Below are 57,671 nucleotides of genomic sequence, written 5' to 3'. Positions count from 1 at the left end.
CAAGGGGCGGCTGGGGCGGATAAAGACGTAAACCTCTCATTCTTTTAATTATGGTGAATTTCTTGCCAAGGTGTATATGGGTAAACCAACAAAATTTGTAACTTTGCGGGGTTATTATATACATATACGCTTAAAAACCATATAGTCATGACGGAAGCAAAGAGAATCAAAACAGCATTGGTATCCGTTTACCATAAAGACGGTTTGGACGAAATCATCACCAAACTGCACGAAGAAGGTGTGGAATTCCTCTCGACAGGCGGCACACGCCAGTTCATCGAAGGACTGGGTTATCCCTGCCGTGCGGTGGAAGAACTGACCACCTATCCGTCCATCCTGGGCGGCCGCGTGAAGACGCTCCACCCGAAAGTGTTCGGAGGCATTCTGTGCCGCCGCGACATGGAGCAGGACCGGCAACAGATTGAAAAATATGAAATCCCCGAAATAGACCTCGTCATCGTAGACCTCTATCCGTTTGAGGCAACCGTAGCCAGCGGAGCACCCGAAGCCGACATTATCGAGAAAATCGACATAGGTGGCATCTCGCTCATCCGTGCCGCTGCCAAGAACTACAAGGACGTGGTCATCGTAGCTTCGCAGGCACAGTACCAGCCCCTGCGCGACATCCTGATGGAGCATGGTGCCATGACTTCGATTGAAGAGCGCCGCTGGTTTGCCAAGGAAGCTTTCGCCGTTTCGTCACACTACGACTCGGCCATCTTCAACTACTTCGACGGTGGCGAAGGAAGCGCTTTCCGCTACTCGGCCAACAACCAGAAGACCCTGCGTTATGGTGAGAACCCCCATCAGAAAGGATATTTCTACGGCAATCTGGACGAGATGTTCGACCAGATCCACGGCAAGGAAATCTCCTACAACAACCTGCTGGACATCAATGCGGCCGTTGACCTCATCAACGAATTCGGAAACGACACGACGTTCGCCATCCTGAAGCACAACAACGCCTGTGGTTTGGCTACCCGTCCGACGGTGCTCGAGGCTTGGAAGGACGCCCTGGCAGGCGACCCCGTATCAGCTTTCGGAGGCGTGCTCATCACGAACGCCGTCATCGACAAGGCTGCTGCCGAGGAAATCACGAAAATCTTCTTCGAAGTCATCATCGCTCCCGACTATGACGTGGACGCCCTCGAAATTCTGGGTCAGAAGAAAAACCGCATCATCCTGGCCCGCAAGCAGGGTGCACTGCCCACGAAGCAGTTCCGTTCGTTGCTGAACGGCGTATTGGTACAGGACCGCGACCTCAAGGTTGAGACTCCCGAAGGCTTGAAAGTAGTGACCGTCAAGGCTCCTACCGCACAGGAAATCGACGATATGCTCTTCGCCAACAAGATTGTGAAGAACTCCAAATCGAACGCCATCGTCTTGGCCAAAGGACACCAGCTGCTGGCCAGCGGCGTAGGTCAGACAAGCCGTGTGGATGCGCTGAAGCAGGCCATCGAGAAGGCCAAGAGCTTCGGTTTCGACCTGCACGGAGCCGTAATGGCCAGCGACGCCTTCTTCCCCTTCCCCGATTGCGTGGAGATTGCGGGCAACGAAGGCATCACTGCCGTCATCCAGCCGGGCGGAAGCATCAAGGACCAGCTGAGCTTTGACTACTGCAACGAGCATGGCATCGCCATGGTAACGACAGGTTTTCGTCACTTCAAGCACTAAAAAAAAGTGGTAAGCGGTTAACGGTGAGCGGTTAGCATCCTTTTTCGGATAACTGCTTGCCGCTTGCCGTTAACCACTAACCACTAACCATTAATCACTATAAAAAATGGGATTATTCTCTTTTACCCAAGAAATAGCCATGGACCTGGGCACGGCCAACACCATCATTACCTCCAACGGTAAGATTGTGGTGGACGAACCTTCGGTTGTGGCCCTCGACCGCCGTACGGACAAGATGATTGCCGTGGGCGAGAAAGCCAAGCTCATGCACGAGAAGACGCATGAGAACATCCGCACCATCCGCCCCCTGCGCGACGGCGTTATCGCCGACTTCTACGCCTGCGAGCAGATGATACGCGGACTTATCAAGATGGTGAATACCCGTCACCGTCTCTTTTCGCCTTCGCTCCGCATGGTCATCGGTGTGCCTTCGGGCAGTACCGAAGTGGAGCTCCGTGCCGTGCGCGACTCGGCCGAGCATGCCGGCGGACGTGACGTTTACCTCATCTTCGAACCCATGGCTGCCGCTATCGGTATCGGCATCGACGTGGAAGCGCCCGAAGGCAACATGATTGTGGATATAGGTGGCGGTTCGACCGAAATCGCCGTTATCTCGTTGGGAGGTATTGTATCAAACAACTCCATCCGTATTGCGGGCGACGACCTCACGGCCGATATTCAGGAGTACATGAGCCGCCAGCACAACGTGAAGGTCAGTGAACGTATGGCCGAGCGCATCAAGATACATGTGGGAGCCGCCCTCACCGACTTGGGTGACGATGCCCCTGAAGACTATATCGTACATGGCCCGAACCGTATCACGGCTCTGCCTATGGAAGTGCCCGTATGCTATCAGGAAGTGGCGCACTGCCTTGAGAAATCCATCTCGAAGATTGAGACGGCTATCCTCAGTGCGCTTGAAAATACACCGCCCGAGCTGTATGCCGATATCGTACACAACGGTATCTATCTGGCTGGTGGAGGCGCTTTGCTTCGCGGACTCGACAAGCGTCTGACGGACAAGATCAACATTCCTTTCCACATTGCCGAAGATCCTCTGCACGCCGTTGCCAAGGGCACAGGCATTGCGTTGAAGAATGTAGACCGTTTCTCGTTCCTGATGCGTTAATCATTAACCGCTAACCGCTTAATCATCGTGCGCGACCTCCTTAACTTTCTGTTGAAGTATAGCCATTGGTTTCTCTTCCTGCTGCTCGAGGCTTTCTGCCTGGTGCTTGTCGGGCGGACTGCGCGCTATCAGCAGAGTATTTTCTTTTCGTCAGCCAATTATGTGGCGGGGATGGTCTACGATGCAGCAGGTGTCGTCACGTCTTATTTCCATCTGAAGGATGCCAACGAAGATTTGCTTGACCGCAACATCTGGCTGGAGCAGCGGGTAGCCTTTCTTGAGAAGGCGCTTGCCGAGGAAACAGGAGACACACTGACGTCCAAGGTGGGGGGCAAACCTCTGCCGGGCGGTTATTGGACTTTCAAGGCGCATGTGATAAAGAACAGCCTGAATCTGGCGGACAACTACATAACCCTCGACAAGGGGAGTGCAGCAGGTGTCCGTCCCGATATGGGTGTGGTAGGGGCTGCCGGCGTGGTAGGTATTGTATATCGGACATCGCCCCGTTATTCGTTGGTCATCCCTTTGCTCAACAGTAAGTCCAGTGTCAGCTGCAAGATTCAGGGGAGCGATTATTTCGGTTATCTGAAGTGGGAGGGGGATGATCCTTGTTATGCTTATCTGAAAGACCTGCCTCGTCATGCTGAATTCAGTTTGGGCGATACGGTGGTTACCAGCGGGTTCTCGTCTGTCTTTCCTCAGGGATTGATGGTGGGTACGGTGGATGATATGGCCGATTCAAACGACGGCCTTTCTTATCTGCTCAAGGTGAAGCTGGCCACTGATTTTGGCAAGTTGGGGTCGGTCCGCATTCTGGCACGTAGCGGACAAGATGAACAGAAAGCATTGGAACAGATGGATGAGAGATGATTGTTGGTTGAACGAACAGTGAATGTTTACGCATGGCAATAAGCTATTTATATAAGGCAGTATGGCTGGCTCTGCTGGTGTTGTTGCAGGGGTTAGTTCTGAACAACTTTCATATTGCAGGTTACGCCACGCCTTTTCTTTATGTAGTTCTTATTCTGAAGTTTGAAAACGATGTCAAGCCTTCTGTGCTGATGTTGTGGGCTTTTGCTATCGGCCTGTTGGTTGACATCTTTTCCGACACGCCGGGGATGAATGCAGCCGCTTCGGTATTGGTTGCTTTCCTGCGTCCTTCGTTGTTGAGGTTGTTTGTACCTCGCGATGTACAGGAAACGCTTGTGCTTTCCATGCATACAATGGGAGTGGGCGTATTTCTCAAATATGTTGTCTCTGCTGTGTTTGTACACCATGCAGTTCTGTTTTTGCTCGAATTCTTCTCTCTGACCCATCCATTGGATTTGTTGTTGCGTATTGTTTCCAGCACATTGCTCACCACCTGCTGTATTTGGGTACTGGAACTTTTCGGTCGGAAAGAGAAGTAAGGAAGTGGGCATACGCTTCTCATAATATATATTAAGATTGGCTGATGGCGAAAGATTATACATTTGAAAACAGAAAATATGTATTGGGGGCAATTGTTGTTGCGGTAGTCCTCCTTTATGTTGTCCGTCTGTTCGATCTTCAGATTCTCTCGGACAAATATAAGCGCTACGCCGACAGTAATGCTTTCCTGAACAAAATACAATATCCTTCACGCGGTGCCATTTACGACCGTAATGGCAAGTTACTCGTTTTCAACCAGCCGGCCTATGACATAACTTTTGTTCCGCGCGAAGTGGAACAGCTCGATACACTTGACTTTTGCCGTTCTTTGGGTATCACGCGTGAACAGTTCCTGCAACGGATGGAAGATATCCGAAACCGCAGAAAAAATCCCGGCTACTCCAAATACACGCCACAGGTTTTTATGACGCAACTTTCGGCTGAAGAGTGTGGTATCTTTCAGGAGAAGTTGTTCAAGTTTCCAGGTTTTTCTATCCAACGACGTACCATCCGTCAGTATTCCTATAACTCTGCAGCCCATGTGTTGGGCGACATTGGCGAAGTGTCGATGAGCGATATCGAGAAAGACGACTATTACATCCGCGGTGACTATATCGGTAAGCAGGGTGTCGAACGCTCGTACGAAAAATACTTGCGAGGCGAGAAAGGGGTAGAAGTATTGTTGCGCGATGCTCATGGACGTATACAGGGGCATTATATGGACGGGCAGTTGGACCGTCCTTCCGTGCCAGGTAAAAATCTGAAGCTGGGTATTGATATAGATCTGCAGATGCTGGGCGAGCGGTTGATGCAGAATAAGATCGGGTCAATCGTAGCCATTGAACCGAAGACTGGAGAAATCCTTTGCATGGTGTCTTCTCCCAACTTTGACCCGCACATCATGATAGGGCGTCAGCGGGGCAAGAATCATCTGATGTTGGAGAAAGACCGTCAGAAGCCTTTGCTGAACCGTGCCATTATGGGAACTTATCCTCCCGGTTCTACATTCAAGACAACGCAGGGACTGATATTTCTCGAAGAGGGTATCATTCAAAAGGAGACTTCTTTCCCTTGTTCGCATGGGTTCATCCATCGGGGACTGAAAGTGGGATGTCATGGACATGCATCTCCATTACCGTTGATTCCTGCTGTTGCCACTTCGTGTAACGCTTATTTCTGTTGGGGATTGTATCGGATGATTGGCGACCGCAAGTATGGATCGCCCCAGAAAGCCCTTACGGTGTGGAAAGATTACATGGTGTCACAAGGATTCGGATATAAGTTGGGAGTCGATCTCCCTGGCGAATTGCGTGGCTTTATTCCCAATGCACAGCATTATGATCGTATCTACCGGGGCTCATGGAACGGGTTGACCATTATCAGTATTTCTATCGGTCAGGGAGAAGTGCTGGCCACTCCTTTGCAGATAGCCAACTTAGGAGCGACAATTGCAAACCGCGGTCACTTCATTACGCCTCATGTAGTAAAGGAGATAGAGGATAATCCGTTGGACAGCCTTTATACGCAAGCGCGTACGACAGGTATCAACCGCGAGTATTACGAAGACATTGTGGAAGGTATGCGTGCGGCTGTTACGGGCAGTACGGGCAGCGGTACCTGTCGTATGGTAGGAACGTTGCTGCCCGACGTCGAGGCTTGTGGTAAGACCGGTACTGCCCAGAATCCGCATGGAAAAGACCATTCTGTCTTTATGGGTTTTGCTCCAAAGGACGATCCCAAGATTGCCATTGTGGTTTATGTGGAGAACGGTGGATGGGGGGCTACGTACGGCGTACCCATCGGTGCCTTGATGATGGACCAATATTTGCATGGCAAGCTCTCGCCACAGAACGAGGTGCTGGCCGAAGAATTCAGTAAACGGGTGGTATTTTATGGTAACGAGGAGAGATAGTATTTGGAAAACGGTGGATTGGGTGACGATAGTTCTCTATCTGTTGCTGGTTATCGGAGGCTGGTTCAGCGTGTGTGGGGCGAGTTACGACTATGTCGATCGCGATTTTCTGGATTTTGGTACCCGTGCGGGCAAGCAGTTTGTGTGGATTGTCTGTTCGTTTGGCCTGGGAGCCATGTTGCTGCTGCTCGACGATATGTTTTACGATACTTTTGCTTATCTTATCTATGCCGGCTTGTTGCTACTTTTGCTGGTGACTATCTTTATTGCACCCGATACGAAAGGATCGCGTTCATGGCTCATCCTGGGGCCTGTCAGTCTTCAGCCGGCCGAGTTTACCAAGTTTGCCACGGCGCTTGCTTTGGCTAAGTTCATGGGAGCCTATGGCTTCGTTCTTCATCGCTGGCGCAGTGTGCTGACCATTGCTTTCCTTATTTTTTGCCCCATGCTGCTCATTATTGGGCAGCGGGAAACGGGGTCAGCTTTGGTTTATCTGTCGTTTTCCCTGATGCTTTACAGAGAGGGAATGCCGGGGGCAGTTCTGTTTGCAGGGGTATGTGCTGTGGTTTATTTTGTAGTGGGTATCCGTTTTGCTGATGTCGGGATGTTCCACGAAACTACTTCGGTAGGCGAGTTTGCAGTACTGTGCATGATTCTGGCTTCTGTACCTGCTTTACTGCGCGTCTATCTGCCTGTGGGCTATCGCCTGCCCTTGTGGCCTGTTACCCTTGCCGGTACAGGAGTCGTTCTGCTCGCTTGTGCCGTGTCGTCCTGGCTTTGGGCTTTTGATGTGTCGTATGTACTTTGGGGACTTTGCGTGATGGCTTTGGGCTGGTTGTTCTACCTGTTGCTTCGCGAACGGAAACGTATCTATGGTTTTGTCGCCGTATTTTTGATAGCTTCTGTCGGTTTTCTCTATTCGTGCGGTTACGTGTTCGACCAGCTGCTTGAACCTCATCAGCAGGTGCGTATCAAGGTGTTGCTCGGTTTGGAAGAAGATTTGGCCGGAGCGGGTTACAATGTCAATCAGTCGAAGATTGCCATCGGTTCGGGTGGTTTGACGGGAAAAGGCTTCCTGAATGGTACGCAGACCAAGTTGAAATACGTACCCGAGCAGGATACTGACTTTATTTTTTGTACTGTGGGCGAAGAGGAAGGCTTTATTGGTTCCGTTACTGTACTTCTGCTTTATATGGCCCTTATTCTACGGTTGATTGCTTTGTCCGAACGCCAACCCACCGTTTCAGGGCGTGTGTACGGTTATTGCGTGATGGGTATTTTCTTTTTCCACCTGTTTATCAATGTGGGGATGGTGTTGGGGCTTACTCCGGTTATCGGCATCCCTTTGCCTTTCTTCAGTTACGGAGGCTCTTCTTTGTGGGGATTTACGATTCTGCTTTTTGTGTTTCTGCGGATTGATGCGGCGCGGGGGCATCGGATGCGCTGATGTGTTCCAGGCGTATACCGATGTCGCTGATACCTTTTAACAGCGAATCGGGCAGGGCAGGTGTGATGTCAAAGTGCAGGACAGCAGGTGTTGTTGTATGAATCTTTCCAGCCTCGAAGGTACATTGGAAAATGTTGGCCAGCCCTTCGCCCGTCCATCGTCCTTCGGTATCAGCCAATGTAAGCCGTAGAGTGTCTGTCTGGCAGACTGTGTCGGGCGGCAGTGTGGTCCATGTCTGACGGGCCATACGTACAGACAGGTTACGGTAGGGGTAGTCTCCCCGATGACGTATTTCCAGCCACACAGCCAGATCGGCCCGCCCCGTATCGGGCAGGCTGACCTCGAAGTGTAGTGTGTCAGTCCGTTGCCATGCCAAGCCGCGGACCGACTGGTATTTGTAGTAGGCGGGCGATATGTTACAAGCCGTCAACAGACAGCCGGCCAATACAGCTGCTCCTATCGCTTTTCCTATTCCTTTCATCATCCTATGTACCTTTCCATTTAACAATGTAGATAGAGAGGAAACTCAGGAGGCAGACTGTTCGCTGTTGCCATTGTTTTGTTGAGGCCGTTCCCGCCGCTCCTGTTTGGGGCGGTTACGTCGGTTGCGATTCTGGCCGTTTCCTCCGTTCTTTTCCGCTTTTTCAGGTTTCTCAGTCTTTTCAGTTTTTTCTACTTTTGCAGATGCCGGCTTGTCGGATGCAGTAGGACGTGCCTGTGCAGCGGGTTTGTCGGTCTGGGCAGGCTGTCCGCTACTTTTGGCTTTTTTCTTTTTCTTTCCTCCGTTTTTGCTACCTTCTCCGCCTTTGCCCTTACGATTACGGTCGAAACGGGTCACGCTTTCCTGTTCCAACAAGTCGGTCGAAGGTGCTTTAACGTCGTTTTCGCTTTCGACCAATGCCTCGGGTGCGTTGCCCCGCTTGTTCATCCCGATAATTTCGAAAGCGCGGCGGGCACTAATAGTAGTCAGATTGGCCGGTATGGCCTTGTCGCTTGAATAAGTTACTTGCCCGGCCAGGATGTCGGCCTTGAACCAGAACCATTCGGCATCCTTTGTGTGGAGCGTCACTTCCTTGCTGGGCAGACGCTTCTGAGCTTCGACGTAGCAGTCTACCTCGTAGTTCAGACAGCATTTCAGCTTGGCACACTGTCCGGCCAGCTTTTGCGGGTTGAGTGAGATGTCCTGATAGCGCGCTGCTCCGGTTGATACGCTGACGAAGCTTGTCATCCATGTGGCACAGCACAATTCGCGTCCGCAGGGGCCGATACCTCCGATACGTCCGGCTTCCTGGCGGGCACCAATCTGCTTCATCTCGATGCGTACGCGGAATACTTCGGCCAATACCTTGATAAGTTGGCGGAAGTCCACACGCCCTTCGGCAATGTAGTAGAAGATGGCCTTGTTCCCGTCGCCCTGATATTCCACGTCGCCTATCTTCATGTCCAGTCCCAGGCTGAGGGCTATCTGGCGCGAACGTATCATCGTGTCGTGTTCGCGTGCTTTGGCCTCGGCATATTTTTCCATGTCGGTAGGCTTGGCCTTGCGGTAGATACGGCGGATGTCGGCCTCCGATCGGATATTGGCTTTTTTCATCTGCAGGGGCACGAGTTGGCCTGTCAGTGTCACTACGCCGATATCGTGGCCCGGGTTGGCTTCCACGGCCACGGTGTCGCCTTTGGCCAGCTCCAGGTGATTGGAGTTTCGGAAGTATCCCTTGCGGGTGTTCTTGAACTGTACCTCGACGTATTCCGAGGCGGTTTCGTTGCCCGGAATGTCGGCCAGCCAGTCATACGTGTTCAACTGCCGGTCCTGTCGTCCGCAACTTTTACAGCAGAGACCTCCGCTTCCGTTATGTAGTATAAAATCAGTCATATTATATATAAAATATTAAATATCAATTATCCATTCTTCATTTTAATAAGCACCGTCATGTTCAGTATCACGTCGAAGAACACCATGCGCGGGTTCACGTTTTGTGCCACGTGTTCCTGTGCCCGTGCCAGCAGGTCGGTAATACCCATGATGTTGCGTTCGTGTATGAACGGAGCGAAGCGAACGGCAAACTGCTGCTCGTCCGTTCCCATGTAATTCATCTCCGGCCGATGGAAGTTGGCGATGAAGTTTTCGCGCACCATGCGCTGTGCGTATTCCAAAAATGTCTTCTGGCGTTCTCGTCCCAGCGTGGCCACTTCTTCGCTCCAAGCCTTCATGCCGCGTATGTCCCGTTTCCAGGCCAGGCGCATCAGTCGTGTGAACAGTTCGAAGCACAGAGCTTGTTCGCCACTCTGTCCGGCCAGCTCCAAGGCTTTCAGCAGACTGCCGTCTGCGCGATGGGCCAGGGCTGCGGCTTCGTCGGCCGAATGGCCGTAACGCGTCTGCAGGGCTTCTGCCAAGTCGGCTTCTGTAATGCGGGGCACGTAAATGCGTTGTGTGCGGCTTACAATAGTGGCCAGCAACCGCTCGGGTTCTTCGCTTACCATCAGGAAAGCTGTCTTCGAGGGCGGTTCTTCAAGCAACTTCAGCATCTTGTTGGCACAGGCTTCGTTCATACGTTCGGGCAGCCAGACCACGACTACCCTCCATCCGCCAGTAGCCGACCTCAGGCTCAGCTTGCGCAGGGTACGGTCGGCTTCGGTGGCATAAATCATCGGCTGGGCGTTACCGGCCCCCATACGTTCGTTCCATCGGCTCAGGTCGGTGTAGGGATTTTCGAGCACCATCTCGCGCCAGCGTGGCAGGTAGTCGTCGCACGTATTTTTGGTACCGACAATGGGGAACACAAAGTGAGCATCAGCATGTGCCAGCTTTTCCCAACCCAGGCATGCCGTACAGCGTCCGCACGCCTCACCGTCGTCTGTAGGATGGGTACAACACAAGCGTCTGCCCAATGCCAGCGCCAGCGGCAACTTGCCGACTCCGCGCGGCCCCGTCAGCAGCAGTGCGTGGGCCATGCGGCCGGTTGCCACTTCCTGCTTCAGCATGCGGCCCGTCTCCCGTTGTCCTATGATGTCCTCCAGTCCTGTCATCGCCTTTATTGTCTGTCAGAAAATCTGTTTTGCCACTTCACGGATACTGTCTTCAGCAGCTACGGAGTAGAAGTGCAGGCTGGGAACTCCGTGCTCCATCAGTTCGCGGCATTGGGCCACGCACCATTCGATACCTACCTGGCGTACTTTTTCGTCGTCGCCAGCACACCGTTCTACTGCTTCGGCCAGTTCCTGCGGGATATCCACCTTGAATGTCTTGGGGATGATACTCAGCTGTGCCGTGCGTTTCAGAGGCTTGATACCGGGGATAATGGGCACGGTGATACCAGCCTGGCGGGCACGGTCTACAAAGTCGAAGTAACGGCGGTTGTCATAGAAAAGCTGCGTTACGGCATATTGCGCACCTGCATCTACTTTTCGTTTGAGCCACATCAGGTCATTTTCCAGATTGGGCGCCTCGTCATGCTTCTCGGGGTAGCAGGCCACTCCGTAGCTGAAAGGCGTACGCGTCACGGTCATCGGACTTCCGTCTTCGAAGATACCTTGGTTGAAGCGGTTGATTTGTTCTTCCAGTTCGATGGCATGACTGTAACCGCCCTCCTCGGGCACAAAACGTGCTTCGTGCTTGGCCTTGTCGCCGCGCAGCACCAGCAGGTCGGTGATGCCCAGGAATTGAAGGTCGAGCAGCACATATTCGGTATCTTCGCGGGTGAATCCGCTGCACAGCAGATGGGGAACAGTGGTCAGTCCATATTTGTTCTGGATGGCTGCTGCCACGGCTACGGTACCCGGCCGGCGGCGGAGCCGCTTGCGTTGGTAGAGTCCGTTGCCCAACTCTTGGTACACATATTCGCTCCGATGGGTAGTGATGTTGATGTATTTGGGATCAAATTCGCGCAGCGTGTCTATGGTGGTATACAGCCGTTCGATGCCTGTCCCCTTGAGCGGGGGCAGCACTTCGAAGGAGAAGGCCGTATGCTGGTTGCTGTTTATCAGTTCTATGACATTCATGTCTTTGGTCTCTTTGTTTAAGTCGTTTCGGCACGCATCGGTGCATATTGGGACAAAAATAGTAAAAGGCGGGCGCATAGGCAAATGAAAACGATTTTTTTAATTTGTCTTTGCCGGGCCGGGCTTGGAGCCTCTGGAAAACATACGACCTTTTGCCTTGAAACAAGCAATGTTTTCCCTCAAAACATACGATGTTTTCCCCTGAAACATTGCCTGATTTTCAACCTCTGTAAGTCGGGCATAAAAAATCCCCTTGCCGCCCTCTCACTGCGAGAGGCCCGGCAAGGGGATATATATACCAATTTTGATTCTTTTACTTCAACGCAGCCAGAGCTTCCTTGATGCGGCGGATGGCTTCAACGATGTTCTCGTCGCTGGTAGCATAGCTCATGCGGATGCACTCGGGAGCACCGAACGACGTACCGCCTACGCAAGCTACGTGCCCCACTTCGAGCAGATACATGGCCAGATCGTCGGATGTATTGATTTTACGGTCGCCGGCCGACTTGCCGAAGAACGAGCTGCACTTGGGGAAGAGGTAGAAGGCGCCTTCGGGTACATTCACTTCAAAACCCGGTACTTCCTTGGCCAGCTTCACAATGAGGTCGCGGCGGCGCTGGAAGGCCTTGCGCATTTCTTCAACAGGAGCCTGTGTGCCGGTATAGGCAGCTTCGGCTGCTTTCTGCGATACGGAGCAAGGACCTGACGTGTATTGCCCCTGCAGCTTGTTCACACCTTTCACAATCCATTCGGGACCGGCGATGAAACCGATACGCCAGCCTGTCATGGCGTAGGCCTTGGATACACCGTTTACAATGACCGTACGGTCCTTCATCGAAGGAATCTGGGCGATGCTGTGGTGACGGCCGATGTAGTTGATGTGTTCGTAAATCTCGTCGGCGATGACGTAGACTTGCGGATACTTCTCGAGTACGGCAGCCAGACCGGCCAGCTCTTCGGCGCTATAGACCGAACCTGTCGGGTTGGACGGCGAACAGAGAATCAGAGCCTTGGTCTTCGGTGTGATGGCAGCCTCCAGTTGGGCAGGTGTCATCTTGAAATCCTGCTCGATACCTGCAGTTACGATGACGGGCTTGCCTTCGGCCAGCTTCACCATTTCAGGGTAGCTTACCCAGTAGGGAGCAGGCACGATGACTTCGTCGCCGGGGTTGACCAGTGTCAGGATGGTGTTGCACACCGACTGCTTGGCACCGTTGGCACACGAAATCTGGGCAGCGGTATAGTCCAGACCGTTTTCGTTCTTCAGCTTGGCCACGATGGCATTGCGCAGGGCAGGATAACCCGCTACGGGGGAGTAGCGCGAGTAGTTCTCGTCGATGGCCTGCTTGGCAGCCTCTTTAATGTGGTCGGGGGTATTGAAGTCGGGTTCGCCGACACTCAGGTTAATCACATCCACGCCCTGTGCCTTCAGCTCGGCACTCTTTTGAGACATGGCCAGTGTCGCCGACGGCGACAAGCTGTTCAGACGGTCAGATAATTGGTTCATTTTATTTCTATTTTTAGAGGGTTGTTGTATTTCAGTTGCAAAATAACAGATTTTTCCCGACACGCGAAAGCAAATGGACAATTACTTGTTGAAATGCAGCGTGTGGCCCATGCGTTCCTTCTTCGTACGCAGATAGCGCTCGTTGTAAGGGTTGGGGGTAGTTTCGATGGGAACTATCTCGGCAATTTCAAGACCGTAAGCTTCGAGTCCCACGCGCTTTACGGGGTTGTTGGTCATGAGGCGCATTTGATGTACGCCCAGTTCGCGGAGGATTTGGGCGCCTACGCCATAGTCACGTTCGTCGGCCAGGTGTCCCAGGCAGATATTGGCGTCTACGGTGTCCATACCGTCTTCCTGCAACTTGTAGGCTTTCATCTTTTCCATCAGCCCGATGCCGCGTCCTTCCTGGTTGAGGTAGACGATGACACCCTTGCCGGCCTGTTCAATCATTTCCATGGCCTTGTGGAGCTGCTCGCCGCAATCGCAACGCTTGGAGGCGAAGATGTCGCCTGTAGCGCACGAGGAATGAACGCGTACCAGAATGGGCTCGTCGGGCTTCCATTCGCCCTTGAACAGGGCTACGTGTTCCAATCCGTTGGACTTTTGGCGGAACGCGATGAGTCGGAAGTCTCCATGGGCGGTGGGCATGTGTACTTCTACACCTTTCTCTACGATAGACTCCTGTTTCAACCGATAGGCTATCATGTCGTGGATGGAAATGAGTTTCAGGCCATACTCGTCGGCCATCTGTCGTAATTCGGGCAGGCGGGCCATGGTGCCATCATCGTTCATAATCTCCATCAGGGCGCCAGCGGGATAGAGGCCGGCCAGGCGGCAGAGGTCGATGGTGGCTTCGGTATGGCCGGCGCGGCGTAATACCCCTTTTTCCTGCGCATAGAGCGGATTGATGTGGCCGGGACGACCGAAGGTAGCAGGAGTTGAAGCGGGGTCGGCCAGAGCCTGGATGGTAGCGGCGCGGTCGGCGGCCGACACACCCGTACTGCATCCTTCCAGCTTGTCGATGGTCACGGTAAAGGGAGTACCCAGTACGGAGGTGTTGTCCAGTACCTGATGAGGCAGGTCCAGCTCCTTGCAGCGCGACACGGTGATGGGCGCGCAGAGCACGCCGCGGGCATGCTTCAGCATGAAGTTCACCTTCTCGGGGGTAATCTTTTCGGCGGCAATGATGAGGTCGCCCTCGTTTTCACGGTCTTCATCGTCTACCACGATGACAAAGTTACCGGCCTTGAACTCTTCAATGGCCTCTTCGATGGTATTCAGTTTTACTTTCTCCATACGTATTTATTCTAATAATATAGTGGTTATTTGTTTTTTTCTTTTTCCATCATCAGCTGCAGGTCGGTGCAGGTTTTGATGATACGCTCCAAATCTTTGTAGAGTCGGATACGGAAGGCCCAGATGCGGAAGTAGAGGAACAGTCCTACGGGTACAATCACGCCACAGGCCACGTTAAGCCAATACGTGCGGAAAGGCCGCGTGTGGGCACGTACGGGGATGATGGGCAGGTTATTGGTCAGTGTCAACAAGTTGGTCGAACGGGTGTTCGACAATTCTTCTACCAACTGTTCCATCTGGTTGCTGATGTTCTCCACTGCCTCATCCTGTGCGTCGGTCATCCACAATTTGAAGTAATTGGGAGCACCTTTCAGGTTTTTCTGCTCCATGTAGCTGCGGCATTCATCCGAAAGAGCTTGGAGTTCACCCGGCAGACGCTGATAGTCGGGATCGTGGATGATGACTTCCTTGCGGAAAAGGTGGCGTACACTACGTATACCTATGAGTTTCTTGAAGAATTGGATATAGGCATCGGCGTTGAGCACTACCGAGTCGTTGTTCGACTTGTAGGTGAGGAAGGCACCCAGCGGAGCCAGCACGGCCGTACTAGTCCACATACCCATCCATACAATCCACTTGCCGTCGCGGGCCATTTTGAAACCTGTATTATTAATGATATAATAGATGATGAATATCAGTACCGATACGATGACAGGCATCCCCAATCCACCTTTGCGGATGATACCTCCCAGTGGTGCGCCGATAAAGAAGAAAATGAGGCAGGCCAATGAGAGGGTCAGCTTTTCGTGCCAGGCCGTCATGTGGCGGCGCAGGTTGACATCGGTTTGCGACACGTTGAAACTTTTGAAGCTCCAGTCGCTACCCGTGCTTTGGGCGCGGCTGACGGCCGAGTTGATGATTTTCTGTTTTTCAGCCAAGGTGTACGAATTGAACAGACTGTCCAGGTTGTAAGCCGTCGGTAGGGCTTCTTCGATTTTGGTTGTATCGGCTTTGGTGAGTGAAGGGGCAGGCTGATAGGTGCTTCCCATCACTTCTGTATAATAGGCCCGCCCAATACTGTCGTTGTGCACTTTCATGGAGTCGATGGCTGCTTGGAGCATGTTCATGTCCTTGCTTTGGGCCGTTCCTCCCATAATTCCCTCATCCGCCATGTTGAAGTCAGAATCGAACTCGATAATGGCGTGCTTTTCGCGGAAACTTTCCCGTCGGTAGGGCACATTTTTCTGGTTCATGTTCTGTGACTTCAGGTTTTCAAATTGTTCGCCGCTGTACAGATGGAGGTACAGATGCTGTTTGTCGGCCGTCATTTCGAGCCGTCCTGAGTCGGCTTTGATGATTTGGGCGTTTTCAAATCCCTTTTCAAAATTATAGATGAGCACGTCGTAGAGCATACCCGTCTTACGGTCCTTCTTCTTGACATACAGGTTATACCCCTCTATTTCGTCGTAGAAGACCCCTTCGGGTATATCCAGTTCGGGGGATTTCTGTTTCATAGAGAAGACGAGTGTCCATAATTTGGTTTGGGCTTTGGGGCCGATAACATTCTGAAAGTAGAAAGAAACGCAGCAAATGAAAGTGATGAACACAATGAGCGGGCGCATAATCTTAATGAGCGAAATGCCTGCGGCCTTCATAGCCAACAATTCGAAGCGCTCGCCGAAATTACCGAATGTAATCAGAGCTGCCAGCAATACGGCCAAAGGCAACGAAACGGGGACCAACGTGAGGGCGGAGTAGAAGAAGAATTGGGCCAAAACAGTCATTTCGAGTCCTTTCCCTACCAGTTCGTCTACATATCTCCACAGGAATTGCATCATGAAGATGAAGAGGCAGATGAAGAAAGTACCGGCAAAGAGCAGGCAGAAACTCTTCAGAATGAATATGTCTAACTTTTTTATGCGCAGCATGTTGCTTGTCTCATACTTGTTTAAAGCGCAAAAGTAGTACAAAAAAGGGAGTGCGTGAAATTTTTAATTGAAAGTTAACTAAAAGCCGCACACCCGACGCAAAGTTTCCACTTGCGAATCCCATAATTCGCGCATGTCGTCCACTTCGTCCTTGGAGGCAAAGTCTATAATTTCAAGCGTAAAGTCGTTGGTCAGTTCGCTATAACCCATTCTGAATTCGAAATATTCGCGCGACCCTTTCAAATCTGTCCATCGGAAGCGTATAAAGGAGAAGGCGCGTACAGCTATGATTTCAGCGGTTCGTGATTCTGTCTTTCCCCAAAAGAATGTTACGGTCTTGTCGTCTGACTGTACATGGTCGGCAAACCAGCCTTCCAAACCGCTTGGCGTACTGATGGCATTCCATAGAATCGTTTTGGAAGTGGCGTTCAAAGGATATTGCAAATGTATCTTCTCTCTGTCCATAGTTTCATTGTTCAATTTGCGTCGCCAAGTTAAGACATTATTTCTAATTATAAAAAATAAATTTGTATTTTTCTTTTGTTTACTTTTTGAGGATATATATATCTTGTTGAAAATGAGAATAATATCTGGTTTGTCTTAGGATGACTTTTTTCTTTCTTGTACAGCCTGAACTTCCCAAAATGAAGAAAATATAGAAAAATAGATGAAAAGTTTTGGTAGTTTAAATAAAAGCCGTATCTTTGCACCCGCAATCGAGAAACGATGGCGGGATAGCTCAGCTGGTTAGAGCGCATGATTCATAATCATGAGGTCCCCGGTTCAATCCCGGGTCCCGCTACTACAAAAGATTTGGACTGTTGAGTGGCTTCCACACTTGGCGGTCTTTTTTATTGTCTGTTTAGATGTAATGATCCCCAAGAGTATGTAGACTAAACTCTTGGGGATTGTTTTTATCGGTTCATCAGGTACTCCTTGAATGCAGCAAACTCTTTCGGCATCGCTACGCTCTGCTTCTTACTTTTCATAAAGGCCTGCAGCTTGGCTGGTATTTCCACTTCTTCACCAATGATTCTTTCCACCGTATCCTTGAATTTGGCGGGATGGGCTGTTTCCAGAAAGATGCCTGCTTCACTCGGCTTCAATCCTTCGGCCAAGGCACGATAACCGCAGGCACCATGCGGATCGAGCAGGTAGTGATGTGTTTGCCATACATCCTTTACCGTTTCGGCTATCTGTTCGTCGGTGTAGGTGGCTCCGCTGATGTCGGTACAGATGTCGGCATGGCTATTGCCATAAAGATCGAGTACACGGGCAAAGTTGCTGGGCGCACCTACGTCCATGGCATTGGCAATGGTAGCTACCGACGGACGAGGTGAATAGACTCCTGTCTGCAGGTATTGGTAGAAGATGTCGTTGCGGTTATTGGCGGCGATAAAACGTTTTACGGGTAACCCCATGCGCTTGCCAAAGAGTCCCGCCGTGATATTGCCGAAGTTACCGCTGGGTACACAGACAACGACGTTGCCGGCTTTTCCCGTTTTCTTCAATTGGGCATAGGCATAAAAATAGTAGAAGGCTTGCGGAAGGAAACGTGCCACATTGATGGAGTTGGCGCTTGTCAGCTGCATGTGGGCGTTCAGTTCCTGGTCCATGAAGGCGGCCTTTACCAGTGCCTGACAATCGTCAAAAGTACCGTCCACTTCGAGGGCGGTGATGTTCTGCCCTAAGGTGGTGAACTGCTTCTCCTGTATCTCGCTCACCTTGCCTTTGGGGTAGAGTACATAAACATGAATCCCTTCCACACCCAAGAAACCGTTGGCTACCGCACTACCTGTGTCGCCCGAAGTGGCTACCAGTACGTTGACCTGCTGCTTGCCCTCCTTGTGGATAAAGTAACCCAGCAGGCGCGCCATGAAGCGGCCACCCACATCCTTGAAAGCCAGCGTAGGGCCGTGGAACAGTTCCAACGAATAGATGCCGTCTGACACGGGCACCAAGGGGGCATCGAAACTCAGTGTATCACAAACTATCTGTTTTAAGATGTCGGCAGGCACGTCTTCACCAAAGAAAGCGTCGGCCACACGACAAGCTATCTCCTGAAAGCTGAGTCCCTCAATGTGGTCGTAAAACGACGCGGGCAGCGACTTGATGGTATCGGGCATGTAGAGTCCCTTGTCAGCGGCCAGTCCTTTGACGACGGCTTCTTCCAGGCTGACATTACGTTCCTGTCGGTTGGTACTATAGTATTTCATGTCTTTTTCGGTATTTGGGTTATTTCATAAATTCGTTCATAAACTCGTCTTCCTTCATCAGGCCGTAGGCACCACTGCAGGCGGCTACTTCGTCGAAGGTCTGCACCTCGTCGGGTTCTATGCCTGGATACCAGATAAGGAAAGGTACAGGCTCGGCCGTATGCGTACGGAGCTTGCAGGGGGTGGGGTGATCGGGTAGGACGGCGATGGCTACCGGTTCGTCCCAATCCTTCACCGCCTCATAAATGGGACCTATGGCGCGGCTGTCCAGGTTCTCGATAGTGCGTATCTTCAAGTCTACATCGCCCTCGTGCCCTGCCTCGTCACTGGCCTCCACGTGGAGATAGACGAAGTCGTCGGTCTTCAGAGCCTCGAGCGCAGCGGCAGCCTTGTTCTCATAGTTCGTGTCATACAATCCGGTGGCTCCCTCTACCGTCAGACGACGCAGGCCTGCATAATAGCCTATGCCGTTGATCAAATCGACAGCCGAGATGACACTACCTTTGCGGATTTGAGGATATTTCACGGCCAGCGGTTCCATCTGCGGACGATAGCCGGGACTCCATGGCCAGATGCTGTTGGCTGGGTCCTTCCCCTCGGCTTTGCGCTTCAGGTTGAGGGGATGGTTTTCAAGCAGTTTTTGCGAGCGTACTATCAGGTCGTTTATCAGGTCGGCCGTCTGTTGGGGCGTCAGCTCGGCACCACCTTCAGGCTGGGTGATGTGTTCCGTACCCGGCATAGGTTTCACCATCAGTGGACGGTAGGGCTTGAGCGGCACATCATGGGGCGGCGTACAATCAATACGCTTGTCACCTCCCTTGATAACCAGCAAATGGCGGTACTGCACACCAGTGTAGAAATGTACCCGCTCGTTTCCTAACTTCTCCTGAAGATACTTCACCAGTATGTCGGCTTCGGGTGTTGTGATGTGCCCCGCCGAATGGTTCTTCAGCAGGTCGCCTTCGATACAAATGATGTTGCACCGCATAGCCATCTCGCCCGGCTTCAGGTCGACGCCAATGCTGGCGGCTTCCAGCGGACCGCGGCCTTCGTACACCTTGGGCAAGTTGTAACCCATGACAGACATGTTGGCCACCTCGCTGCCGGGGTGGAAGCCATTGGCTACTGTAACAAGCCGGCCTGTGCGACCCATGCGGGCCAGCTTGTCCATGTAGGGAGTGTGTGCAACCTGTAGCAAAGTCTTACCGCCCAGCGACTTGACAGGCCAGTCGGCCATGCCATCGCCCAATATGATGATGTGTTTCATTTCTTTAATGGATGATTGAAAATTGAAAATGGAGAATTGCGAAGTGACTATACGTTCATTTTCAATTTTCCATTCTCAATTTTCCATTTATTAAACGTTCGCAATGCTCATGATGTCGGCAAAGACACCGGCGGCCGTCACACTGGCTCCTGCGCCATAGCCCTGAATCATCATCGGATATTCGCGGTAGCGTTCGGTGGTGAGCAGGATGATGTTGTTGCTGCCCTCCAGGCCGTAGAATGGATGCCCGATGCCCACTTCCTGCAGACCTACCGAGGCTTTGCCATCCTCCAGACGGGCCACAAAGCGCCAATGCTTCTTCTCGGCTTCGAGTACCTGACGCCGGGCCTCGAAGTCGGCATCCAGTGTGGGTACTTTTTTCCAGAAGTCGTCCAGCGAACCTTCGAAGAAGTCGTCGGGTACGAAGAGGTGTTTCTCTACGTCGTCTTGTTCCAGGTGGTAGCCTGCTTCGCGCGCCAGGATAACCAGTTTGCGGATAACGTCCTTGCCGCTCAGGTCGATGCGTGGGTCGGGTTCGGAATAACGTTCCTCCTGTGCCATACGGATGGTCTGGCTGAAGGGCACGTCGGCGCTGATTTTGTTGAAGATGTAGTTCAGCGTACCGCTCAGTACGGCCTCTATCTTCAGGATTTTGTCGCCACTATGGATGAGGTCGTTGATGGTATTGATGATGGGCAGACCTGCGCCTACATTGGTTTCGAAGAGGTACTTCACACCACGCTGACGGGCTATCTGCTTCAGCTCTCGATAGTTTTCGTACTCTGATGAAGCCGCAATCTTGTTGGCTGCCACTACGGAGACGTTATGCTGCAGCAAGTCTTTGTACAGAGAAGCAACACCCGCACTGGCTGTACAGTCGACAAACACCGAGTTGAAGATGTTCATACCGATAATCTCGTTGCGCAACACGCCCAGCGAGCTGTCCATTCCCTTCTGCTTCAGGTCCTCGCGATAGTGTTCTAGGTCGATACCCTCGCGGCAGAAGAGTGCTTTCGAAGCGTCGGCAATACCTACAACATTCAGTTGGAGCCCGTTCTCCTGCATCAGTTTCTGGCGTTGGCTGTGGATTTGCTCGATGAGGCTTCCGCCCACCGTTCCGATACCGCAGATGAAAAGGTTGAGCACTTGGTATTCGGAAAGGAAGAACGAGTCGTGGATGACGTTGAGTGACTTGCGGAGCGACTTGCTTTCGACTACGAACGAAATGTTCGTCTCCGAAGCACCTTGCGCACAGGCTATCACGTTGATGCCGTTGCGTCCCAGCGTGCCGAACAGCTTGCCTGCGATGCCCGGCGTGTGCTTCATGTTCTCGCCTACAATGGCTACCGTAGCCAGGTTCTTCTCCGCCTGGATGGGAGAGATTTCACCCATTTCGATTTCTTTGGCAAACTCTTCGCTCAGCACGGTACAAGCCAGGTCGGCATCGGCATTGCGCACACCGATGGAGGTGGAGTTTTCCGACGACGCCTGCGACACGAGGAACACGCTGATACCGTTCTTGGCCAGCGCCTTGAAGATGCGGTAGTTCACACCGATGACGCCTACCATACCCAGACCCTGAACCGTAATCAGCGTGGTGTCGTTGATGGACGAGATACCCTTGATGGGCTTGCTCTGCGGGTCGGATACCTCCTGCTTGATGATGGTTCCTTCGCCTTCGGGATTGAAGGTGTTCTTGATGAGGATTGGGATATTCTTATGGCAAACGGGGTAGATAGTGGGCGGATAGACTACCTTGGCGCCGAAGTTGCACAACTCCGTGGCCTCCACATAGCTCAGCTCGTTGATGGTGTAGGCGGTGGAGATGACGCGCGGATCGGCGGTCATGAAGCCGTCCACATCGGTCCATATCTCCAGCGAGTCGGCGTCGAGGGCGGCGGCGATGATGGCTGCCGTATAGTCGGAACCACCCCGTCCCAGGTTGGTCACATCGCCTGTCGTCACGTCGGTAGCGATGAAGCCGGGTACCAGCGAACGTTTGGGCAGGTTGGCAAAAGTGCTGCGCACCAGTCGGTTGGTCAGTTCCTTGTCGAGTACGTGCTTGGAGAATTTCTTTTCCGTCTTGATGAATTGGCGTGAGTCAAACCATTCGGCTCCTGTCAGCTGGGCGGCGATGATAGAAGAAATACGTTCGCCGTAGCTCACGATGGTATCCGATGTCTTTTGCGACAGGTCCTTGATGAGGTAGATGCCCTGGAAGATATCCTTCAGTTCGTTCAGCAGTTCGCCCACCTGGTGTTGCAGTTCTGTCTGTTGAGAGCCGGCCGGAAAGGCTTCCCTGATCATTTCCACATGGCGCGACACGATTTCGCGGAACCCCTCTTCGTAGGAAGAGTCGCCTGCCGCGGCCTTGCGCGAGGTGTCTATCAGCTTGTCTGTAATACCTCCCAAAGCCGAAACGACTACAATCACCGGTTCGTTTGCGGCTTCTACTATCTTTTTGACGCTCAAAATGCTTTTTGCGGAACCCACTGATGATCCGCCGAATTTCATAACTTTCATTTCTCTGTATATATAGCTTGAAAGGGTGATACAATGTGTCGGAAGCAAATGCCCCGAAAGGCTCTGCACTGACTTCTGACTAAAAAATAAAAATGAAAAAACTGCTGAAAAATAGTGTAACACGTAGAAACACAAATACTATCCCCTAACCCCTAAGGGTCATGGTACACATGGATGTCCCTGTATGAAAATAGTATCTGTTCATAATCATGGTTTCTTCGTCCTTTTTTGATAGGTTGCCGCAAATATAGCAATAAAAACATTCAATCTAACACTTTTCATCACTTTTTTGCGATAAAAGTGCAGAAAGTGTTCCAAAAGGCAAGACAAATGTCTTTGAGGTTTCTTCCCTGTTCCTTTTTTCTCAGCCAGGAAAACAGAACATTTTATACTACTTTTCTTTCATTTTGTCAGTATATTGAAGTAATATGACTATATTTGCATGAGAATTGTGAAATAAAACATTGTATGGGTGCCAATAATACTTCCGTTTTGCTAATATATACCGGTGGTACTATCGGAATGATAGAAAACCCCGAGACGGGTGCGCTGGAAAACTTCACCATGGAGCAGCTCCAGAAGCACATCCCCGAGCTGCACAACTTCGGTTTCTGTATCGACACGTATCAGTTCGACCCTCCGATGGACTCGTCGGACATGGATCCCGAAGCGTGGAAACGGCTGGTGCGCATCATCAGCGACCACTACGACCGCTATACGGGCTTCGTCATCCTGCACGGCACCGATACGATGGCCTATACCGCTTCGGCCCTGAGCTTCATGCTCGAAAACCTAAATAAGCCCGTCATCCTCACCGGTTCGCAACTGCCCATCGGCGTCCTGCGTACCGACGGCAAGGAGAACCTTCTGACCAGCATCGAGATAGCTACCGCCTGTCACGCGAACGGACGTCCCGTGGTGCCCGAAGTCTGCATCTTCTTCGAAAACCACCTGATGCGCGGCAACCGTACCACCAAGATGAATGCCGAAAACTTCAACGCCTTCCGTTCGTTCAACTATCCCAACCTGGCTTCGGCCGGTATCCATATTAAATATAATAATGTGCAGATTCATGCCCACTCAGGTGCTGCGGCCCTGAAGCCTCATTACCTGTTGGACACTAACATCGCCATCCTGAAGCTCTTCCCCGGCATTCAGGAAAACATTGTAGCTTCTCTGCTGGCTACCGAAGGATTGAAGGCTGTGGTGCTCGAAACCTACGGTTCGGGCAACGCACCCCGCAAGGAGTGGTTCCTCCGTCTGTTGCAGGCTGCCTGTCAGCGGGGCATCGTCATTGTCAACGTCACCCAGTGCCATGCGGGCATGGTGGAGATGGAACGCTACGAGACGGGCTACTGGCTGATGCAGGCCGGCGTGGTGAGTGGCTACGACAGCACTACCGAGTCGGCCGTCACCAAGTTGATGTTTCTCCTGGGGCACAATTACAGTTCTGACGAAGTGCGCCGCCTGATGGCCGTCCCCCTGGCAGGCGAAATCACTGTCTGATTATTCTACCGGTGTCAGCTCGCCCGTTACGGAGTCGATGATGTAGCCCGACACGCGTATGTCGTGCGGAATGAGCGGATGGTTCACGATGGTATCCACTGTCTGCCGCACCGATTTCTCCGTGTCGCCGAAACCGTAGAGCCACGATTCAAAGTCCACGCCGCAGAAACGCATCATGTCGATTGTTTCCTGATGGATGCCCCGTGCCTTCATGTGGGCTATCATCTGTTCGCTGCTCATGTGGCACGCCCCGCAGTCGGAATGTGCGATGACCATCACCTCTGTCACGCCCAGCTCATAAATGGCTACCAGCAGGCTGCGGATTACGCTCCCGAAGGGGTGCGAGATGATGCCTCCCGCATTCTTGATCATCTTCACGTCACCGTTCTTGATGCCCAGTGCGGCAGGCAGCAATTCCGTCAGACGCGTGTCCATACACGACAGGATGGCTATCTTCTTGTCGGGATACTTTGTCGTGATAAACCGTTCATAACCCTTTTCGGCCACGAACTGCTTGTTGAATTTCAGAATTTCGTCTATCATAATGAATTCGTGTTATAGGTGTACTGCAAAAGTAAAAAAACTCCGTGAAACCCTGTGTACTCTGTGGTGAATAAAGTATCTTTGAAGCCACAATCTTTTAAACAATCTGATTATGGCCAAAGAAAAGACCGTGTACGTGTGCAGCAACTGCGGGCAGGAGTCGCCCAAGTGGCAGGGAAAGTGTCCTGCGTGCGGGCAGTGGAACACCTTTGTCGAGGAAATCGTGCGCAAGGAGCCCGTGGCCCGTCGCCCTGAGGCTGGCATCGCTCCGACCAAGGCCAAGCCCGTGACGCTGGACCAGATAGAGGCGGCCGATGAACCCCGCATCGACCTGCACGACGCCGAACTGAACCGCGTGCTGGGCGGCGGCCTGGTACAGGGCTCGCTGGTGCTGATAGGCGGCGAGCCGGGTATCGGCAAGTCGACCCTGGTGTTGCAGACCGTCCTGCGACTGGCAGAGAAGCGCGTGCTCTACGTCTCGGGTGAGGAGAGCGCCCGCCAGCTGAAACTGCGTGCCGAGCGCTTGACCAAGCAGTCGTCCGACTGCCTCATCGTCTGCGAGACATCGCTCGAACAAATCTATGTCCACATCAAGAACACCCGTCCCGACCTGGTCATCATCGACTCCATACAGACCATTTCGACCGAAGCGCTCGAATCCTCGCCCGGCAGCATCGCCCAGGTGCGTGAGTGTGCCGCCAGCATCCTGCGCTTCGCTAAGGAAACGCACACGGCGGTTATTCTCATCGGCCACATCAACAAGGAAGGTAGCATCGCCGGCCCCAAGGTACTGGAACACATTGTGGACACTGTTCTCCAGTTCGAGGGCGACCAGCACTACCTGTACCGTATCCTGCGCAGCATCAAGAACCGCTTCGGCAGCACTGCCGAACTGGGCATTTACGAGATGCGCCAGGACGGCCTGCGGCAGGTGAGCAACCCTTCCGAACTGCTCCTGAGCCAGGACCACGAAGGCATGAGTGGAGTGGCCATCGCTTCGGCCATCGAGGGCGTGCGTCCGTTCCTCATCGAGACGCAGGCATTGGTCAGCTCCGCCGTCTATGGCAATCCGCAACGTTCGGCCACGGGCTTCGACCTGCGTCGTATGAACATGCTCCTGGCCGTGCTCGAGAAGCGCGTGGGTTTCAAGCTGGCACAGAAGGATGTCTTCCTGAACATCGCCGGCGGCCTGAAGGTGAACGACCCCGCTATCGACCTGGCCGTCATCAGCGCCATCCTGTCGAGCAACGTGGACACGGAAATCGAAGCCGAGGTGTGCATGGCGGGCGAAGTGGGACTTTCGGGCGAGATACGCCCCGTGAACCGTATCGAACAACGCATCGGTGAGGCCGAGAAGCTGGGCTTCAAACGATTCATCCTGCCCAAGCACAACCTGCAGGGGCTGGACACGCGGAAGCTGCGCATCGAGCTGGTGCCGGTAAGAAAGGTGGAGGAGGCTTTCAGAACACTTTTTGGATAAGGACCTATGACATACGAATATACAATCAGAGTGCTACCCGAGGTAGCCGCCAACGAACAGCAATTGAAAGCCTATCTCGTACGCGAGAAAGGCCTTGACGAGAGAACCCTCAACGCCACCCGCATCCTGAAGCGGAGCATCGACGCCCGCCAACGGACGGTCTTCGTGAACCTCACCGTGCGGGCTTACGTCAACGAAGTGCCCCACGGCGACGAATACCAGCATACGGACTACCCCAACGTGGAAGGCCGCCCGCAGGTCATCGTTGTGGGTGCCGGCCCCGGCGGCCTCTTTGCCGCCCTGCGCCTCATCGAGCTGGGCCTGCGCCCCGTGGTGGTGGAGCGTGGCAAGGACGTGCGCGAGCGTAAGAAAGACCTGGCCCAGATCGGCCGCACGCAGGCCGTGGACCCTGAGTCGAACTACAGTTTCGGCGAAGGCGGTGCGGGAGCCTACTCCGACGGCAAGCTCTACACCCGCAGCAAGAAGCGCGGTAACGTGGACAAGATACTCAACGTCTTCTGCCAGCACGGCGCTTCCCCCTCCATTCTGGTGGACGCCCATCCGCACATCGGCACCGACAAGCTGCCCCGCGTCATCGAGAACATGCGCAACACCATTCTTCAGTGCGGCGGCGAAGTGCATTTTCAGACACGCATGGACGCCCTGCTCATTGAGGGCGACGAGGTGAAGGGTATCGAAACCCATACGGGGCAGACTTTCCTCGGCCCCGTTATCCTGGCCACGGGCCACTCCGCCCGCGACGTCTATCGCTGGCTGGCTGCCAACGGTGTGGAGATTGAGGCCAAGGGAATCGCCGTGGGTGTACGCCTGGAGCACCCTGCCACCCTCATCGACCAGATACAGTATCACAACAGGAACGGTCGCGGCAAGTATCTGCCCGCTGCCGAATACAGCTTCGTCACGCAGGTCGAAGGCCGTGGCGTTTACAGCTTCTGCATGTGTCCCGGCGGCTTCATCGTGCCCGCCGCCAGTGGCCCCGAACAGATTGTGGTGAACGGCATGAGTCCCAGCAACCGCGGTTCGCGCTGGAGCAACAGCGGCATGGTGGTGGAGATACGGCCGGAAGACCTGGAAAATGAAGAATTAGGAATGAAGAATGAAGAATTATTGGGCGATGATAGAAATTCTTCATTCGGAAGCACAGCTTCCATTCTTCATTCTTCATTAAATATGCTTTCCTTCCAGGAACACCTCGAACGCCTCTGCTGGCAGCAGGGCAACCGTCGGCAGACGGCGCCTGCGCAGCGCATGGCCGATTTCGTGAACCGCCGTCTCAGTGCCGACCTGCCCGAGACGTCGTACGCCCCCGGCCTGATTGCTTCGCCCCTGCACTTCTGGCTGCCCCCGTTCATCGCCGGTCGCCTGGCCAAAGGCTTCCAGCAGTTCGGCCGCAACGCCCGTGGCTTCCTGACCAACGACGCCGTGATGATAGCCGTGGAGACCCGCACGTCGGCACCCGTCCGCATCGTGCGCGACCGCGACACCCTGCAGCACGTCCGCCTGCGCGGCCTCTTCCCCTGCGGCGAGGGGGCTGGCTATGCCGGCGGCATCGTCTCGGCGGGAGTGGACGGTGAGCGGTGTGCCGAAGCCGCAGCGCAATACTGCGGCGTGCAGTAAGTCCAGGTGATGTTACCCTTTAAGTTTCATTTCAGAAATTTCCTTCAACACGATTTTGGGAAAGGCGTCCGGCGTTTTCGGGCCTTTTCCCATTTTTTTTATCGCATTGCCTGTCAGTTGTTTGACAATGCTGACTTGGGCTGGTTTCGATAAAGATGCCCAGTTTTTTTTGATGCTGTTGAGGAGCCTTTCATCGTGGATGGCTGCGAGCTTGCCGCTGCGGGCTGTGCGGACGGCTACTTTCAACGCTCTGAGTTCCCGGGCCTTCTCGGGCGATACGGCTTTGACGAGCACGGGGCCGTGCACCTTTATCAGCCTTTTTTTTCCGGGCACAACATGTTTCTGGAACAGTTCGGGTTCGGCAAATACCAGTGCGTCGGCCGATACCTTCAACACCCTTTTCAGTTTTCCCAGCGTCTCGAAGTCGGGCATGCTGACCCCTTTTTCGTAGTTGGAAATGGTGTTAGGCTTCACGCCTATCCGTTCGGCCAATTCATATTGGCGAAGTCCCTGTAGCTTACGGGCATAAGCCAGGTTCTCTTTCAGATGTACCTTTTCGTCCATATACCTTATTATATATATCATGTGCAAGCCTGTCTGCCTGTGGGTTCAGCCCCGGCCCGACCAGTTTCCGCTTGCAGCATTCTGCCATTTGTTTCCTTGCCCCGCTATTTTTGAGGATAACAAATTTAAGGAAATAATTTGGAAATCCCAATGTTCTTGGGGTTAAATGTAGGTTTCAAGGTATCATCCGTCTTTATTTGAATTTATATATTGCCAGGCAATTGTTATCGTCTACTTTCAGCTTTGAAGCCAGGTCTTTCAATTTTCCGCTAAGTTTTCCCTCCTCCAGCTTTTCCAGAAGAAATTCTGTGTTATAACGTCCAATTCCTTTATTTTTTGAGTGCACGTGGTTGAATAGCTGGTAGGGGAAGACATTCCAGGTTTCCCGCCGGGTCTTGATGTCATATTCCGGATCCAGGAGCGAATCATATAGAATCACTTTGAAAATCTCGTTTGTTTTTCTGTCCAGTATATAATGTGGTCCCATCCGATCGTCAAAATGATACTTCTTTCCGATTTCATAATCCATCGGGAGGATACCGAACATGAAATAGGAATCCGTGTATGCATAAGGTGTTATCAGCTTGGGAACGTCCATTCTGGAGGCTGAGGGTGTGCGCACGAATACCGGTTCCAACCGATGATTCCTGTAGCTGTACAATGTGTCTGATGCATTGTTTGTCAGCAGGAAGTCACCGCCATTGTTTAGTATGTGATTCACATAAAATTGTTCCTTTAACGAATATCGTCCGTTTTGCCCCTCTGCCATTTGGAACACATGGTGTACAGGCTTGTCGATTTTCAGTCTCTTGTCTACGTGTCTTATACTGCCGTCGTTCTTGTTTACCAGATAAAACGGTTCCTTGTCCGCCTCCTGTTTGAACTTGTCTGGCGACGGCCAGTATGAATCATTGAAATAAATCAGATAATCGGAATCATAATTTAGAATGTCTTCAACAGAAGTATGTTCTTGAAGTTCTAATGTCTTTTTATATTTGCCGTTAAAATCGTATATATGTATTTTTATTCCCGCAGCTTCAGCATAAACATAGAACTCTTTTTTTTCAAAATCGGCATCAAAACGGGTTGCCCCATAATATTCCTCCGGCCCTAAGCCATGGCGATTGATGGTATGGAGGTATTTCCCTTTCCCGTCGAAAAAGTGAAACTGACTTTGCAGAATGTCAAAAGCAATGATAAGGCTGTCCGAAACGGCCAGGGGGTATGATTGTAATAAGGAGTTCTCCGTAGTTTCCAAAGGTATGTATGTAACTTCGGCAAGCTCGTGAATATCTATCCGTTTAACCGGGTATTCCTTATTGACGTCTATAATCGGAAGAGCTCCGCCGGTGTCTGCTCTTCTCTCGGAGGTGCATCCAATGAATATAAAGATGCACGTTGATAGAAATATAAAATACAGGTTTTTCATATATGTTAATATGTTATGTTTATATTCATCCAGAAATAGAACTGTCATATCAAGAAAACAGAATTCTTATTTGAATTTATATATTGCAATGCAATTGTTGTCGTCCTCCTTCAGCCTTGAAGCCAGGTCTTTAAGTTTCCCGCTTAATTTTCCCTCCTCCAGCTTTTCAAGCAGGAATCCAGCGCCATAATGTCCAATTCCTTTATTTTTTGAGTGCATGTGCTGGAATAGCTGGTAGGGGAAAACATTCCAGGTCTCCCGCCGGGTCTTGATGTCATATTCCGGGTCCAGGAGCGAATCATATAGAATCACTTCGAAAATCTCGTTCGTTTTTTTGTTCAGCATATAATGTGGTCCCATGCGATTATCAAAATGATACTTCTTTCCTATTTCATAATCCATCGGGACGATGCCGAACATGAAATAGGAATCCGTGTATGCGTAAGGTGTTATCAGCTTTGGTACATCCATCTTGGAGGCTGAGGGTGTACGCACGAATACCGGTTCCAGCCGGTGGTCCTTGTAACTATACAGTGTATCCAGTGCATTGTTTGTCAACAGACATTCATTTCCGTTCTTTAGTATGTGGTTCACGGAAAATTGTTCCATTAACGAATATCGTCCGCTTTGCCCCTTTACCATTTGAAACACATGGTGTACAGGCTTGTCGGTTTTTCAGTCTTTTGTCTACATGTCTTATACTGCCGTCGTTCTTGTTTACCAGATAGAACGGATTCTTGTCCGCTTCCTGTCTGAACTTGTCCGGTGACGGCCAGTATGAATCATTGAAATAAATCAGATGATCGGAGCCATAATTTAAAATGTCTTCAACATGAGCCTCTTCCTGAAGTTCTAATGTCTTTTTATATTTTCCTTCAAAATCATATATATGTATTTTTCGTCCTCCGGCACTTGAATAGACATAGAGCTCCTTTTTCTCAAAATCGGCATCAAAACGGCTTGCCGCATAATATTCCTCCGGTCCTACGCCATGACGATTGGTGGTATGAAGGTATTTCCCTTTGCTGTCGAAGAAGAAAAACTGACTTTGCATAATGTCAAAAGCCACTATACCGCTGTCCGAAACGGCCAAGAGATATGTTTGTAATAAGGAGTTCTCCGTAGTTTCCAAAGGTATGTATGTGACATCGGCAAGCTCGTGAATATCTATCCGTTTGACCGGATAGTCCTTATTGACGTCTATGACCGGAAGAGCTCCGCCGGTGTCTGTCCTTCTGCCGGAGGTGCATCCTATGAAAACAAAGGTGCACGTTAATAGTGTTGTAAAAAAAACTTACCCATGGTATGTATTGGTTATTCTTATAATTTTAAAATCTGCGACGCTTCTTGTCTCAGACGGGTTTAAAAACGCCGGATGGCAACAGATTGCCCGGCGTTCTGTCATGCCGGGAGATTCTCAAAATTGAGTGTTGCTGTAAGAAATCAAAAATTCTTCATCAGGCACGTCAAATATAGAAATATAATCTGAATATACCAAGTCCTTTTCCGGAATATTTTCAATGGAATCTTGATGACGGGGAGGGCGGCAATTCTGAATCATTATGCGGGCAGTTTCTTGTGTGTAAAATTTAATTACTTTCCTTTCCTTGGTTCCGCTCAAGTTCGCGTTTCACGCCTTTCCCTTGTTCCCAGGGGAATGTTTCAAACATAGAGGGGGGATGTTTGAAACATTCGACCCCTATGTTTGAAACATAAGGGGCTTGGGGTTGAAACCGGGTTCTTGGGAAGTGGAAATTAAACAGAGTGCAATATTTTCCTATTGTAAATAAAAGTTATTGTTTGGCCCGTAAGCTGTTACTTGTTGAAGGTTCTTGTTTTTAGATTCTCTTCGATTACTTTTGTTTGAAAGCTAACCATTTTTTTTGTTTATTTCTGGGTTTACACTATCTTTGCATTAAGATTGCATTATGAAAATAATTAATCCATATAAGCAGTTGGAGCATCGGGTCTATAAACGGACTTTTCTCCAGGACGTGCAAGTCGAATTTGATTTTGATTTGTGCAAAGATGCATTTGCCGACAGACAGCGTATTCAAAATTTCTTCTTGCAATATTTTCATGTAACACCAGGTCAGGATGCTCCTTCTTCCTTTTCTACTATAGAGTTGTGTGATGCGGATAAATTAATTCGGTTCAGATTTACTGAGGAAAAGACTGTGGTTACAGTCAGTCCGCAAGCTTATGAATCGTTTGTAAAAACAATGATTCCCTTTATCGATAGACAGCTTGCTTATATGGAGAAAATTTGCTCTGTTTCCAGTGCAAGGAAAATGATTGTTCGAAAAAGAAATGTTTGGGAAGTACGGGCAAATGATAATGTAAGCATAAAAGATATTTATTCATCGGCATTGCGATATACCTTCAATGAACATCATGTGGGTGATATGTTTTCCATTATGTTGCCTAATGAATCATCGTGCAAGATTTCTAAAGATGCTGATGTGGATTTGGGAGATGGTACACTTAAGGTAATATTATCTGCTGAGATAAAAGATAATCAAAAGGCGGATTTTGTTTTGGAGTTTATAGCTGCTGCTGACAATGTGCCCGTAATGGAAGTTCTGGAGGTTGCAACCGGTCTTAACGAGGTAGTATATTGTGCCTTCCATGATATAGTTTCCAAAGACGTAATTAACTTGATGGAGCAGGATGGGGAGGACTGATGATGGGAAATTGTAATTTTACTATTGTAAAACCTGCCCGGCAACGTCCAAAGTCTCCGGTAAGTTTATTTATGTGTCTTCCTGTTTTGACTCTTTGTTTGGGGGATGCCGATAATGGAAAAACATGTTCTGTAGTGAGCCGGAAGCAGAGGGTTGATGTCTTTACCGGTTGCATGATTGGCCAAACGGACAATGCTTCTTTGTTTCGTGATTATAATCTGTCGTTTTCTGAGAAAGGTCTTATGTTGGAGCGGCTTGCCAAACTTCGTGCTGATTTGCTTCAAGGTTGGGACGGTTATGCCGGATTGCCCATGGAAAGCGAATCCTACGAAAATACTCGAAAGGCTATTTCGACTATGACCGGAAAGGCTTTGTCGCATTGGAATCTGTTTCCCTGCCCGAACGGAACATTTCTGTTGACGACGAAGAACAGTATGGCCAGTATCAATATTGGGAATAAGGAGTTTTCGTATGCGGCCTATCGGAATGCCGAATATCAGGCCAAGGGCATCTTGCCCTATACGGATGAAGGCTTTAGAGCGGTTGTTTATCAGATTAACACGATGTTGGGGTATGATGTGTAGTGAGATAACAGTGCCGGAAGCCATCGCAGAAACAGAAGAAATTGCCCGTATCATTTTTTCGCCATCCATGATTGCGGACGGACAAGTGTCTCCTTCTGCCTTTTTTATGGATAATCTTCAAAACGGTCCTGAAACATATATCTCGGTATGGCGTTCCTGTTATATAACTCCTTCTCCTGAAAATGTTACTTTCAATTCGAGAGTGAAAGGTGATAGTCTGGCTGGATATGCTACGATTGGGGTTCTGGATTGTCACGAAATTTGTTACGATGATTATAAGACCCATGTGGTGCCGCATCCCAGTCGGATGAATAAGGCGCATGCGGGAATTCATGTAAACAAGGGTGCCGAAATGGTCAAGGGGAGATGTATGGATCCCGGTTATCTGATGTTGGCTATGATGATTGCCCACAGATGTTCTTTAGTGATATTTTGATTGATGCTGTGTAGCTCCGTTCGTCAGTAATATGGTATAGATAGGAGGATACTGGATTAGGGACTTAAATTTAGTTTCAACTTTGATTCTTCAATAGCTGCAGAAATGAAACGGTAGAAGGGTTAATCTTCAATTGCTCAGACAGCTATTTGCTCGTTCTCTTCTTTTCTTTTCAGCCAACACTATTTTCAGCCTATTTATATCTTTCATATTGATTATATTCTTTGCGTTTCCCCAAAGATGATAAAGACTCTTCATTACAATCTATTATAATATCAGACTTTTATTTCTAAACAAATCATTATTGTAATATCTTTGTATTTGTATAGGTGGCTACGTAAGTTGTGTTGATGCATATTGATAAGGATATGGACGAATATAACACTTGCCCACATCTCTGCGAATACCGCTGTGCCAACACCTGCAAGAAGTCTGTAATAGCAAACTATAAATATACAAAGAATAAAACAATACTGGAAGATGAAAGAATCTAAAACCACATTTGCATACATTGTAGAGCATATGTCCGAACCTTCATTTGAGAAGGTCCGGGATATTTCTTATGATTTCGTTCAAAAGCTCCCATCCGAGTTAGTTGACGAATTGTTTGAGCAATTAAATCGCGGAGTAGAATTACTTGACTCTGAGCCATTATTGCAGATGTATTTTTATTCTTATGGTCAAATGCATGCAGAGAAATTAACGTATGCTTTCAAGCAATTAAGTCCATACATAAAATCTGCAGAGAAGATAGATATTGTTGATTATGGATGTGGTCAAGGCTTGGCCACAATGTGCTACCATGACTTTATAAAGGATTATAATTTACAGCAGCAAGTTCGCTCCATTACTTTGATAGAACCTTCCGCTTTGGCATTATCAAGAGCAGAACTGCTTTGTAGTCGTTTTTTCCCTGAGTCAACAATAATAGCAATTCAAAAAGGTCTTGATGAACTATTAGAAGATGAAATCCGAATAGACGTAGATTGTCCAACCCTCCATCTTTTTTCCAATATATTGGATGTGGAAACATTCGATATTGCACCATTAGCTGGTAAAATTAAAACATCGTGCCTAGGTGACAATGAATTTGTTATAGTTTCTCCAATGGAGAACGCAAAACGCATGAACAGACTTAAGATGTTTGTGGATTTTCTAGGGGTAAATTTATATTTTGAAAAGTATCTGGACAAACAACAGTTAAGAGAAGATAAAGAGTGGACATGTTGCGCTATGTTGTGTAGTACGAGAAATAGAGAGTTGTCAGCTATCAATATAGAAGAGGTTCATCGGAAGGCTAAAGAATTCTTTGATGATGTCACACTTTGGCACGACAAGGAATCGACAAACGCAATTTTTGATGAAGTAAGAATTTGCGCAGAGAATGGAGATGCTAAATGTGTGAACGTTATGGGGCTATTCTATACAAAAGGTATTTTTGTAGAGAAATGCAATAATGAAGCGTTTGCGTGGTTTAAATTAGCAGCAGAAAAAGGATATCCACGAGCTGTCAGAAATTTGTCATTGATGTATGCAAGAGGGAATGGCATTGAGAAAAATATGTCGTTAGCCATAGAAACCATAAATAAGATAAAAGAATGTGATGCCCCTATTTATTATCTAAGTCTTGGTGAAATAGAAAAAATTGTAGGAAATCATGAAGTAGCTTTCGAAAACTTCAGAATCGCAGCAGAATTAGGGAATGCTAGAGCTAAATATTTTTGTGGAACTTATTTTCTGAGAGGAGAATATTGTGAAAAGGATATTATGTTAGGTATTAAGAACATAAGATCCGCAGCGAAGGATGGTAATGCATCTGCTTGCTTACTCCTGGCTCGTTACTATGAAAAGGGATTCACGGAGGGCGGTATAAATCAATCTAATGCTTTGGCTGTAAAGAACTATAAAACTGCAGCAAAAAAAAATAGCGTCAAAGCCCAAATAAGGCTTGCTGAAATATATAGAAACGGGACTTTGGGAGAATCTAAAAATCTAAAAGAATCTTTCAAATGGTATTTGATTGCTGCAAATAATGGTGATTATAATGCTGCATTTTATGTCGCATGGTCGTATGCCAACGGGACAGGCATAGCACAAAATTATTCAGAAGCAGTTACATGGTACAGGATAGCAGCTGATTATGGTTCTATATCTGCCATAAACAACTTGGCTGTTTGTTACGAAAACGGTCTTGGTGTTGAAAAAGATGAAGGGAAAGCATTTTCTCTTTATTTGAAAGCAGCAGAAGCCGGAGGCTTAATGGCTGCAAATAATGTCTCGGTGTGTTATCAAAAAGGCATAGGAACTGAGGTAAATCCACAGCAAGCATTGTTTTGGAAAGAGAAGGCTGCAGACGAAGGAAATTCTAAAGTGCAAGGTAAGTTAGCAGAATGGTACTTCAAAGGATATGGAACAGCAAGAAGTTATGCGAAGGCTCTCTTCTGGTTTATTAAATCAAAATTATATAATGAAGAAAATATCGCTAATCTTGAAAGTCTCTTTGATTTCATTAATCACAAAGCAAATGATGGAAATGCTTTGTTTCAGTATTTGTTAGCAAAATGCTATACTTATGGAGTATTTGTGCCGAAAGATTGGCATTTGTCAATAATGTGGTATGAAAAGTCTGCTGCTAATGGCTTTGTAGAATCGCTTATTAAATTGCGACGCATAGATTCAATCTCAACTGAAGTTACAAAAGAAGATAAGGCAGCAGGAGTGAGGGATGAACATGGCGTACTGTATTCTCAGGACGGGAAGAAGGTCTTATCATGTAGCTTCGTGCATTGTAAATCTTACAATATTCGCAAAGGGACTCGCATTATTTGTGACGGAGCTTTTAATAATCAATGTATTGAACGATTGGTTATTCCTTCTTCAGTTATTGCAATAGGAGATAACCCTTTCGTAAGCGATTCATATTACCATAATACTAAAATCGCAATAGAGAATCAATCCCCAAACTATACTATCAATGAGGATGCTTTATATACAAAAGATGGTAGTACAATAGTTGCATATTGGGGTAGACAAAAACAATTCACAGTACCTAAGAATGTTATACATATTGCTAATGGGTGTTTTTCAAATGCAAGAGATCTTGAAACAATTTTTGTACCGCAAGGTGTCGAATCTATTGGTTGCAAGGCATTTGAAGATTGCTATTCACTAAAATCATTAGATTTACCAAAGAGTGTGAAATTTATTGGTGAATCTGCCTTCTGGGGTTGTGAGGCACTTGAGGAAATATGGTCATTAGGCTCCATTAGCACCATTGAACCTAACACCTTTGAAGGGTGTAACTTAAAGTATATTCATTTTCCATCATGTTTAGTTTCAATAATGGATAATGCTTTTAATTCAAATAACGAGTTGAAAAATGTTGACTTACCTGATACGCTTGAAACAATAGGGAATCACGCATTTGCATATTGTAGTAATCTAAAACGTATTAACTTGGGAGATTCTCTTAAATTTATTGGAGATTTCTGCTTTTATCGGTGTGCTGTACAAGAAGTTCGTCTTCCTTCATCTTTAATAAATTTGGGTACAAGACCTTTTGATAAAGTAACAAATATAATCACAAAACATGATTGTCAGTATAAAGTCGAAAGTGGAATGCTAATAAACCAGAGTACAAAAAACTTGGAATGCTATTTCGGTGATAGTTCTTCCATTACAATAAAAGACGTTAAATCAATATCCCCATTGGCATTTTACGAGTCAAAAGTTGCAGAAGTTATTCTGTCTAATGATATTAGTTCATTGCCAGAGTATGCATTCTATAATTCGCAGAATCTTACAAATCTAAGCCTATTTGAGGGGTTGGAATTAATTAATGTGGGAGCTTTCTATGGATGCAAAAAATTACGTAATATTTCCATCCCAAAGACAGTACAAGATGTAAATAGTGCAGCATTTTGTGGGTGTATTTCTTTGGAAAGGATAGAATTAAAAGGAACAGCTACAAATATCTCAGAATCAATAATTGAATATAGATATTATGAACATTTTCCATCTGCTTACCATTCGCATCACATATTAATGGGAAGTACTATCAGTGAATTTGATTTGAGCTATAAACCAAATGTAGAATCATTTAAATGCATTACTATAATTGTTCCTAAATCTACAAAGCAAAAAATACACTTTTAAACCTATATATCATCTTGATTGGGAAAAACGTGAAATGAATAGAAGATTTGAAATTATAGAAAATGATGAAAACAGCTAATATTATGGATGTTAACCGTTTGCGAATGGGTATAGATGGCCAAGGTATAACCACACTTGTTGCTTTCTATAAATGTCCGCTAAACTGCAAATATTGTATTAACAACAAATGTCATTTAATTGATTCTGAGGCCAAAGTTTCAGCTATTGAGCTATACAACAACATCAAAATAGACCAATTATACTTTGCGGCTACAGGTGGAGGGTTAACTTTCGGTGGCGGAGAACCATTACTTCAAGCTTCCTTTATACAAGAAGTTTTGGAATTCGGTGCTAAGAACTGGCATACAACAATCGAGACATCGCTAAACGTTCCTTACGAAGAATGGTATAATTTGATTAATTACGTTGACGAATGGATCGTTGATATTAAAGATATGAATCCGTCCATTTATAAATGTTATACGAGTAAAGATAATGCAGTTGTCATAGACAATTTGATAAGGCTTGTGGATTTAGGACTTACAGAAAAAGTCCTTATACGTTTACCATATATTAAAGGCTTTAATGCGGAAACAGATATTCAAAGTAGCTGTCAAAAACTTGAGCAATTGGGATACTTTAGATTTGAAAAATTTTCTTATAAAATAATATAATGGATGGTAAAACCAAATGCAGAATACTTAAGGGTATTCGTCAGAGAATAGCTGATATAAATGGAATAGATTATGAACCGTTTCCCTGTTCAAATATTGGTGACTGTAAAGGCACTTGTGTCCAATGTGAAAAAGAGTTAGAATGGTTATGGATGCAGCTAACACAGAAAGAATCACAAGGGTATCGAATTTACATAACTTATAAAGATTTGGAAGAATATGAATTTCAAAGCAATGTGACAAGATGTAAAACTGATACAATCGGTAGTGTAGGTAGTGTAAAGGTAGTGTAAAATAAACTGTGTCACGCATATTTTCTATTAGAGGATATAATTACCCCATACGGGACGTGTGGTCCCGCCCCGTGGCGCTGGCCGTTCCCCGACCGATGAGTTTTCTAATAGGAAATAATGCGTGACACAGTTTATTTACACGACCCTACCCCATACCTTATTTACCGGTTATATTTTCATTATGCGGATTTTCGCAATGTTTTATGTAATTTTGTTTAGCAATCTCCTTACTCGAATTTGCGTAACAATATTCGCACAGATGCGGACATGTATTGTACTCACCAATATCTTTGCTGTCTATACAACCACAAACTTTTCTTTGACCTTTGTCTTTCTTGTTTTTTTTATATTCAACACTAATCTCCCCAAATATATCCTTCGTAACTTCTACTCCTATATGGTTCATCAGCAGCATGTCATCAGAGAAGTACTTTATCATCAACTCATCATCTATACACTTGTTGTGCTTGATACCAAACATATCCAAATCTATCTTTTCAGCACATGTAGCCAGTTCGAGTTTCCACTCCTTATTCATATCAACGAGTCTGGAAGCAAACTTTATCATATCTTCCTGCGAAAACTCCCTATACTGAATATTGTTCTTATAGAGATTATTTTGTACCTTTTTATATGATGCAATATCAGCAAAACTAAAGACTAGTTTCTCTGTATATCCGTTCAATTTGACTCCTATATTGTAAATTTTCTCCAAGAGATCATCAACGGTCAAACCTTTTGCTAATATCAAAGGGTCAAATCTCCATATTACTTTCCCATATCCCAATCTACCAACCAATCTCTTGAATGTATCCATCCTACTACTTAGAGATGGTACACCCATTTCCAGCCTTTCTTCATAATAGTCATTCAAAGTAAACTGGATATAGCTATTTACACCCCTATTATCTAAATAGTCCAATAAACCTCCCTCCTTAAGAAGTGAAGCCGGATTCTTTGACCAAAATACAATAAGCCTTGTCTTATCGTATGCCACATAAGATTTTACCCCATTAAAAGGGTTTTTCCAAACTGAATAACCTTTCTGCAGCCTTTCCTGGAACCAGTCTGCATAAAAGGCCGGTATGTCTGTAGCACGGCTTGCTGATACAATTATTGGTGCACCTGCTTCCACACTTATACCTTCGTCTGTCTTTATTGTTATCTTTTCCATTTTCACTCTTTACTGAAATCAGTTCGTTTCTAATAACTCTAAAATTACTTTTGAGGATAAGAATACACATAAACTCAGTGGCCATTCTGTATTGCATGATGTATTATCGTCATTACAATTCCCAGCACATAATATTCCTACAACTTCTCCATTCAGAAATACAGGGCTTCCACTACTGCCAGGCTTAAGCTGTTCATCAGTATTTGCTGCATAGTAATTTCCATCTTTTAATCCATTTACTACAGCATTACACTCTACATATTCTTCTCCTAACATTCGCCGACTACAGCTTTTCAACACATCACCTTTTTGGGGAACAACATCAGAAAGAACCAGCGGACTATTGGCATTTGGAACAGAATATACAGCTATATCATACCCATCAGAATCATTTTCATCATTATGGAAAACTATAGGATTAATCAAAGCTATTCTTTTACCATTCCATCTAATCCTTGGGTTTTCACATTTAGATATCACATGACCTGCTGTTATAAACATATCTCCAACCATTACACCGCAACCTTCATTATAGTTATCGGATATAATGGATAGAACGTATTGCCTCATTTTTGTTATTTCTTGAATCTTATCCATATTAATTACTTATCAAAAACAATATAATAGCCACCAGCATCATTCATACAGATTTCTTACTAATCGCCCTAAAATTAGTTATTATAAATCAAAAACACGTTATATAAGAAAGAAAATAACTTTCCTGGATGCTGAATGGCTGATATAACGTGAATCTGATGAATTCAGAATAATGAAAGCTGTGTTTGATGAAAAATCAAGTTTCTTGATATTTTTCTCCCCTTTTTGTTTGCACATACCGAAACTTTGATTACCTTTGCGGTATAGAAATATCAAGAACCTTGATTTTTCTGACGATTGAACGGTGTCGGGTCCACCAGGGAAACTGATACATGAAACGCCACTCACTGCTGCTTGTGCAGTATTTCAGGCCTGTACTGCCGGGAAGCGGTCTTCTGACCTCGGAGAACCCATGTTCTCCTATTATAAAATAACTCTAATCTCTAAAAGAAACACGTATGAAAACAGTTGTGTTACAAATCAAACAAGACTTGGCCAACTATCTGCAAAAGGCGTTTGCCAAGCACATGCACGACGGAGTACTCTGTCTGCCGGTACAATCTCCTTTCTATCGTTTTGTCAGTGAGAAACTGTATGGTCACTGCCACCGCACGCTGGTGCGGCCGCAGGGAAACCTGACGCTGGGATTCGTTTCGCTGGGGAATTCCAAAAACTCGGCGTGGTATTACCAGCTGGGAAAGGAGGCTACACGCGAACTGGAACGTATGATTGACTACAGAATGCGCAAGGATCTGTATGAACGCATGAAGGAGGGGCGGCGCAAATATGGTGTCACGTACGTGGAGACGGTGAACCGGTTCATGCAGGAGTATGACATCCGGGGCGTGACCGAAGATGCCTTCCTGAGAGGCTATCGGCGCAAGAAAGCCCAGAACAGACTGGGATAATGCGGGGGCGGGACTACTTTCAGACAGAAAAGTCCCGCCCCTTGCGTTTTTATTCACCCCACAAACGGAGCCTTTTGTCCGTTTTTCCTTTGCCGGATATCCTCCCTTCCCTGTTCAGAAGTATCCCCAAGGCCGTTTTCGGGCCTTTACAGCCTGTCCCTCGCCACGTCGTAGAAATGCCTCATCTTTGCAGTGTCAGCAGCTGATAAGACAAAATAAACTGAGTTATTAACAAGCTAAAAAATGGAGGATACGATTATGACAATTCGTTATCACAAAATCAAAAGACGTCTGGTTCCTTCGGACGAAAAATCTGAAATGCGGGTATTCCCGGTAGTGACTTACAAGTATGGCAAGGCAGCCGACCTGAAGGAAGTTGCCAAGAAGATTGCCAAGCAGTCCATCTTGGGCGAAGGTGAAGTGTACAACATGCTGAAGTATTTTTGTCCTTCATTGCAGGAAATCCTGCTGGAAGGGCGTCAGGTGAACATCGACGGGTTTGGATATTTCTCGCTGGCCTTGCAGGGACAGGGTGCGGAAAGCGCGGAGAAATTCACGACCAACGACATCACCGGCTTGCGCATCTGCTTCCGCGCCCACAACGACATCCGAATCCACAACGGGGCAACGACCCGCACGGACGGGCTGGACTTCCTGGATGTGGACAAGGTGAACGGAGAGGGAACAACGGGCACGGATGTGACGGAACCCGGCGGCGGGGACGACGGGCAGGATGAAAGCCCGCTGTAACGAAGCTTTGAACGAGTGAAACCGGAGGGGAAAGGTACCGCCCCTTCGGTTTCCTTTAAAACGAAAGATTGTTTTACTTGATAAATACGGAAGAATATGGGAACAAAAGATTTTATCCTTGCAGTCGTTTCTGCCATAGGAGGCATGGAAGCTATCAAATGGGCGGTACACACCTGGATGCACCGCAAGACGGAGAAACGGAAACAGGCCGCCGAAGCCTCGGCTGCCGAAATGGAGAATTACCACAAGCAGGTGGACTGGCTTCAGAACCGCTTGCAGGAATGCTATGTGCAGATGGAACAGCTACACCGGAAACTTCGGGAAAACCAGGTGGAACTGGAGGACTGGATCAGGCGGTTCAATACGCTGGAGGTGGCCTTGCAGGAGGCGGAGAGATGGAGCTGCAACAAGTGGGATGCCCGGCAAGGCAACGGAACGAACTTTTAAAACCGAACAGTCATGAGAAAAATGGATAGCATCATTATTCACTGCTCCGCAACCAGACAGGGGGCGGACTTCGGAGCGGCCGACATCGCACGATGGCACAGGCAGCGGGGATTCCGTGACATCGGATATCATTATGTAATACGGTTGGACGGAACATTGGAGAAAGGGCGGCCGATAGAGCAGGCCGGAGCACACTGCAAAGGCTGGAATGCTGCGAGTATCGGCATCTGCTATATCGGCGGGCTGGATGCCAATGGAAAACCGGCAGACACACGCACGCCTGAACAGAAGGAGGCGCTGAGAAAGCTGGTAAAGGAACTGCAGCGGAAGTATGGCATCTGGCAGGTGATGGGGCATCGGGATACATCGCCCGACCGAAACGGGAATGGAGAGATTGAACCGGAGGAATATGTCAAGGCCTGCCCGTGCTTTGACGTCGGGAAGTGGATGAAAGAAAGTTTGCTGGTGCTGGCGGCTGTCTGCCTGCTCGCTGCGTGCGGAAGCCATAAGTCGGTGAGGCATGAACAAAGCCGGGAGAAGGTGGACAGCTCGGCCGAATATGTATCGGACAGCATGCTGGAAAGGCAGGTGAAAGTGGAATGGAGCGGCCGGAAGCTGGACCGGCTGGAACAGACGGTACTGACTTTCCGGCAAGACAGCCTTACGCGGAAACTGGTGTTGGCGGCGGTGGTACATACCCGAAGCCGGTGCACGGAAGAGCAGGTGAAAACGGAACACAGGCGGGAAGAAGGCCGACAGAAGCAGATGGAACAGCACCGGCTGCAGCAGGAAACCGTTCGGGAAGAGGAAAGGCAGGAAAGCAGGGAACGGCATTCAGTCTGGCTGGAGTGGGGAATAGGGGGGATGGCAGTGCTTTTTCTGCTATTTTTTTGTCGGTTTACACGGAAATAACGTTCTTTGTAGCCGCTATTTAATAAGAAGGAATAATTATGCCTACTCCCGAAATTGCCATCATCGACCCCAACACCCTGAGCAGCCTGGGGCTGGGCGGCCTGCTCGAAGAGCTGATACCCGGCGCCGTCATCCGCACGTTTCCCTCGTTTGCGGCCTTCATGGACGACACGCCCGACATGTATGCCCACTACTTCATCTCGTCGCAGGTGTATCTGGAGCATACGGCGTTCTTTCTGCCGCGGCGTCCCAAGACCATCGTGCTGGCTGCGGGCGAGGGGAACCCGCAACTGGCAGGCGTATTGACGCTGAACATCTGCCAGCCGGAGAAGGAACTGGTGCGGAGCATCGTGCAGCTGCACGGGCACGGCCATCGGCACGGGCATCCCGGGAAGCTGCCCGCACCGGCCGACCTGCCTGCCAACCTGCCTGCGGGGCACGACCTGACGGCACGCGAGATAGAGGTACTGGTGCTGGTGGTCAAGGGACTTATCAACAAGGAGATTGCCGACCGTCTGAACATCAGCCTGACTACCGTCATCAGCCACCGCAAGAACATCACGGAGAAACTGGGCATCAAGTCTGTCTCGGGCCTCACCATCTATGCCGTGATGCACGGCTATGTGGAGGCCGACCAAATCTGACCACTTTCCCCAGCGATTTCCTCATAAGTGAGGATTGCACGTCCCGCAGATTTGCCTTTACTTTGCAGCCGAAACAACTGAAACTGCAATGAAGAAACCTGTTCTGACCCTTCTTGTGCTGCTCGCTGTAGGAGCAACGCAGGTTGCCCGGGGCGAAGAAGCCCCCAAAGACACCGTCAAGGTGGTGGATATTGAAGAAGTGGTGGTAATCGCCACACCCAAGGAAAACAGCCGTCTGCGCCAGCAGCCCCTTTCGGCCACGTCGCTCTCGCAGGCCGACATGCGGGGCAATGCCGTACGTTCGGTCAAGAGCCTGTCGTCGCTGGTGCCCAACCTGTTCATACCCGACTATGGCTCGAAGCTGACGACTTCGGTCTATGTACGCGGCATCGGTTCGCGCATCAACACGCCGGCCGTGGGGCTCTACGTGGACAACATCCCCTTCATCGACAAGTCGGCATTCGACTTCAACTACTCCGACATCGAGCGTATCGACGTGATGCGAGGCCCACAAGGCACGCTCTACGGACGCAACACGATGGGCGGCCTGATACGTGTCTTCACCAAGTCGCCCTTCACCTATCAGGGGACGGACCTCATGCTGAGCGCTGCTACCTACAACAACTACAAGGCCAGCGTGAGCCACTACCACCGCATCAGCCCGAAGTTTGCCTTCTCCACCAACTTCTTCTACGAGCACAAGGGAGGTTTCTTCAAGAACGTGGCGCTGAACAATGAGCGGGTGGATAAGGACGACGAGTTCGGAGGCCGTGTTCGTGCCATCTACCTGCCCAGCGAGAATCTGAAGCTGGACTTCACCCTGAACTATGAATACACCAACCAGGGCGGATATCCTTACGAATATACCGGCGTGACCGAGGGCGAGGAAGACCGCGCCGACTACATCGGCCGCATTGCCTACAACTACAAGAGCGGCTACAAGCGTAACTTGCTGAACGGCGGGCTCAACCTGGAGCATCAGGCCGACAACTTCATCCTGAGCAGCGTGACGGGCTTCCAGTTCCTGGACGACCACATGGACCTGGACCAGGACTTCACGGAGCAGAACATCTACACCATGATGCAGAAGCAGAACTCCAAGACGCTGAGCGAGGAACTGGTACTGAAGTCCAAGCCCGGCCGCCGCTGGCAGTGGACCACGGGAGCCAGTGCCTTCTACCAGTGGCTCGATACTGACGCGCCCGTCACCTTCCACGAAGACGGACTGGCATGGCTCAACGCTATGACCAACGACAACGCCAACAAGTACCTGCCCACCATCTCGCAAGGCCCCATGACGATGCAGTTTGTCTTCAGTGACCTCATCGGCGGCAGCACCTTGCCCATCGCCGGGGCGTTCAAGACGCCTGTGCTGAATACGGCCCTTTTCCACCAGTCTACCTTCAACGACCTCTTCGGTGCCGAAGGCCTGTCGTTCACCGTCGGCCTACGCATGGACTACGAGCGCCTGAAGCTGGACTACAACACGGGATGCAGTTACACCCACACCTACTCGCTGAGCGGCGAACTGAAGCCCATGGGAAAGGTGATCCAGATGGTACCCGAAACGACCTTCGAGCAGAGCCTGTCCTATCGGGGCAGCCTGAAGCACGACTACATCCAGCTGCTGCCCAAGTTCTCTCTGCAATACGACTTCGACCGCCGCAACAACATCTACGCCACCGTCTCCAAAGGCTACCGTTCGGGGGGCTACAACATACAGATGTTCAGCGACCTGCTTCAGGCCGACATGCGCAGCGCCAACATGGGCGATGTGGCACAGGCCACCATCCCCGTCATCGAGGGTGTGCCGATGATTGACGAGGCCACCAAGCAGCAGGTCATCGGCATGCTGAACGGCATGGCGCAGAAGACCGAGACCAACGTACAGGAGGCCACGCTCTACCGCCCCGAGTACTCGTGGAACTACGAGGTGGGCTCGCACCTGACCCTCTGCGACGGCCGCCTGCAGGCCGACCTGGCAGCCTTCTACATGGACACGCGCGACCAGCAGATTTCGCGCTTCGCCGCCAGCGGACTGGGACGCATCACCGTCAACGCCGGAAAGAGTCGCAGTCTGGGTGCCGAAGCCGCCCTGCGTGCCCGCCTGACCGACGCGCTGAGCCTGAGCGGCAGCTACGGATACACCTACGCCACGTTTACCGACTATGTGGTGAGCGACGAGGTGAACTACAACGGCAAGTACGTACCCTTTGTGCCCAAGCACACGTTCAACGTGGGCGGGCAATACGTCTTCGCCATGAAGGCGGGCGCGTGGCTCGACAACATCACCCTCGACGCCCACTACAAGGCTGCCGGACGCATCTACTGGACGGAGGCAAACAATGCCAGCCAGGCCCTCTACGGTACGCTGAACGGACGGTTGAGTTTCAATAAGGGCAACGGGCAGATAGCCTTGTGGGTAGACAATGCGCTGAACAAGCACTATCAGGCCTTCTGGTTCGAGACCATGAGCCGCGGCTTCGCCCAGATGGGCCGCCCCGTGCAGGTGGGCATCGACCTGCGTTGCCGCTTCTGACGGCCTGGCGGGGGGGCCGGATACATAAGCATCTCTCCACCCGATACATTCTTATCTTTCTGCCCGAGACATACGTATCTCTCTGCTTGAGTCATACGTATGTCTCTGTTTGTATCATACGTGTGTCTCTGCTTGTGACATACGTGTGTCACAGCTTATGACATACGTGTGTCATGGCTTGTGACATAGGTGTGTCACAACTTGTGATGTACGTGTGTCGTCGGCTGGTTCGTACGGAAGGGAGAGGCCGGGACTCCCGTCTCTATTCGTTCATGGCTCCGCAGTGGGGGCAGAGGCCCTTGCGCATCAGCTTGCCGCCGCAGCGGCCGCAGCGGTAGCGCGGCGAGTGGAGCGAACGGCCCAGCCTCTTGCCGAAAATCCAGAAGAAGGCGGCCAGAAAGACGTAGCCCACGTAGATGTGCGTGGTCAGGATGAAGAAGAAGTAGCAGAAGATGCAGGAGGAGGCCAGCCCCAGCAGGTAGGACAGGGCGGCGGCGGGTGAGAGCTGGCGGAAGAGGTCGTCGAGCACGGCCAGCAGCACGACGACGAACAGCCACAGCCCCGACAGGAACAGCGAGAGCACGAAGGGTACCTTCAGGGGCGAGAGTGTGGGGTTGTAGTAGTAGTGCTCCCACGTGTCGGGCGCAAAGACCTGTATCGACTCGTAGACGGTGGCGCAGCAGGCCATCAGCAGGCACAGGGCCAGCGGATAGAGGCTGTCGATGTCGTTGAAGTAGACCAGCCGCAGCTGCTTGCGCAGGAAGGCTCTGGCCAGCCACACGGTTACGAAGACGGCAAAAATCACGATGAAATAGGAGGCGTGCGTGTCGCTGAACACGTAGATGGCCTGCGAGATGCTGTCTGAGGGCACGAAGGCACGCTTCAGGTCGGCCTCGCGCAGCCATCCCTGCACTTCCTGCGAGTGGGCCAGCTTGACCCACACGGAGTCGGTCGAGTCGGCCGGATGGATGGCAAATTCGGCCACCACCACGCGGTCTCCCTTGTGGAGCACGCAGTAGGCGCCCTTTACTGGAAGCATTTCCAGCGCCACGGAGTCGGCCCGCACCTCGAGGTTGGTGTCCCACGTGTAGTGGCGTTCGTGCAGATAGGCCAGCGAGTCGCGCATCCGTTGCGTCAGTCGCTCGTCCTCCAGGTTGGGGCGGGGATAGTGGCAGGCAGAAAGGAGCAGGACGAGCAGTGTGCACAGGACTGCGTACCATGCCGGCTGTGGGGCGGAGGGCGTCTGCCTCCGGCTGTTCGGCTGCTGCTGGTCGCTATTGAGTTTTCCTCGTCGGTTCATGCTCCTGTATATTAGATGTTTTATTTTCCGCAGTCATAGATTTTCATCTGGCAGTTCTTGCAGTCGAACTCCAGACGGAAGCGCCGTCCGTCTGCGCTTGCCAGCGAGTAGGGCTCGCGATAGGGCGAGCGGCCTTTCTGGTGGACGGGGCACCATCCCAGGCTGTAGCGCAGGCAGTGGCGGCATAACATCAGTACCGCGCCGTCTGCGGGCTGCTTCTCGTAGGCGGGCGCCACGGCTTTCACGCCATGGTCCAGGTAGAAGCGGCGTGCTTCGCCGTTCATCACGTTGCCCAGATAGGTAAGCGTGGTGGCGGGGTAGGCATGGCGGGTGGGTTTCCATACGGCCGGTTCGCGGCGGTAGTTCATGCGGCGTGCGGCGGTCAGCCGTTCTACCGTCTGCCTGCGCCATTCGGTGATGACGGACGCGGGGATGAACCATTCTTCCGTCAGCCTGATGTCGGCCGGTTCCGTCAGTTCGTAGGGGGTGCCGCCCAGTTTGGCCAGCTGCGTGCGCAGGTTCTCGATTTGGGGTGTGCGTGCCCGCTCCTTGGCGTGGGCGAAGGTCAGTGTCACCCGGTTGTCGTCCTCGTCTTCTGCCGTCAGCGAGAAGCCGAAGCGGTTTTCTTCCAGCTTCATGCGGATACCTATCTTCCGTTCGGCCGACTTGCGTGCCAGTATCCGTTCGAATTCCTGGTCCTGGTTGCGGAAGAGGGGAGTGCGCGGGCGGATGCGCGGCACGTTGCCTGCGGGGAAGAGCTTGTTGCCCTCCACGCGGTTGATGCGGAAACCTTGCAGGCGTCCCTGTTCGTCGAGGTAACACACGCCGTCGCCGTTGTGAAAGGGCTTTACGCCTGCTACGCTCACCCATCCACCGCGTTGTTCTTTCAGCGTACCCATGGTCTCGCCCAGCGATTTGGGCGTGTCGAACGAGGTGATGTCTTCGCCTCGTCCTTCCAGAAAGTAATGGGTGAATCCGCGGCTGAAGCTTTTCTCCGGCTGGGGTTGGAAATCGAAACGGCACGTTCCCGATGAGGCGCGGGCGTATTCCTGTCTGCGTTTCAATATGGCGTCCAGGCGCTGGCGGTAGGCTGCCGTAACGTTCTTTACGTATGCTGCGTCCTTGAGCCTGCCTTCTATTTTCAGTGATGTAACTCCTGAGTCCAGCAGCTGCTCCAGCATGTCCAGGCGGTTCATGTCTTTCAGCGAGAGCAGGTACTTGTCTTTGACCACGACCCGCCCGTCGGCATCCACCAGTGAGAAGGGCAGGCGGCAGAACTGGGCACACTCTCCGCGGTTGGCGCTACGTCCGAAACATGCCTGGCTGGCATAGCACTGCCCGCTATAGCTTACGCACAAGGCTCCGTGTACAAACACTTCGAGCGGAGTGTCGGGACAGGCTTTGTGAATGGCCGCTATCTCGTTCAACGAAAGCTCGCGTGCCAGTACAACCTGTCGGAATCCGGCTTCTGTGAGGAAGCGCACTTTCTCGGCCGTGCGGTTGTCCATCTGCGTGCTGGCGTGGAGTGGTATGGGGGGGAGGTTCAGTTGTGTCAGGCCCATGTCCTGTACGATGAGTGCATCTACGCCTCTGCGGTATAGTTCCCAAATCATAGCCTCCGTTTCCTTCAGCTCCTCGTCCTTCAGGATGGTGTTTACCGTTACGTAGATGCGTACTCCATAGAGATGGGCATAGTCTGTCAGCCGGCCGATGTCGTCCATCGAGTTGGTGGCTGCGGCTCTTGCTCCGAATTTGGGCGCGCCGATGTATACTGCGTCTGCGCCGTGGTTCACCGCTTCGATTCCGCACTCCAGGTTTCTGGCTGGAGCCAGTAATTCTATTTTTCTCTGTACTTTCATCATTCAATCTCGTTGATGTTATACGGGGTCTCTTGATATACGAAGTAGTTCAGCCAGTTGGTAAAGAGCAGGTTGGCATGCCCTCTCCAGCGTACCAGTACCCCTTTGTCGGGATTGTTGTCTATATAGTAATTTTTCGGCATGTCGATGGGCAGCCCTTTGCCCAGGTCGCGACGATACTCTGTATCCAGTGTCAGGGGAGAGTATTCCGAATGACCGGTTACGAAAAATTCACGTCCTCCGCGTGCCATGGCCATGTATACTCCCGCTTCGTCCGACTCCGAAAGCAGAGTCAGTTCCTTCACTTTCAGGATATCTTCACGGCGCACTTCCGTATGCCGGCTGTGGGGAACGTAGAATACATCGTCGAATCCACGGAAAATGGGATGCAAGGGTTGCAGGGTGCGGTGTTCGAAGATGCCGAACATCTTTTTGTCCAGTGAATACTTCGGTACGCCATAGTGGTGGTATAGTCCCGCTTGTGCAGCCCAGCAGATATATAGGGTAGAAGTGATGTGCGTACGTGCCCAATCGAAGATTTCTGTAATCTCACCCCAATAGCTTACTTCCTCGAACTCCATCTGTTCTACGGGTGCCCCTGTGATGATCATGCCGTCGTATTTCTCATTTCTCATCTGTTCGAAGTCCGTATAGAATGCCTTCATGTGTTCGATAGGTGTATTCTTGGGTGTATGGCTTTTTATCTTCATGAAGGAGATTTCTATCTGTAACGGTGTGTTCGACAACAGTCTGACAAGATCTGTTTCCGTAGTAATTTTCAGTGGCATCAGGTTGAGAATCACAATTCTCAAGGGGCGAATGTCCTGTTTGGTAGCTCGTGAGTTGTCTATGACAAATATGTTTTCCCGCTTCAGCAGTTCGATGGCAGGCAACTTGTCTGGTAGATTGAGTGGCATGGTTGTTTTGGTATTTATAGTTTGATGGCTCAAAGGTAGGGAAAAACGAAAGAAGCACAAAGTAAAAATATAGTTTTTGATTTTAGCTATAGCTTAGAAGCTGTTGGAGTTAATTTTAGAAAAAATAAGAGCGTTTTTATTTTGTAGTTAAAATATTTTTGACTATTTTTGGCGAAGTGATTATTAAAAACAAAACAAACTTATAAAACAATCTAATCGCTATGAGATATCCATCAGCTATTATTTTGCTATTGTGTATCATGTCATTGAACATGTCTTGTGTGAACGAAACTGAGTCTTTAAATGTTCAGCCGGGAAATATTCCGATTACTTTTACTGGTATTCTTGAAAAGACTGCTACTAAAGTAAATGCAACATCTTTCGAAACGGGCGATGAAATCGGCTTGTACGCAATGTTGACACCGGGAACTGTAGACGGTGAAAGGTATATTGACAACTTGCGTCTGACGTGTAATGGCGGGGATCGTTTTATACCTGAGAAAACAGTGTTTTATCCCGATGGAGGTGCCGCATTGGATTTTGTGTGCTACCATCCCTATCAGGAAGTTGGAGCAGAAGACGGATATGCTTCATTGAAAGTGTCTGTGCAGAATGATCAGAGTACAAAGGAAGGCTTATCAAAAAGTGATTTTCTGTTGGCCAAGAAACAAGGAGTAATAAGCAGTGAAGAAACTGTGGAGCTGAACTTTGAACATAAGTTTGCCAAACTACAAATAGCTCTTGTGCCTGGTGAAGGTGAAGCGGTTGAAGATCTTTTGGCTGATAATCCGGAAGTGATTGTATCGGGAGTATGTACACAGGCTGACTATAATCTGACAGACGGAAGTATCTCGGATTTGAAAGGAGTATCGGATGTCGTACCTAATGGTATATGGAACAGTACAGGAGAAAAACTGACTGGTAAAGAGTTGATTATCGTTCCGCAGAAGTTGGGCACTGAAGGGCAGTGCATCGTATTGGACTGGAACGGGCGGATGTATACTTGCAGTATGCCGGAGCTTACAATGGAGGCTGGTACCCAATGCGAAATTGTTGTGACTGTTACGCAAAGTGGAAATTCAACATTGACAGGTATGGCAGGAACGATAACCGATTGGACAGTAGCTGAAGGAGGTACGACAGACAATACAGCTGATAATTTGGCTATCCATACAGCTGTCTTTTCTTTTAAGACGTCCGATGTATATCGGGTATATCATGAAGGAAATCCGGTGGTGGATGTTTGTCGGGAATATCTTAAATCGGAAACGTTGACATCCAGAGCGATTGTCGCTTACCCAGTAGTGTCGGACACTGAATTGCCTGATTTGACCAAGGGAACGGTACTTAAATTATTGGATACGGATAAGGCTATTTGTGGAGGAACACTTCGATGGGATGTGGAAGGGAACAGTTTTACGTATGAAGAAGGAGATATGGCAATTGTAGACAAAATGTATGTCAAGTCGGATGGAACGACCGATTTGATGTCGGCTGAAGGCGCTGTAAATTGTGACATTATAGCTTTTGTTATACGGGATATGCGTGAAAAAAATACGCAGGTCTATCCTGTCGTAAAAATCGGTACCCAATATTGGATGAAGGAAGACTTGCGGGCTACTTGTTACCGTAATGGAAAACCACTTGAACAAAAAGTGAATTTGGGTGAAGGTAGCGGTTATTTCAAACCTGATGGAATGGAATATTACTATTATAATGGTGAAGGTGTATTGGCCGATGAATTGAGTCCTCGTGGTTGGAGTATCCCTACAGAGAAGGATTGGGAACAGTTGAAGAATTATGTAGGTAATGATGCTTCGTTGTTGAAAATGGGTGAATGGGCTCTTTCTACAGGGGAAATGGGTGATGTTCAGCCGGCCACAAACTTGACAGGGTTCAGTGTCTGTCCTTACGGAACTTGGTTAAACGGTAAACATAATAATCATGGGAATTTGAATGGATATTGGAGTATGGCAAATGAGGGGCATGCTATTGCGGAGAAGATAATATTCTTTACTGGTGGATCCAATGAATTTTATATGTCTTCATCGTTGGTAAACGGACAAGATTATTATAAAGCATTATCTATCCGTTGTATTAAGAAATAATCTATAATAATGAATGTTATGAGGTTTGCTATGAGACATGTGAAGAACGGGTGGGTTGGATGGCTGGCGGTTCAATTACTGTTTGTATCTTGTGTGAATCATATAGCTGACGATGTACTGGTCGGAACTGTACCTATTACATTTACTGTAAAGTTGCAAAAGAGCGGTACCAAGATAACTGGCAATGCTTTTGATGGTGGCGACGAAACGGGGCTTTTTGCAACAATCGGTACAGGAAATATTACTGGGCAACGTTATATAGACAATTTAAGATTGGTGTGTGACGGAACCGATGCTTTGATACCCGAACGGGAAATATTTTATCCGGAAGGTGAAAGTACACTCGGCATGATTTGCTATTATCCTTATCAGAAAACGGGGCTTGAAGCTGGTAGTAGTAAAATGACGGTTGGAGTACAGACCGATCAAAGCACAAAGAATGGTTTCTCTTATTCGGATTTCTTGGTAGCGGAAACTCCTCAAGTAACCAGTAGCCCTGACCCTGTTGAACTTAAATTTCAACATAAGTTCTGCAAAATAAAGTTGATTTTGGTGCCATCGGAAGGGGAAACAGCAGATGATTTGTTGGAAGCAGATCCGAGGATTATTGCCAGTGGATTTTATACAGAGGCTGAGTATGATTTTTTGACAGATACTTTTAGTCAGTTGGCTACCTCTGCTGATATTATACCTTATGGCGAATGGCAGGTAGAAGACAAGCAGCTGACGGGTAAGGAATTCATTGTTATTCCACAAGGGAAGGTTGATGGACAGCAGATGCTTACGATGGAGTGGAATGGCAAAATATATGTTTGCCCTATGCCAGAGGTCGATATGAAGAGTGATGCTATCTGTGAAATCAGTATTAATGCCTTTCAGTCGACAAGCCATACCTTAAGTGGGGCAGTAAGTAGTATCAAGGAATGGGGAATGGTTGAAAAAGGGGAGAGTGATACCCAGGTGAGTCTTTCTTCGGTAAAAACGGCCGCTCTCTCCTTCGGCCCATCGAAGGTATATCGGGTTTACCTGAATAGCACTCCCGTAGCTGAGGTTTGTAAAGAGTTCTTGTTCTCAGAAGAGTATGGGCTGGATACTCAGGCTATTGTAGTTTATCCGGTTCGTGGAGAACAAGCCGACTTGACAAAGGGAACTGTACTTCAATTGCTTGATACGGGCGAATCTGTGCATGGAGGTAGCATCCAATGGCAAGTGGATGACAATATCTTTGGGTACAAGGCAGGTACAAGGCAGCCGATTAAAGAATTTTATATTGATAGTAGTGGAAACATTTGTTTGGATAAGCCGGAGGATGTCGCGAATATCAATGTCAGCTGTTATACCTTGAGGGATATACGAGGAGGAGAGCTTCAGACTTATCCGATAGTAAAAGTGGGTGGACAGTATTGGATGGGTGAAGATTTACGGGCCACTCGGTATTCGAAATCAGACGTCTCTTTAGCATTGATTGCACAATTGGGATATGCTGGATATCTGAAAAACAAAAACTGCTATTTTTATACAGGTGAAGCTTTGTTGGCAGGTGAACTGGCACCTTATGGCTGGAGAATACCTACGAGACAGGATTGGGACAGGCTGGTCAATTATGTGGGTCAGGATGTCTCGCGGCTGAAAGCGGGCACATGGAAGGGATTCACTGATTCGGATACAGTTTCTCCGGTTACGAATGATACGGGGTTGGGTATCTTGCCTAATGGATTGTATATATTCAATGGAGAGGGGAATACGGCTCATTATAATTGGCAGACGACTGCTGCTTATTGGATAGGCGGTGATGAACCTTGCACGTTGACCGAAGAATCCATTATGCTGAAGGGAAATTCAAATGAGGTAGGTTTTGGAGGCAATCATCCCAAGGGGGAAGAGTGTTATGCCGGATTGGCAATACGGTGTATCAAGAAGTGAAAATGGATGCTATCAGGTTGGAACAATGCAAATAAAAAGGGATGTGTCTTTGTGGCACATCCCTTTATTTTTCCTGAAAGATTGTATTTATGCTCCCGGATGAATAGCCTCAGAAGGACAAACATCTGCGCAAGTACCACATTCTGTGCAAGCTTCAGGGTCGATAGAATACTTGTCACCTTCAGAGATAGCGCCTACCGGACACTCGTCGATGCAAGTGCCGCAAGCAATACAATCGTCACTAATTACGTAAGCCATTTTCGTTAATTTTTAAGTTATTATTAGTACTAATTACAAAGGACAAAAGTAATGCTTTTCCAAATTGGTTGTTGCCTCTGTCTGTCCTTTTTAACTTAATTTGTTCTCTTTCTAAATAAGGATGTCGTGCAATGTGTTGAAAATTAGTATAGTTCAAGTCCTAATTCTTCTTTCAGCTTTAATAGCGCATTGTTTTTCTGTGCCATCATTTGGAACTTTTCCACACGTCCGTAGGCACGAGTCTTCTCACTGGGAGCACTGATACGGACTGTCATCATTACTTTTCTGTTTTTCAGCCGTGTACGAAGATAGTTTTGTATGGAAGGTATCAGGGTTGTGAATTCTTTTGAAATGATTTCATTGTCGACTGTCACTTCGAAAGTTGTGTCGTTCAGCAGGGTGGGGTGCATGTTGTGCATGCGTTTGGCAATGGCCACTTGTTCTACAGGCAGCTGGCCGGCATATTCCTGCCAATAGTAATTGACGTCGCGTTCATTGAAGATGTAATCTTCTTCAGGTTGTTGGGGAGCGGCTGCTTCTGTCGCAGGAGCGGCAGACGTCTGCGTACTTGGAGAAGTTGGGGTTTGCGGGTGTTGCTTAATGGATACACCAAGTCCTCCCATTCTCATGACGGGGATCTTCTTTTCTTCCTTTTCTTTGGCCAGCAGACTGGCGGCGGTAGGGGAAGGCGTCTGTTGGTTCGGAGTCTGCTGAGGTATAGTTGGCTGAGGCTGTGCGGACACTTTTGCAGGAGTGACGCTTGACTGAGCCGGTTGTTCCTGTGGCGCAGGTACCGGTTGTTGGTTGAATACGGGTTTTATTACTTGCTTAGGGCTACGCCCTCCACTGATGGCATCTTCCTCGCCCGATGTGATTTGCGCCAGCTGTATCAGTGTCAGTTCTACCAGCAGACGTTTGTTTTTACTGGCCCGATAGTTCAGGTCGCAGTCGTTGCATAGTTTCATGGCTCGGTACAGGAAGGGGAGGGGGCACTTCTGCGCTTGCGTCTGATAACGTTCGCGGATACAGGCTCCTACTTGAAGCAGAGGCAGGGTCGAAGCATCCTTGCTGACGAGCAGGTCGCGCAGATGTGATGACAGGCCTGTAATGAAATGGTTCCCGTCGAATCCTTTGCCCAAGACTTCGTTGAATAACAGCAGGGCGTCAGGCACCTTGTTTTCCAAAAAGAGATCAGTCAGGCGGAAATAGTATTCATAATCAAGAACGTTCAGATTGTCGATGGCATTCTGGTAAGTGATGTTTCCACCTGTGAAGCTGACTACCTGGTCGAAAATGGAGAGGGCATCGCGCATGCCGCCGTCGGCTTTCATGGCAATGACGTTCAGCGCCTCAGGCTCGGCCGTCACTCCCTCCTTGGAGGCCACATAGGCCAGATGGGCTACCGTGTCTTCTACACTGATGCGGTTGAAGTCATAAATCTGGCATCTCGACAGGATGGTGGGCAGAATCTTGTGCTTCTCCGTAGTGGCAAGGATGAAGATGGCATGGCGCGGCGGCTCTTCAAGTGTCTTCAGGAAGGCGTTGAAGGCCGATGTGGAGAGCATGTGCACCTCGTCTATGATATAAACTTTGTATTTTCCTATCTGAGGCGGGATGCGTACTTGCTCGACCAGCTGTCGGATATCGTCTACCGAGTTGTTTGAAGCGGCATCCAGTTCATGTATGTTGTACGAACGCTGTTCGTTGAAAGCCTTGCACGATTCACACTCGTTACAGGCTTCGCCGTCGGCCGTGGGGCTCAGGCAGTTGATGGTTTTGGCAAAGATGCGGGCGCAGGTCGTCTTGCCCACACCTCGAGGGCCGCAAAACAGATAGGCATGTGCCAGTTTGCCCGTAGCAATGGCATTCTTCAAAGTGGTGGTCAGGGCGCGTTGGCCTACGACCGAGTCAAACGTTGTCGGGCGATATTTCCGTGCCGATACGATATAGTTTTCCATATATGCTGGATGTTCTTGTCACTTACATAATAGCGCAAAGATAGTGAAAGGTAAGCGTAGAACAAAATATTGAAACTTGTTTCAGATGTTTTTTCTACCGAACCGCATCCTATCTTATTAAAAGATAGTGAAAGGTAAGCGTAGAACAAAATATCGAAACCGGTTTCGATGATTTTTCAGTTATTCATCTTATCTTTGTGGCATAAAGCAGTGAACTGAATCATATAACGAATATCATTGAGAAATGGGCAGATTGGTATCTTTTTGGCTCTTTGTCCGGAAGCATAAATACTTGATTACGGTCGGAGTTTTTGCCGTAATCATTGTTTTTCTGGATGAAAACAGCATTATCCGACGGATGAAATATGTCCACGAGGAGCAGGTGCTTCGTAGCGAAATCGAGAAGTATCGGAATGAATACGAGCAGAGTACGGAGCGTTTGGGCGAGTTGGCTGTCGATTCGGGTGCCATCGAACGTGTGGCTCGCGAAAGGTATCTGATGAAGAAACCCAATGAGGATATTTTTGTTTTTGACGAGTAAAAGGAGAAACTATGAAACAATTGATGCAGGCTTTTCTGGTAGTGGGAGCCGTGATGGTGCTTACGGGTGCGGCTGTGTATGTTACAGGTTGGGCGTTGTCGCCTTATGTCTATACCATTGGGGCGGGGTTGTTTGCTTTGGCGCAGATCAATACGCCCACGCGAGTGCAGAATATGGCCATCCGGCGTTTGCGTCGTCAGCAGATATTTGGTGCGCTTATTTTGGTACTTACGGGTGCCTTTATGTTTTTTACGCATGGCAATGAATGGATTGTCAGCCTGACTATTGCGGCTATTCTCGAACTTTATACTTCTATTCGCATACCTCAGGAAGAAGAAAAGGAGCTGAAGGGGTGACTTGTAAGTGGAGCTTTTTGCTCCATTTTAGCCTTTCCACATTCTCTTGTCAGCTTGTGCACATCCTGTCCTCCTCCTGTGCACATCCTTCCTTTGCCTTGTGCACATCCTTTTTTCCGTCCGTAAATCATCGTTTTCCCTTCCTTAAATCATCGTTTTCCTTTCGCGCGCGCCCGCAAAATATAT

At 49.2% G+C, this 57,671-nt stretch carries 47 protein-coding genes, 1 tRNA gene and 2 pseudogenes; 27 read left to right on the top strand and 23 right to left on the bottom strand.

Features of this window, described 5'->3' with window-relative positions:
- The first annotated feature begins 147 nt into the window (after window positions 1–147).
- From purH to rodA (RDO88_RS13550), 7 genes and pseudogenes are all read left to right on the top strand, one after another.
- Complete coding sequence (gene purH, locus RDO88_RS10510; protein ID WP_307759326.1) at window positions 148–1,674, top strand: bifunctional phosphoribosylaminoimidazolecarboxamide formyltransferase/IMP cyclohydrolase; 1,527 nt, start codon at window positions 148–150, stop codon at window positions 1,672–1,674.
- Between the two features lie 106 nt (window positions 1,675–1,780).
- A complete protein-coding gene (locus RDO88_RS10505) occupies window positions 1,781–2,803 on the top strand; it encodes a rod shape-determining protein (protein ID WP_021848740.1) in 1,023 nt (340 codons plus the stop codon).
- Window positions 2,804–2,830: 27 nt separating this feature from the next.
- Window positions 2,831–3,673, top strand: coding sequence for a rod shape-determining protein MreC (gene mreC / locus RDO88_RS10500; protein WP_307759325.1), 843 nt, complete (start codon window positions 2,831–2,833; stop codon window positions 3,671–3,673).
- Between the two features lie 32 nt (window positions 3,674–3,705).
- The gene (mreD, locus tag RDO88_RS10495) at window positions 3,706–4,212 is read left to right on the top strand and encodes a rod shape-determining protein MreD (protein ID WP_307759324.1); all 507 of its coding nucleotides are present in this window, start codon (window positions 3,706–3,708) and stop codon (window positions 4,210–4,212) included.
- 44 nt (window positions 4,213–4,256) lie between these two features.
- Window positions 4,257–6,125, top strand: coding sequence for a penicillin-binding protein 2 (gene mrdA, locus RDO88_RS10490; protein ID WP_307759323.1), 1,869 nt, complete (start codon window positions 4,257–4,259; stop codon window positions 6,123–6,125).
- Window positions 6,106–6,784 (top strand): annotated as a pseudogene (rodA, locus tag RDO88_RS13555) (rod shape-determining protein RodA); the annotation flags it as partial. The gene mrdA and the pseudogene rodA (RDO88_RS13555), both read left to right, overlap by 20 nt.
- 140 nt (window positions 6,785–6,924) lie before the next feature.
- Window positions 6,925–7,572 (top strand): annotated as a pseudogene (gene rodA, locus RDO88_RS13550) (rod shape-determining protein RodA); the annotation flags it as partial.
- Here the strand turns inward: rodA (RDO88_RS13550) and RDO88_RS10480 are convergent.
- The 8 genes from RDO88_RS10480 to RDO88_RS10445 form a co-directional block, all read right to left on the bottom strand.
- A complete protein-coding gene (locus tag RDO88_RS10480) occupies window positions 7,511–8,056 on the bottom strand; it encodes a gliding motility lipoprotein GldH (RefSeq protein WP_307759321.1) in 546 nt (181 codons plus the stop codon). The pseudogene rodA (RDO88_RS13550) and the gene RDO88_RS10480 sit on opposite strands and share 62 nt — an antisense overlap.
- A 42-nt stretch (window positions 8,057–8,098) precedes the next feature.
- Entirely contained in the window at window positions 8,099–9,445 is a 1,347-nt protein-coding gene (locus RDO88_RS10475) for a regulatory iron-sulfur-containing complex subunit RicT (protein WP_307759320.1), read from the bottom strand.
- Between the two features lie 26 nt (window positions 9,446–9,471).
- Window positions 9,472–10,599 (bottom strand): DNA polymerase III subunit delta, encoded by a 1,128-nt coding sequence (locus RDO88_RS10470; protein WP_307759319.1) that lies wholly within the window; start codon window positions 10,597–10,599, stop codon window positions 9,472–9,474.
- A gap of 15 nt (window positions 10,600–10,614) precedes the next feature.
- Window positions 10,615–11,571 (bottom strand): methylenetetrahydrofolate reductase [NAD(P)H], encoded by a 957-nt coding sequence (gene metF / locus RDO88_RS10465; protein ID WP_307759318.1) that lies wholly within the window; start codon window positions 11,569–11,571, stop codon window positions 10,615–10,617.
- Between the two features lie 313 nt (window positions 11,572–11,884).
- Window positions 11,885–13,078 carry an aminotransferase class I/II-fold pyridoxal phosphate-dependent enzyme gene (locus RDO88_RS10460; protein WP_307759317.1) on the bottom strand — a complete coding sequence of 398 codons (1,194 nt, stop codon included), beginning with the start codon at window positions 13,076–13,078 and terminating at the stop codon, window positions 11,885–11,887.
- A gap of 81 nt (window positions 13,079–13,159) precedes the next feature.
- Window positions 13,160–14,374, bottom strand: coding sequence for a bifunctional 3,4-dihydroxy-2-butanone-4-phosphate synthase/GTP cyclohydrolase II (locus RDO88_RS10455; RefSeq protein WP_307759316.1), 1,215 nt, complete (start codon window positions 14,372–14,374; stop codon window positions 13,160–13,162).
- Between the two features lie 26 nt (window positions 14,375–14,400).
- Complete coding sequence (locus RDO88_RS10450; RefSeq protein ID WP_307759315.1) at window positions 14,401–16,302, bottom strand: LptF/LptG family permease; 1,902 nt, start codon at window positions 16,300–16,302, stop codon at window positions 14,401–14,403.
- Between the two features lie 78 nt (window positions 16,303–16,380).
- Window positions 16,381–16,767 carry an START-like domain-containing protein gene (locus tag RDO88_RS10445; RefSeq protein ID WP_307759314.1) on the bottom strand — a complete coding sequence of 129 codons (387 nt, stop codon included), beginning with the start codon at window positions 16,765–16,767 and terminating at the stop codon, window positions 16,381–16,383.
- Between the two features lie 263 nt (window positions 16,768–17,030).
- Between RDO88_RS10445 and RDO88_RS10440 the strand changes: the two genes are divergently transcribed.
- Window positions 17,031–17,104 (top strand) — tRNA-Met (locus RDO88_RS10440).
- 112 nt (window positions 17,105–17,216) lie between these two features.
- Here the strand turns inward: RDO88_RS10440 and thrC are convergent.
- The 3 genes from thrC to thrA form a co-directional block, all read right to left on the bottom strand.
- Window positions 17,217–18,518, bottom strand: coding sequence for a threonine synthase (gene thrC / locus RDO88_RS10435; RefSeq protein WP_307759313.1), 1,302 nt, complete (start codon window positions 18,516–18,518; stop codon window positions 17,217–17,219).
- A 19-nt stretch (window positions 18,519–18,537) separates the two neighbouring features.
- The gene (locus tag RDO88_RS10430; RefSeq protein WP_307759312.1) at window positions 18,538–19,785 is read right to left on the bottom strand and encodes a cofactor-independent phosphoglycerate mutase; all 1,248 of its coding nucleotides are present in this window, start codon (window positions 19,783–19,785) and stop codon (window positions 18,538–18,540) included.
- 90 nt (window positions 19,786–19,875) lie between these two features.
- Window positions 19,876–22,308, bottom strand: a complete 2,433-nt coding sequence (thrA, locus tag RDO88_RS10425) for a bifunctional aspartate kinase/homoserine dehydrogenase I (protein ID WP_307759311.1) — start codon at window positions 22,306–22,308, stop codon at window positions 19,876–19,878.
- Window positions 22,309–22,776: 468 nt separating this feature from the next.
- On the opposite strand from thrA, the gene RDO88_RS10420 reads away from it, so the two are divergent.
- Window positions 22,777–23,814 carry a type I asparaginase gene (locus RDO88_RS10420; protein WP_307759310.1) on the top strand — a complete coding sequence of 346 codons (1,038 nt, stop codon included), beginning with the start codon at window positions 22,777–22,779 and terminating at the stop codon, window positions 23,812–23,814.
- Here RDO88_RS10420 and RDO88_RS10415 read toward each other — a convergent pair whose 3' ends face one another.
- Entirely contained in the window at window positions 23,815–24,357 is a 543-nt protein-coding gene (locus RDO88_RS10415; RefSeq protein WP_307759309.1) for a carbonic anhydrase, read from the bottom strand. It lies immediately after the preceding gene.
- 112 nt (window positions 24,358–24,469) lie between these two features.
- On the opposite strand from RDO88_RS10415, the gene radA reads away from it, so the two are divergent.
- Complete coding sequence (radA, locus tag RDO88_RS10410; protein ID WP_307759308.1) at window positions 24,470–25,837, top strand: DNA repair protein RadA; 1,368 nt, start codon at window positions 24,470–24,472, stop codon at window positions 25,835–25,837.
- Window positions 25,838–25,843: 6 nt separating this feature from the next.
- Window positions 25,844–27,475, top strand: a complete 1,632-nt coding sequence (locus RDO88_RS10405; protein WP_307759307.1) for an FAD-dependent protein — start codon at window positions 25,844–25,846, stop codon at window positions 27,473–27,475.
- Between the two features lie 12 nt (window positions 27,476–27,487).
- On the opposite strand, the gene RDO88_RS10400 is transcribed toward RDO88_RS10405, so the two are convergent.
- The 4 genes from RDO88_RS10400 to RDO88_RS10385 form a co-directional block, all read right to left on the bottom strand.
- A complete protein-coding gene (locus RDO88_RS10400; RefSeq protein WP_307759306.1) occupies window positions 27,488–28,039 on the bottom strand; it encodes a helix-turn-helix domain-containing protein in 552 nt (183 codons plus the stop codon).
- 193 nt (window positions 28,040–28,232) lie between these two features.
- Window positions 28,233–29,468 (bottom strand): 6-bladed beta-propeller, encoded by a 1,236-nt coding sequence (locus tag RDO88_RS10395; RefSeq protein WP_307759305.1) that lies wholly within the window; start codon window positions 29,466–29,468, stop codon window positions 28,233–28,235.
- A gap of 66 nt (window positions 29,469–29,534) precedes the next feature.
- The gene (locus tag RDO88_RS10390; protein ID WP_307759304.1) at window positions 29,535–29,939 is read right to left on the bottom strand and encodes a hypothetical protein; all 405 of its coding nucleotides are present in this window, start codon (window positions 29,937–29,939) and stop codon (window positions 29,535–29,537) included.
- A gap of 94 nt (window positions 29,940–30,033) precedes the next feature.
- Window positions 30,034–30,672: a 6-bladed beta-propeller gene (locus RDO88_RS10385; RefSeq protein WP_307759337.1), complete on the bottom strand. Its 639-nt coding sequence runs from the start codon at window positions 30,670–30,672 to the stop codon at window positions 30,034–30,036.
- Between the two features lie 724 nt (window positions 30,673–31,396).
- Here RDO88_RS10385 and RDO88_RS10380 point away from each other — a divergent pair.
- The 6 genes from RDO88_RS10380 to RDO88_RS10355 all read left to right on the top strand — a co-directional run bounded on the left by RDO88_RS10380 (window position 31,397) and on the right by RDO88_RS10355 (window position 38,294).
- Window positions 31,397–32,152 (top strand): hypothetical protein, encoded by a 756-nt coding sequence (locus tag RDO88_RS10380; RefSeq protein ID WP_307759303.1) that lies wholly within the window; start codon window positions 31,397–31,399, stop codon window positions 32,150–32,152.
- Window positions 32,152–32,736 carry a hypothetical protein gene (locus RDO88_RS10375; protein ID WP_307759302.1) on the top strand — a complete coding sequence of 195 codons (585 nt, stop codon included), beginning with the start codon at window positions 32,152–32,154 and terminating at the stop codon, window positions 32,734–32,736. Before RDO88_RS10380 ends, RDO88_RS10375 begins: the two co-directional genes overlap by 1 nt.
- Entirely contained in the window at window positions 32,726–33,172 is a 447-nt protein-coding gene (locus tag RDO88_RS10370) for a hypothetical protein (RefSeq protein ID WP_307759301.1), read from the top strand. Before RDO88_RS10375 ends, RDO88_RS10370 begins: the two co-directional genes overlap by 11 nt.
- Window positions 33,173–33,652: 480 nt before the next feature.
- Window positions 33,653–37,327 (top strand): leucine-rich repeat protein, encoded by a 3,675-nt coding sequence (locus RDO88_RS10365; RefSeq protein ID WP_307759300.1) that lies wholly within the window; start codon window positions 33,653–33,655, stop codon window positions 37,325–37,327.
- A gap of 83 nt (window positions 37,328–37,410) precedes the next feature.
- Complete coding sequence (locus RDO88_RS10360; RefSeq protein ID WP_307759299.1) at window positions 37,411–38,001, top strand: radical SAM protein; 591 nt, start codon at window positions 37,411–37,413, stop codon at window positions 37,999–38,001.
- Window positions 38,001–38,294, top strand: a complete 294-nt coding sequence (locus RDO88_RS10355) for a hypothetical protein (RefSeq protein WP_307759298.1) — start codon at window positions 38,001–38,003, stop codon at window positions 38,292–38,294. Before RDO88_RS10360 ends, RDO88_RS10355 begins: the two co-directional genes overlap by 1 nt.
- 157 nt (window positions 38,295–38,451) lie before the next feature.
- Here RDO88_RS10355 and RDO88_RS10350 read toward each other — a convergent pair whose 3' ends face one another.
- Both RDO88_RS10350 and RDO88_RS10345 read right to left on the bottom strand, forming a co-directional pair.
- Entirely contained in the window at window positions 38,452–39,468 is a 1,017-nt protein-coding gene (locus RDO88_RS10350) for a DUF1848 family protein (RefSeq protein ID WP_307759297.1), read from the bottom strand.
- An 18-nt stretch (window positions 39,469–39,486) separates the two neighbouring features.
- Window positions 39,487–40,065, bottom strand: a complete 579-nt coding sequence (locus RDO88_RS10345) for a trypsin-like peptidase domain-containing protein (RefSeq protein WP_307759296.1) — start codon at window positions 40,063–40,065, stop codon at window positions 39,487–39,489.
- A 458-nt stretch (window positions 40,066–40,523) separates the two neighbouring features.
- Here RDO88_RS10345 and RDO88_RS10340 point away from each other — a divergent pair, with 458 nt between their 5' ends.
- From RDO88_RS10340 to RDO88_RS10315, 6 genes are all read left to right on the top strand, one after another.
- Window positions 40,524–40,973: a hypothetical protein gene (locus tag RDO88_RS10340; RefSeq protein ID WP_307759295.1), complete on the top strand. Its 450-nt coding sequence runs from the start codon at window positions 40,524–40,526 to the stop codon at window positions 40,971–40,973.
- Between the two features lie 258 nt (window positions 40,974–41,231).
- Window positions 41,232–41,723, top strand: coding sequence for an HU family DNA-binding protein (locus RDO88_RS10335; RefSeq protein ID WP_307759294.1), 492 nt, complete (start codon window positions 41,232–41,234; stop codon window positions 41,721–41,723).
- A 96-nt stretch (window positions 41,724–41,819) separates the two neighbouring features.
- A complete protein-coding gene (locus tag RDO88_RS10330) occupies window positions 41,820–42,170 on the top strand; it encodes a hypothetical protein (protein WP_307759293.1) in 351 nt (116 codons plus the stop codon).
- Window positions 42,171–42,182: 12 nt separating this feature from the next.
- Window positions 42,183–43,082 (top strand): N-acetylmuramoyl-L-alanine amidase, encoded by a 900-nt coding sequence (locus RDO88_RS10325; RefSeq protein WP_307759292.1) that lies wholly within the window; start codon window positions 42,183–42,185, stop codon window positions 43,080–43,082.
- Between the two features lie 38 nt (window positions 43,083–43,120).
- Window positions 43,121–43,726 carry a LuxR C-terminal-related transcriptional regulator gene (locus tag RDO88_RS10320; RefSeq protein WP_307759291.1) on the top strand — a complete coding sequence of 202 codons (606 nt, stop codon included), beginning with the start codon at window positions 43,121–43,123 and terminating at the stop codon, window positions 43,724–43,726.
- Between the two features lie 88 nt (window positions 43,727–43,814).
- On the top strand, window positions 43,815–46,265 hold the full coding sequence (locus tag RDO88_RS10315) for a TonB-dependent receptor domain-containing protein (RefSeq protein ID WP_307759290.1): 2,451 nt from the start codon (window positions 43,815–43,817) through the stop codon (window positions 46,263–46,265).
- A gap of 262 nt (window positions 46,266–46,527) precedes the next feature.
- On the opposite strand, the gene RDO88_RS10310 is transcribed toward RDO88_RS10315, so the two are convergent.
- From RDO88_RS10310 to metA, 3 genes are read right to left on the bottom strand one after another with little or no spacing between them, the layout of a single operon-like run.
- Window positions 46,528–47,565, bottom strand: a complete 1,038-nt coding sequence (locus RDO88_RS10310) for a hypothetical protein (protein ID WP_307759289.1) — start codon at window positions 47,563–47,565, stop codon at window positions 46,528–46,530.
- Between the two features lie 20 nt (window positions 47,566–47,585).
- Entirely contained in the window at window positions 47,586–49,424 is a 1,839-nt protein-coding gene (locus tag RDO88_RS10305; protein ID WP_307759288.1) for a DUF3656 domain-containing protein, read from the bottom strand.
- Window positions 49,424–50,341, bottom strand: coding sequence for a homoserine O-succinyltransferase (gene metA, locus RDO88_RS10300; RefSeq protein WP_307759287.1), 918 nt, complete (start codon window positions 50,339–50,341; stop codon window positions 49,424–49,426). Before metA ends, RDO88_RS10305 begins: the two co-directional genes overlap by 1 nt.
- A gap of 281 nt (window positions 50,342–50,622) precedes the next feature.
- Between metA and RDO88_RS10295 the strand changes: the two genes are divergently transcribed.
- Complete coding sequence (locus RDO88_RS10295) at window positions 50,623–52,449, top strand: fimbrillin family protein (RefSeq protein WP_307759286.1); 1,827 nt, start codon at window positions 50,623–50,625, stop codon at window positions 52,447–52,449.
- A gap of 30 nt (window positions 52,450–52,479) precedes the next feature.
- Window positions 52,480–54,372 (top strand): fimbrillin family protein, encoded by a 1,893-nt coding sequence (locus RDO88_RS10290; protein WP_307759285.1) that lies wholly within the window; start codon window positions 52,480–52,482, stop codon window positions 54,370–54,372.
- A gap of 87 nt (window positions 54,373–54,459) precedes the next feature.
- Here the strand turns inward: RDO88_RS10290 and RDO88_RS10285 are convergent, their stop codons facing one another.
- A complete protein-coding gene (locus tag RDO88_RS10285) occupies window positions 54,460–54,630 on the bottom strand; it encodes a DUF362 domain-containing protein (RefSeq protein WP_021846942.1) in 171 nt (56 codons plus the stop codon).
- A gap of 143 nt (window positions 54,631–54,773) precedes the next feature.
- Window positions 54,774–56,588 (bottom strand): DNA polymerase III subunit gamma/tau, encoded by a 1,815-nt coding sequence (locus RDO88_RS10280; RefSeq protein ID WP_307759284.1) that lies wholly within the window; start codon window positions 56,586–56,588, stop codon window positions 54,774–54,776.
- Between the two features lie 244 nt (window positions 56,589–56,832).
- Here RDO88_RS10280 and RDO88_RS10275 point away from each other — a divergent pair, with 244 nt between their 5' ends.
- Window positions 56,833–57,129 carry a septum formation initiator family protein gene (locus RDO88_RS10275; protein WP_307759283.1) on the top strand — a complete coding sequence of 99 codons (297 nt, stop codon included), beginning with the start codon at window positions 56,833–56,835 and terminating at the stop codon, window positions 57,127–57,129.
- Between the two features lie 11 nt (window positions 57,130–57,140).
- Window positions 57,141–57,485, top strand: coding sequence for a hypothetical protein (locus RDO88_RS10270; protein WP_307759282.1), 345 nt, complete (start codon window positions 57,141–57,143; stop codon window positions 57,483–57,485).
- Window positions 57,486–57,671 lie beyond the last annotated feature (186 nt).

The organism is uncultured Mediterranea sp. (assembly GCF_902493215.1).
Lineage (GTDB): Bacteria > Bacteroidota > Bacteroidia > Bacteroidales > Bacteroidaceae > Bacteroides.
The sequence above is the reverse complement of the archived record's forward strand: the minus strand, read 5'-3'. Positions and strand labels throughout refer to the sequence as shown.

Bases quoted from the DNA above. Each gene is read 5' to 3' on its own strand.
- purH (WP_307759326.1), top strand. From the start codon at position 148: ATGACGGAAGCAAAGAGAATCAAAACAGCATTGGTATCCGTTTACCAT.
- RDO88_RS10505 (WP_021848740.1), top strand. From the start codon at position 1,781: ATGGGATTATTCTCTTTTACCCAAGAAATAGCCATGGACCTGGGCACG.
- mreD (WP_307759324.1), top strand. From the start codon at position 3,706: ATGGCAATAAGCTATTTATATAAGGCAGTATGGCTGGCTCTGCTGGTG.
- mrdA (WP_307759323.1), top strand. From the start codon at position 4,257: ATGGCGAAAGATTATACATTTGAAAACAGAAAATATGTATTGGGGGCA.
- RDO88_RS10480 (WP_307759321.1), bottom strand. From the start codon at position 8,056: ATGATGAAAGGAATAGGAAAAGCGATAGGAGCAGCTGTATTGGCCGGC.
- RDO88_RS10475 (WP_307759320.1), bottom strand. From the start codon at position 9,445: ATGACTGATTTTATACTACATAACGGAAGCGGAGGTCTCTGCTGTAAA.
- RDO88_RS10470 (WP_307759319.1), bottom strand. From the start codon at position 10,599: ATGACAGGACTGGAGGACATCATAGGACAACGGGAGACGGGCCGCATG.
- metF (WP_307759318.1), bottom strand. From the start codon at position 11,571: ATGAATGTCATAGAACTGATAAACAGCAACCAGCATACGGCCTTCTCC.
- RDO88_RS10460 (WP_307759317.1), bottom strand. From the start codon at position 13,078: ATGAACCAATTATCTGACCGTCTGAACAGCTTGTCGCCGTCGGCGACA.
- RDO88_RS10455 (WP_307759316.1), bottom strand. From the start codon at position 14,374: ATGGAGAAAGTAAAACTGAATACCATCGAAGAGGCCATTGAAGAGTTC.
- RDO88_RS10450 (WP_307759315.1), bottom strand. From the start codon at position 16,302: ATGCTGCGCATAAAAAAGTTAGACATATTCATTCTGAAGAGTTTCTGC.
- RDO88_RS10445 (WP_307759314.1), bottom strand. From the start codon at position 16,767: ATGGACAGAGAGAAGATACATTTGCAATATCCTTTGAACGCCACTTCC.
- thrC (WP_307759313.1), bottom strand. From the start codon at position 18,518: ATGAAATACTATAGTACCAACCGACAGGAACGTAATGTCAGCCTGGAA.
- RDO88_RS10430 (WP_307759312.1), bottom strand. From the start codon at position 19,785: ATGAAACACATCATCATATTGGGCGATGGCATGGCCGACTGGCCTGTC.
- thrA (WP_307759311.1), bottom strand. From the start codon at position 22,308: ATGAAAGTTATGAAATTCGGCGGATCATCAGTGGGTTCCGCAAAAAGC.
- RDO88_RS10420 (WP_307759310.1), top strand. From the start codon at position 22,777: ATGGGTGCCAATAATACTTCCGTTTTGCTAATATATACCGGTGGTACT.
- RDO88_RS10415 (WP_307759309.1), bottom strand. From the start codon at position 24,357: ATGATAGACGAAATTCTGAAATTCAACAAGCAGTTCGTGGCCGAAAAG.
- radA (WP_307759308.1), top strand. From the start codon at position 24,470: ATGGCCAAAGAAAAGACCGTGTACGTGTGCAGCAACTGCGGGCAGGAG.
- RDO88_RS10405 (WP_307759307.1), top strand. From the start codon at position 25,844: ATGACATACGAATATACAATCAGAGTGCTACCCGAGGTAGCCGCCAAC.
- RDO88_RS10400 (WP_307759306.1), bottom strand. From the start codon at position 28,039: ATGGACGAAAAGGTACATCTGAAAGAGAACCTGGCTTATGCCCGTAAG.
- RDO88_RS10395 (WP_307759305.1), bottom strand. From the start codon at position 29,468: ATGAAAAACCTGTATTTTATATTTCTATCAACGTGCATCTTTATATTC.
- RDO88_RS10390 (WP_307759304.1), bottom strand. From the start codon at position 29,939: ATGGATGTACCAAAGCTGATAACACCTTACGCATACACGGATTCCTAT.
- RDO88_RS10380 (WP_307759303.1), top strand. From the start codon at position 31,397: ATGAAAATAATTAATCCATATAAGCAGTTGGAGCATCGGGTCTATAAA.
- RDO88_RS10375 (WP_307759302.1), top strand. From the start codon at position 32,152: ATGATGGGAAATTGTAATTTTACTATTGTAAAACCTGCCCGGCAACGT.
- RDO88_RS10370 (WP_307759301.1), top strand. From the start codon at position 32,726: ATGATGTGTAGTGAGATAACAGTGCCGGAAGCCATCGCAGAAACAGAA.
- RDO88_RS10365 (WP_307759300.1), top strand. From the start codon at position 33,653: ATGAAAGAATCTAAAACCACATTTGCATACATTGTAGAGCATATGTCC.
- RDO88_RS10360 (WP_307759299.1), top strand. From the start codon at position 37,411: ATGGATGTTAACCGTTTGCGAATGGGTATAGATGGCCAAGGTATAACC.
- RDO88_RS10355 (WP_307759298.1), top strand. From the start codon at position 38,001: ATGGATGGTAAAACCAAATGCAGAATACTTAAGGGTATTCGTCAGAGA.
- RDO88_RS10350 (WP_307759297.1), bottom strand. From the start codon at position 39,468: ATGGAAAAGATAACAATAAAGACAGACGAAGGTATAAGTGTGGAAGCA.
- RDO88_RS10345 (WP_307759296.1), bottom strand. From the start codon at position 40,065: ATGGATAAGATTCAAGAAATAACAAAAATGAGGCAATACGTTCTATCC.
- RDO88_RS10340 (WP_307759295.1), top strand. From the start codon at position 40,524: ATGAAAACAGTTGTGTTACAAATCAAACAAGACTTGGCCAACTATCTG.
- RDO88_RS10335 (WP_307759294.1), top strand. From the start codon at position 41,232: ATGACAATTCGTTATCACAAAATCAAAAGACGTCTGGTTCCTTCGGAC.
- RDO88_RS10330 (WP_307759293.1), top strand. From the start codon at position 41,820: ATGGGAACAAAAGATTTTATCCTTGCAGTCGTTTCTGCCATAGGAGGC.
- RDO88_RS10325 (WP_307759292.1), top strand. From the start codon at position 42,183: ATGAGAAAAATGGATAGCATCATTATTCACTGCTCCGCAACCAGACAG.
- RDO88_RS10320 (WP_307759291.1), top strand. From the start codon at position 43,121: ATGCCTACTCCCGAAATTGCCATCATCGACCCCAACACCCTGAGCAGC.
- RDO88_RS10315 (WP_307759290.1), top strand. From the start codon at position 43,815: ATGAAGAAACCTGTTCTGACCCTTCTTGTGCTGCTCGCTGTAGGAGCA.
- RDO88_RS10310 (WP_307759289.1), bottom strand. From the start codon at position 47,565: ATGAACCGACGAGGAAAACTCAATAGCGACCAGCAGCAGCCGAACAGC.
- RDO88_RS10305 (WP_307759288.1), bottom strand. From the start codon at position 49,424: ATGAAAGTACAGAGAAAAATAGAATTACTGGCTCCAGCCAGAAACCTG.
- metA (WP_307759287.1), bottom strand. From the start codon at position 50,341: ATGCCACTCAATCTACCAGACAAGTTGCCTGCCATCGAACTGCTGAAG.
- RDO88_RS10290 (WP_307759285.1), top strand. From the start codon at position 52,480: ATGAGACATGTGAAGAACGGGTGGGTTGGATGGCTGGCGGTTCAATTA.
- RDO88_RS10285 (WP_021846942.1), bottom strand. From the start codon at position 54,630: ATGGCTTACGTAATTAGTGACGATTGTATTGCTTGCGGCACTTGCATC.
- RDO88_RS10280 (WP_307759284.1), bottom strand. From the start codon at position 56,588: ATGGAAAACTATATCGTATCGGCACGGAAATATCGCCCGACAACGTTT.
- RDO88_RS10275 (WP_307759283.1), top strand. From the start codon at position 56,833: ATGGGCAGATTGGTATCTTTTTGGCTCTTTGTCCGGAAGCATAAATAC.
- RDO88_RS10270 (WP_307759282.1), top strand. From the start codon at position 57,141: ATGAAACAATTGATGCAGGCTTTTCTGGTAGTGGGAGCCGTGATGGTG.